General features: G+C 49.2%; 51 protein-coding genes and 1 tRNA gene (1 of these 52 running past the window's edge). 9 read left to right on the top strand and 43 right to left on the bottom strand.

From position 1 onward, the window contains the following. The 11 genes from KTH89_RS15590 to KTH89_RS15540 form a co-directional block, all read right to left on the bottom strand. On the bottom strand, nt 1-636 hold the 5' portion of the coding sequence (locus KTH89_RS15590; RefSeq protein ID WP_238722296.1) for an ROK family protein. Its footprint begins 282 nt before the window's first position; 636 of the gene's 918 nt are visible here — the first part of the coding sequence; its start codon is at nt 634-636; the stop codon falls past the left edge of the window. 26 nt (nt 637-662) lie between these two features. Continuing rightward, nucleotides 663-1,370: an N-acetylmannosamine-6-phosphate 2-epimerase gene (locus KTH89_RS15585; RefSeq protein WP_238722295.1), complete on the bottom strand. Its 708-nt coding sequence runs from the start codon at nt 1,368-1,370 to the stop codon at nt 663-665. Nucleotides 1,371-1,499: 129 nt separating this feature from the next. Further along, nucleotides 1,500-2,459 carry an ABC transporter permease gene (locus KTH89_RS15580; protein WP_238722294.1) on the bottom strand — a complete coding sequence of 320 codons (960 nt, stop codon included), beginning with the start codon at nt 2,457-2,459 and terminating at the stop codon, nt 1,500-1,502. 36 nt (nt 2,460-2,495) lie between these two features. Continuing rightward, complete coding sequence (locus KTH89_RS15575; RefSeq protein ID WP_238722293.1) at nt 2,496-3,974, bottom strand: sugar ABC transporter ATP-binding protein; 1,479 nt, start codon at nt 3,972-3,974, stop codon at nt 2,496-2,498. Between the two features lie 195 nt (nt 3,975-4,169). Further along, nucleotides 4,170-5,216, bottom strand: a complete 1,047-nt coding sequence (locus KTH89_RS15570) for a sugar ABC transporter substrate-binding protein (protein WP_238722292.1) — start codon at nt 5,214-5,216, stop codon at nt 4,170-4,172. A 31-nt stretch (nt 5,217-5,247) separates the two neighbouring features. Continuing rightward, entirely contained in the window at nt 5,248-5,970 is a 723-nt protein-coding gene (locus KTH89_RS15565) for a GntR family transcriptional regulator (RefSeq protein ID WP_238722291.1), read from the bottom strand. A gap of 438 nt (nt 5,971-6,408) precedes the next feature. Continuing rightward, complete coding sequence (locus KTH89_RS15560; protein ID WP_158342581.1) at nt 6,409-7,479, bottom strand: branched-chain amino acid aminotransferase; 1,071 nt, start codon at nt 7,477-7,479, stop codon at nt 6,409-6,411. Between the two features lie 80 nt (nt 7,480-7,559). After that, entirely contained in the window at nt 7,560-8,756 is a 1,197-nt protein-coding gene (locus KTH89_RS15555) for a GGDEF domain-containing protein (protein ID WP_238722290.1), read from the bottom strand. Between the two features lie 27 nt (nt 8,757-8,783). Continuing rightward, nucleotides 8,784-9,278: a dihydrofolate reductase gene (locus KTH89_RS15550; protein ID WP_238722289.1), complete on the bottom strand. Its 495-nt coding sequence runs from the start codon at nt 9,276-9,278 to the stop codon at nt 8,784-8,786. 27 nt (nt 9,279-9,305) lie between these two features. Continuing rightward, entirely contained in the window at nt 9,306-10,154 is an 849-nt protein-coding gene (gene thyA / locus KTH89_RS15545) for a thymidylate synthase (protein WP_158342584.1), read from the bottom strand. 101 nt (nt 10,155-10,255) lie between these two features. Next, a complete protein-coding gene (locus KTH89_RS15540; protein ID WP_158342648.1) occupies nt 10,256-10,879 on the bottom strand; it encodes a DedA family protein in 624 nt (207 codons plus the stop codon). A 322-nt stretch (nt 10,880-11,201) separates the two neighbouring features. Between KTH89_RS15540 and def the strand changes: the two genes are divergently transcribed. The 3 genes from def (at nt 11,202) to KTH89_RS15525 (ending at nt 12,898) form a co-directional block, all read left to right on the top strand. After that, the gene (gene def, locus KTH89_RS15535; RefSeq protein ID WP_158342585.1) at nt 11,202-11,663 is read left to right on the top strand and encodes a peptide deformylase; all 462 of its coding nucleotides are present in this window, start codon (nt 11,202-11,204) and stop codon (nt 11,661-11,663) included. Nucleotides 11,664-11,767: 104 nt separating this feature from the next. After that, a tRNA-Gly gene (locus KTH89_RS15530) sits at nt 11,768-11,838 on the top strand. 301 nt (nt 11,839-12,139) lie between these two features. After that, nucleotides 12,140-12,898 carry a Fic family protein gene (locus KTH89_RS15525; protein ID WP_238722288.1) on the top strand — a complete coding sequence of 253 codons (759 nt, stop codon included), beginning with the start codon at nt 12,140-12,142 and terminating at the stop codon, nt 12,896-12,898. Between the two features lie 104 nt (nt 12,899-13,002). Here KTH89_RS15525 and KTH89_RS15520 read toward each other — a convergent pair whose 3' ends face one another. Next, nucleotides 13,003-13,188, bottom strand: coding sequence for an Arc family DNA-binding protein (locus KTH89_RS15520; RefSeq protein ID WP_158342587.1), 186 nt, complete (start codon nt 13,186-13,188; stop codon nt 13,003-13,005). A 99-nt stretch (nt 13,189-13,287) separates the two neighbouring features. After that, nucleotides 13,288-14,265 (bottom strand): SPFH domain-containing protein, encoded by a 978-nt coding sequence (locus KTH89_RS15515; RefSeq protein WP_238722287.1) that lies wholly within the window; start codon nt 14,263-14,265, stop codon nt 13,288-13,290. Between the two features lie 317 nt (nt 14,266-14,582). Here KTH89_RS15515 and KTH89_RS15510 point away from each other — a divergent pair, with 317 nt between their 5' ends. The 3 genes from KTH89_RS15510 (at nt 14,583) to araB (ending at nt 18,948) form a co-directional block, all read left to right on the top strand. Next, nucleotides 14,583-15,632 carry an AraC family transcriptional regulator gene (locus KTH89_RS15510; RefSeq protein ID WP_238722286.1) on the top strand — a complete coding sequence of 350 codons (1,050 nt, stop codon included), beginning with the start codon at nt 14,583-14,585 and terminating at the stop codon, nt 15,630-15,632. A 110-nt stretch (nt 15,633-15,742) separates the two neighbouring features. Next, on the top strand, nt 15,743-17,239 hold the full coding sequence (araA, locus tag KTH89_RS15505) for an L-arabinose isomerase (RefSeq protein ID WP_158342590.1): 1,497 nt from the start codon (nt 15,743-15,745) through the stop codon (nt 17,237-17,239). 32 nt (nt 17,240-17,271) lie between these two features. Then, complete coding sequence (araB, locus tag KTH89_RS15500; protein WP_238722285.1) at nt 17,272-18,948, top strand: ribulokinase; 1,677 nt, start codon at nt 17,272-17,274, stop codon at nt 18,946-18,948. Between the two features lie 105 nt (nt 18,949-19,053). Here araB and KTH89_RS15495 read toward each other — a convergent pair whose 3' ends face one another. The 9 genes from KTH89_RS15495 to KTH89_RS15455 form a co-directional block, all read right to left on the bottom strand. Further along, on the bottom strand, nt 19,054-19,662 hold the full coding sequence (locus KTH89_RS15495) for a manganese catalase family protein (RefSeq protein ID WP_158342592.1): 609 nt from the start codon (nt 19,660-19,662) through the stop codon (nt 19,054-19,056). After that, nucleotides 19,662-19,922: a spore coat protein CotJB gene (locus KTH89_RS15490; RefSeq protein WP_158342593.1), complete on the bottom strand. Its 261-nt coding sequence runs from the start codon at nt 19,920-19,922 to the stop codon at nt 19,662-19,664. Before KTH89_RS15490 ends, KTH89_RS15495 begins: the two co-directional genes overlap by 1 nt. Beyond that, nucleotides 19,915-20,094 (bottom strand): spore coat associated protein CotJA, encoded by a 180-nt coding sequence (locus KTH89_RS15485; protein WP_158342594.1) that lies wholly within the window; start codon nt 20,092-20,094, stop codon nt 19,915-19,917. The genes KTH89_RS15490 and KTH89_RS15485 overlap by 8 nt, the downstream gene beginning before the upstream one ends. A gap of 231 nt (nt 20,095-20,325) precedes the next feature. Continuing rightward, nucleotides 20,326-20,772, bottom strand: a complete 447-nt coding sequence (locus KTH89_RS15480) for a GNAT family N-acetyltransferase (RefSeq protein ID WP_158342595.1) — start codon at nt 20,770-20,772, stop codon at nt 20,326-20,328. Between the two features lie 181 nt (nt 20,773-20,953). After that, nucleotides 20,954-21,163, bottom strand: coding sequence for a small, acid-soluble spore protein, alpha/beta type (locus tag KTH89_RS15475; RefSeq protein ID WP_158342596.1), 210 nt, complete (start codon nt 21,161-21,163; stop codon nt 20,954-20,956). Nucleotides 21,164-21,316: 153 nt separating this feature from the next. Beyond that, nucleotides 21,317-21,523 carry a PspC domain-containing protein gene (locus tag KTH89_RS15470; protein WP_158342597.1) on the bottom strand — a complete coding sequence of 69 codons (207 nt, stop codon included), beginning with the start codon at nt 21,521-21,523 and terminating at the stop codon, nt 21,317-21,319. A gap of 165 nt (nt 21,524-21,688) precedes the next feature. Next, nucleotides 21,689-22,621: a DUF4097 family beta strand repeat-containing protein gene (locus KTH89_RS15465; protein ID WP_158342598.1), complete on the bottom strand. Its 933-nt coding sequence runs from the start codon at nt 22,619-22,621 to the stop codon at nt 21,689-21,691. A gap of 3 nt (nt 22,622-22,624) precedes the next feature. Next, nucleotides 22,625-23,311: a DUF1700 domain-containing protein gene (locus tag KTH89_RS15460; protein WP_158342599.1), complete on the bottom strand. Its 687-nt coding sequence runs from the start codon at nt 23,309-23,311 to the stop codon at nt 22,625-22,627. A 3-nt stretch (nt 23,312-23,314) separates the two neighbouring features. Then, the gene (locus KTH89_RS15455; RefSeq protein WP_158342600.1) at nt 23,315-23,632 is read right to left on the bottom strand and encodes a PadR family transcriptional regulator; all 318 of its coding nucleotides are present in this window, start codon (nt 23,630-23,632) and stop codon (nt 23,315-23,317) included. Nucleotides 23,633-24,267: 635 nt separating this feature from the next. Here KTH89_RS15455 and KTH89_RS15450 point away from each other — a divergent pair. Next, entirely contained in the window at nt 24,268-25,542 is a 1,275-nt protein-coding gene (locus KTH89_RS15450; RefSeq protein ID WP_238722284.1) for an IS4 family transposase, read from the top strand. Between the two features lie 235 nt (nt 25,543-25,777). Here the strand turns inward: KTH89_RS15450 and KTH89_RS15445 are convergent, their stop codons facing one another. The 17 genes from KTH89_RS15445 to KTH89_RS15365 form a co-directional block, all read right to left on the bottom strand. Continuing rightward, nucleotides 25,778-27,130, bottom strand: coding sequence for a HAMP domain-containing sensor histidine kinase (locus tag KTH89_RS15445; protein ID WP_238722283.1), 1,353 nt, complete (start codon nt 27,128-27,130; stop codon nt 25,778-25,780). Then, a complete protein-coding gene (locus tag KTH89_RS15440; protein ID WP_238722282.1) occupies nt 27,123-27,800 on the bottom strand; it encodes a response regulator transcription factor in 678 nt (225 codons plus the stop codon). The genes KTH89_RS15445 and KTH89_RS15440 overlap by 8 nt, the downstream gene beginning before the upstream one ends. Nucleotides 27,801-27,819: 19 nt before the next feature. Further along, complete coding sequence (locus KTH89_RS15435) at nt 27,820-29,109, bottom strand: ABC transporter permease (RefSeq protein WP_238722281.1); 1,290 nt, start codon at nt 29,107-29,109, stop codon at nt 27,820-27,822. Then, nucleotides 29,096-29,812, bottom strand: a complete 717-nt coding sequence (locus KTH89_RS15430) for an ABC transporter ATP-binding protein (protein ID WP_275061707.1) — start codon at nt 29,810-29,812, stop codon at nt 29,096-29,098. The genes KTH89_RS15435 and KTH89_RS15430 overlap by 14 nt, the downstream gene beginning before the upstream one ends. A gap of 9 nt (nt 29,813-29,821) precedes the next feature. After that, entirely contained in the window at nt 29,822-31,492 is a 1,671-nt protein-coding gene (locus KTH89_RS15425; RefSeq protein ID WP_238722280.1) for an efflux RND transporter periplasmic adaptor subunit, read from the bottom strand. Between the two features lie 243 nt (nt 31,493-31,735). Next, a complete protein-coding gene (locus tag KTH89_RS15420; RefSeq protein WP_238722279.1) occupies nt 31,736-32,089 on the bottom strand; it encodes a hypothetical protein in 354 nt (117 codons plus the stop codon). A gap of 140 nt (nt 32,090-32,229) precedes the next feature. Further along, entirely contained in the window at nt 32,230-33,516 is a 1,287-nt protein-coding gene (locus KTH89_RS15415; RefSeq protein ID WP_238722278.1) for an amidohydrolase, read from the bottom strand. A gap of 50 nt (nt 33,517-33,566) precedes the next feature. Further along, the gene (locus KTH89_RS15410) at nt 33,567-34,508 is read right to left on the bottom strand and encodes a CPBP family intramembrane glutamic endopeptidase (protein ID WP_158342607.1); all 942 of its coding nucleotides are present in this window, start codon (nt 34,506-34,508) and stop codon (nt 33,567-33,569) included. 119 nt (nt 34,509-34,627) lie between these two features. Next, a complete protein-coding gene (locus tag KTH89_RS15405) occupies nt 34,628-35,344 on the bottom strand; it encodes a sodium ion-translocating decarboxylase subunit beta (protein ID WP_238722277.1) in 717 nt (238 codons plus the stop codon). 693 nt (nt 35,345-36,037) lie between these two features. Then, entirely contained in the window at nt 36,038-36,964 is a 927-nt protein-coding gene (cysK, locus tag KTH89_RS15400; protein ID WP_238722276.1) for a cysteine synthase A, read from the bottom strand. Between the two features lie 88 nt (nt 36,965-37,052). After that, nucleotides 37,053-38,348 (bottom strand): O-acetylhomoserine aminocarboxypropyltransferase/cysteine synthase family protein, encoded by a 1,296-nt coding sequence (locus KTH89_RS15395; RefSeq protein WP_238722275.1) that lies wholly within the window; start codon nt 38,346-38,348, stop codon nt 37,053-37,055. A gap of 84 nt (nt 38,349-38,432) precedes the next feature. Further along, nucleotides 38,433-38,870 carry an RrF2 family transcriptional regulator gene (locus KTH89_RS15390; RefSeq protein WP_158342610.1) on the bottom strand — a complete coding sequence of 146 codons (438 nt, stop codon included), beginning with the start codon at nt 38,868-38,870 and terminating at the stop codon, nt 38,433-38,435. A 4-nt stretch (nt 38,871-38,874) separates the two neighbouring features. Next, the gene (locus KTH89_RS15385; protein WP_238722274.1) at nt 38,875-39,858 is read right to left on the bottom strand and encodes a D-isomer specific 2-hydroxyacid dehydrogenase family protein; all 984 of its coding nucleotides are present in this window, start codon (nt 39,856-39,858) and stop codon (nt 38,875-38,877) included. Nucleotides 39,859-40,244: 386 nt separating this feature from the next. After that, nucleotides 40,245-43,940 carry a helicase-exonuclease AddAB subunit AddA gene (gene addA, locus KTH89_RS15380; protein ID WP_238722273.1) on the bottom strand — a complete coding sequence of 1,232 codons (3,696 nt, stop codon included), beginning with the start codon at nt 43,938-43,940 and terminating at the stop codon, nt 40,245-40,247. A gap of 2 nt (nt 43,941-43,942) precedes the next feature. After that, on the bottom strand, nt 43,943-47,347 hold the full coding sequence (gene addB, locus KTH89_RS15375) for a helicase-exonuclease AddAB subunit AddB (protein ID WP_158342613.1): 3,405 nt from the start codon (nt 47,345-47,347) through the stop codon (nt 43,943-43,945). 76 nt (nt 47,348-47,423) lie between these two features. Then, nucleotides 47,424-50,108, bottom strand: coding sequence for a transglycosylase domain-containing protein (locus KTH89_RS15370; RefSeq protein ID WP_158342614.1), 2,685 nt, complete (start codon nt 50,106-50,108; stop codon nt 47,424-47,426). A 326-nt stretch (nt 50,109-50,434) separates the two neighbouring features. After that, nucleotides 50,435-50,698: a hypothetical protein gene (locus KTH89_RS15365; RefSeq protein WP_238722272.1), complete on the bottom strand. Its 264-nt coding sequence runs from the start codon at nt 50,696-50,698 to the stop codon at nt 50,435-50,437. 350 nt (nt 50,699-51,048) lie between these two features. Between KTH89_RS15365 and KTH89_RS15360 the strand changes: the two genes are divergently transcribed. Continuing rightward, nucleotides 51,049-51,375: a DUF6514 family protein gene (locus KTH89_RS15360; RefSeq protein ID WP_158342616.1), complete on the top strand. Its 327-nt coding sequence runs from the start codon at nt 51,049-51,051 to the stop codon at nt 51,373-51,375. Between the two features lie 6 nt (nt 51,376-51,381). Continuing rightward, on the top strand, nt 51,382-52,044 hold the full coding sequence (locus tag KTH89_RS15355) for a YigZ family protein (protein WP_158342617.1): 663 nt from the start codon (nt 51,382-51,384) through the stop codon (nt 52,042-52,044). A 40-nt stretch (nt 52,045-52,084) separates the two neighbouring features. Here the strand turns inward: KTH89_RS15355 and KTH89_RS15350 are convergent, their stop codons facing one another. From KTH89_RS15350 to KTH89_RS15335, 4 genes are all read right to left on the bottom strand, one after another. After that, nucleotides 52,085-52,918, bottom strand: coding sequence for a MerR family transcriptional regulator (locus KTH89_RS15350; protein WP_158342618.1), 834 nt, complete (start codon nt 52,916-52,918; stop codon nt 52,085-52,087). A gap of 201 nt (nt 52,919-53,119) precedes the next feature. Then, the gene (locus tag KTH89_RS15345; RefSeq protein WP_158342619.1) at nt 53,120-55,231 is read right to left on the bottom strand and encodes a glutamine synthetase III family protein; all 2,112 of its coding nucleotides are present in this window, start codon (nt 55,229-55,231) and stop codon (nt 53,120-53,122) included. A 360-nt stretch (nt 55,232-55,591) separates the two neighbouring features. Further along, the gene (fba, locus tag KTH89_RS15340; RefSeq protein WP_158342620.1) at nt 55,592-56,455 is read right to left on the bottom strand and encodes a class II fructose-1,6-bisphosphate aldolase; all 864 of its coding nucleotides are present in this window, start codon (nt 56,453-56,455) and stop codon (nt 55,592-55,594) included. A 237-nt stretch (nt 56,456-56,692) separates the two neighbouring features. Beyond that, nucleotides 56,693-57,190, bottom strand: coding sequence for a P-loop NTPase family protein (locus KTH89_RS15335; RefSeq protein WP_158342621.1), 498 nt, complete (start codon nt 57,188-57,190; stop codon nt 56,693-56,695). Between the last annotated feature and the right edge of the window lie 481 nt (nt 57,191-57,671).

The following is a 57,671-nucleotide window of genomic DNA, read 5'->3' as shown; positions in this document are numbered from 1 at the left end:
CTTGTCCTGAATACGCCCAAAGAATTCATATCCCGAACTCAGACTTTCACTCCCCGTTTTTTCGTTATATATCTGCCAAAGAGCTGTTCCGGATAGATATTGTTCGGCGCATCCCTTTTGCCCGCAGGTGCACAGACGGCCGCCGGGATGCAAGATCATATGCCCGATTTCCCCGAAACCTCCGAAAGTGCCGTCCAATACCCGGCCGTGATCAATCACTCCGCCGCCGACTCCTGTGCCGAGGATAATTCCCGTCACGTTCTCATATCCTGCTGCGCTTCCCTTCCACTTTTCTCCGATCAGCCCGGCCCGGCAGTCGTTGGTAACCGCTGCCGGTATCCTGAATTCCTCCTCCAGCAGCTGTTTAATGGGCAGGCCGATATAATCCTTATAAATTCCGACTGCGTAGAGCACCTTTCCCGCCCTCTCATCGATACGCCCGCCGGCGCCGATACCGACTGCTTTTATCGGAAACGCTTCTGTCAGCTCCCGCAGGATTTTCCGGTACGCGTCCATGATAAATGCTCCGGTCCTTCCGGTATTTTCGATCCTGATCTTTTTCAGGATATTTCCTTCCTCATCAACGGCCGCCCCGTTGATTTTCGTTCCGCCTGTGTCGATTGCCGCCGCTATCATAAGTTCCTCTCCTAACATGCCGCGCACTATAAATAAGCCTGAATGTTATCCACAATCTTTTTCGTGATAATCTGGGGCCTGGTGATACCAGCTCCGATGACCACGTTGTGGGCTCCTGCCTCAAATGCCTGTATGGCCAGAGTGTCATCCCAGTAACGTCCCTCGGCGATCACCGGTACGTTTACCCTCTGAGCCAGTTCCCGCACCAGCTCCACATCGGGATCCTGCAGCTCGATAATCCTGGGGTCCTCGTAATTCCTTGTATATTCCGTATACCCGGCCAGTGTGGTGGATATCATATCACTGCCCTCCTCGATGGCGGCCAGCCCTTCTTCCAGTGTGGATACGTCCGCCAAAAGCAGTACATCCGGGAATTCCTTTTTGATCTCTCTTAAGAGCTGGCGCACGTCCTTGCCCTCAGGTTTGGGCAGCTTGGTGGCATCCACCGCGATAATCTCCGCCCCTGTGACATAGACGGATTCCACATCGCGAAGAGTCGGCGTGATATAACTCCAGTAACCCGGATATGTATGCTTCACCAGTCCAATGACTGGAATTTTTACGATCTGCTTAGTCGCCAGGATGTCTGATATGCCATTGATTCTGACGCCCACGGCGCCGCCCATTTCCGCAGCCAATGCGAATCTTCCTATAATGGAGCTTTCCCGCATGGGCTCTTCCGACGTAGCCTGACAGGAGACGATCAGTCCTTTTTTCAATTCTTCTGCCTTCATATGATTGTTCCTCTCTTTTATTGTTTTTCAAGCGCTGCTATTTTTTATCGCTATGAGCACTTGCGGCTGTTTTTTAGCCGCTTATGTGCGATGCATGAAAAATAGTCAGCGAGGCTTTTTCGAGCGCTACTATTTTTTATTTGCCCGCTTCTGGCTAAGTTTATCGTAACTGATGGCCAGCAGAAGGACAAAGCCCTTCACAACCCTCTGGTAATAATCCGGAATATTCATCATGACCATACCATTTAACAGCACGCCCATCAGCAGCAGGCCAATAATTACATTTCCAATCCTGCCCTCTCCGCCGTTGGTACTGACACCGCCCAAGACCACAGCGGTGATAATATCCATCTCATAACTCTCTCCGGCTTTTGGCTGCCCGCTGTTGACCCGGCTTAAGAGCACCACGCCGGACATGGCGGCCAGCATACCGCACAGTCCGTAGACTCCGTAGATCACTTTGCGCACATTCACCCCGCTTAAACGGGACGCCTCTCTATTGCTTCCCACCCCGTAAACATAGCGGCCGAAGGAAGTTCGTTCCAGAATAAACCAGCCGATGACGAAACAGATCACCATGATGATCACCGGCACCGGTACCGGTCCGATATAGCCCTGGCCGATCACGTTAAATCCTTCCGGGAACCCATAGACCGGCAGCCCTCCGGATATAATATAGGTCACTCCCCTTAAAATACTCATGGTGGCCAGCGTTGCGATCATGGGCGGAAGCCCGATGTCGTAGACAAAGCAGCCGTGAGCGGTACCGATCGCCAGTCCCAGGAGCAATACCAGCAAAACGGCCAGAACCGGATGCATCCCCCGGACCATCAGCGTGGCGCAGCAGACAGAGGCCACACCCATCATAGAACCCACGCTGATATCAATTCCCCCGGTGACAATGACCATCGTCATCCCAACGGCAGCGATTCCGTTGACAGCCACCTGGCGCATGATATTAAAAATATTGGTGGTACTCAAAAATCCGTCCGTGGTGACAGAAAAAAAGATCAGTAATATTATTAAGGCAATTAATATGGCAAATTGTGACAATACTTTCGACACGCCGCCATTTCCTTTTTTATTCATTTGCAGTATACCCCTTTCCAGTATCAAATCCTTTGCTCATCGTGTGGCAAATTCCAGAATCTTTTCCTGAGTCACTTCCGAATCACTGATCTCTCCCGTGATGCGTCCGTCGTGCATGACCAGAATCCGGTCACTCATCCCGATCAGTTCCGGCATTTCTGAAGAAATCATGATAATAGATTTCCCTTCCTCGATCAGCCTGCGCATCAGCTGATAGATTTCGGATTTCGCACCCACATCGATTCCTCTGGTTGGTTCGTCAAAGATCAGGATTTCCGAATTCGTTGCCAGCCATTTTCCCAACACTACTTTCTGCTGATTTCCACCGGAAAGCGTTTTTGCCATCTGCCCCATCGAATGTATTTTTATGTCCATGGCTTCCACATATTTCTTTGTGACCTGGGTTTCTTTCTTTTTGTTTATAACGCCGAATTTACATACACTTTTTAAATTGGCATAGGATACGTTATAGTCGATTCCCTGATTTAACAGCAGGCCCTGATTCTTACGGTCTTCCGTGATGAGCCCGATCCCATGGGAAATCGCATCCTCCGGGCTTTTGATCCTGACTTTTTTGCCATGGAGGGTCAGTTCCCCTGATTTTAGCGGGTCGGCCCCAAAGATCGCACGCGCCATCTCCGTACGCCCGGCGCCCACCAGACCGGCCAATCCCAGAATTTCACCTTTTTTCAGTTCCAGGCTGCAGTCTTTGAGATGCTCGTTGACAAAATGGTCCGCCTTTAGAATCACTTCTCCAATTTCCGTCGTTCGGGCCGGATATTCCTGCCCCAGTTCCCGGCCTACCATATACTTAATCAGCATCTGCCGGTCTATATCCCGGGTTGGAACCGTAATCACATGCTTCCCGTCGCGCAGCACTACCGTCCGTTCGGAGATCCGGAACACTTCCTCCAACCGGTGGGAAATATACAGAATGGCCACATTGCGCTTTCTCAGTCTTTCCACGATATCGAACATTTTCTCGATTTCGCTGTTGGTCAGCGGAGCGGTAGGTTCATCCATAATCAGCAGCTTGATATCTTCCGACACCGCTTTTACGATCTCCACGATCTGCTGTTCCGCGATAGACAGCTCCGAGACTCTTTTGGAGGCATCGATGTTCGCTCCCAGTTCCTGTATAATTTCATTGCTCTTTTCCAGCATTTCCTTTCGCCGGAGCATGATCCCTTTTTTCAGTTCTTTTCCATAGAAGATATTTTCGGCTACTGTCAGCGTCGGCATCATATTCAGTTCCTGGTATATGACGCCGATTCCCAGTTCTTTGGCTTTCGCCGGGCTGTTGTTCTCTATTTTCTTTCCTTCGAACCAAAGCTCGCCTTCCGTAGGATGATGCGCGCCTGTGATTACTTTAATTAGGGTTGACTTTCCCGCACCATTTTCCCCGACCAGGGTCAGCACCTCTCCCGGTTCGATATCGATGGAAACATCCTCTAATGCGGTTACTCCGGAGAATTTTTTGGAAATATGCCTAAGCTCCAATAATTTTTCTGCCATAGTTTCCTCCAGTGGCGCATTTGCTGCGCCTTCATTCAGGTATGGATGAACGCTTTTTGTTCTTCCTTTCCTCCAGTAGCGCATTCGCTGCGCCTTAATTCAGGTATAGATGAACGAATTTTTGTAAAAGAATTCCCCACTATTTTCAGAACAGTGGGGAATTAAATTTTTTACGCCAACGCAATCCGTTTCTTATTATTTATAGTCGCTGATATTGGAAGCGTTAACCACCTTCATCGGAATATTAATCGTTTCTTCGATGGGTCCTTCCTGCATTACCTTGATCAGGGTATCCACAAATAATTTTCCGGATTCAAAAGGCTGAATGTCTACCGTCGCGCGGTAGATGCCGCCTTCTTTGATCTTATTCAGAGCTTCATCCGTGGCGTCCAGTCCGCCGATAAAGAACCGGTCACTGTCCTTGTGGGCAGCCATTACAGCCTCGTAAGCCCCTAACGCTCCCGCGTCGTTTACACAGGCCAGTACTTCCACATCGGGATTTGCCTGCAGGATATTTTCCATGTTTGCCATACCTTTTTCCGCGTTATTGGCACTTTGTCTCGCCACGATGTCCGCATCCGGCGCCTGGCTTAAGATACCTTCCTGAATACCGTTTCCACGGTCAATGACAGATTCAAGCTCCGGGTAATCAAAGATTGCCACCTTCGCTTTTCCGTCCAGTTTCTCTTTGATCCACTTGCCCGCTTCCTCGCCGATCGCAAATCCATATTCGTACTCCGGAACGGTGATAAACGCATCACTTCCTTCTACCAGCTGGTTCCCGGATATCACAGGGATTCCGGCATCCTGCGCCGCCTTTACCGAGGGCACCAGCGCAGTCTCATCAATGGGACTGATGATAATGCCGTCCAGCTTCTGGGAAATAAAGTTCTCAAACGCGGTAATCTGGTTCGCCACGTCGGCTTTGCCGTCTACAATGTTGACATCGATTCCCAGCTCGTCGCACCGGGCCTGTACCCCTCTTGATACCTCCACAAAATATGTATTCGTCAAGTCCTGACAGGTATAAGCGATCTTCAGGCCTTCTGTTTTAAATTCCCCATTTGAAGCATCGTTCTTGTCTGCGGGTGTCTCCGCCGCAGCCGGGGGTTCCCCCTGGGCTGTTTCCTTCGGCGTATCTTTTGCCTGTGAGGAAGCGTCCTCCGCTTTCGTGGAGCAGGCGGTACATACCAGTGCTGCCGTCATCAAAAGACCTGCAAACATCATAACTCTCTTCTTCATCAATACTCTCTCCTTTGCTATTCCAGCTATTTTATTTCACATTCAGCTCTACGGTATAGCAATATTGATTCCCCTTATAGAACCGGTAATTATATTCAATCAAACGGTTCTTGCAATAAGTCTTGCGACATACTTTTAATGAGGCCGTGCCAACTTTTTCCCCCAGCAGATTAGCTTCTTCCTCATTTAATCCTACAGCCAGAAAGGATTCCACCGCTTTATCCGGTACTACTCCCTGCATATTCAGCATTTCATACAGAGAATGGTTTGTGAGATCCTCTTTCGTCAGATGTTCACATATGGAACAAGGAATGTAGGAATTATCCAAAGCGATAATCGCATCATTTGCCATCCGTAAACGCCGTATAAAGTAAACTTTTTCATTTGATTCCAAATTCAAATTCTCAATGACTTCCTGGTCCGGAACTACAATCTCTGTGTTCAGAATGATCGACTGTGCGATCATCCCTCTGGCTTTCACCTCCTCCGTAAAGGAATAAAAATTCGAAAGCTTATGGTCGATTTTCGGCCCCTGTACAAAACTGCCTCTTCCCTGGATCCGGTAAACACAGCCATCCTGTACCAGCTCATCCAGAGATTTCTTCGCCGTAATCCGGCTTACATTATACTTTTCACACAGTTCGCTTTCCGAATAGATCCTGTCTCCGGGTTTTAATTCCCCGGATTTAATCATTTTTTCCAACTCATTTTTAACCTGCAGGTACATTGGGATTGGATTCGTTCTGTTAATCATTTCATTCACCTCATATCATTTTTGAAGAGGTTATTATGTTAACATACTTGATATATCAATATAATAACCTCTTATTCTACATTTGTCAAGTACTTTTTTGATATGTTAATATATCAAGTTCAATCTCTAACATTGTCAGGGATTCACGCTCTTTCCCTCTCAATATCCTTTACTATCAACGCTTTCTTCTGCTCCTTTCGTTTTCTAAAAATATAGTTCCATTATAAGCTTGACTTGTTGTCATGTCAACATACTATGCAAATCTCTTTCTTACACCAAGTGTATCTTATACTTAGCGAAATCGGCCGTTCTATTAAAAAACAGGAGAACCGGTAAGAGCCCGGGACATGCCTAAGCCTAATGGCGAGTCTGTCCCGGGCCCTTAAAATCAAGAACTCCTGTTTATTGATCTGATTATTTTTATTCTATCCTGCTTTTTTACCGAACCTCTACAGTCCAGTTCATAAAGTCATCGATCTTCCCTGTCTGGATCCCGGTAACCGTATCATAAAGTTTATGGCTGACCGGACCGATTCCTCCATCCTGAATCTGCATCACTTCCTCTTCAAACCGAAGAGCTCCGACCGGTGAAATAACCGCCGCGGTTCCGGTTCCCCATACTTCTTCCATGGCGCCGCTCTTAGCCGCTTCCAGAATCTCATCCACAGAAATCTGCCGCTCTTCCACCGGCAAGCCCCATTCCCTGCAAAGTGCGATACAGGAATTCCTGGTAACGCCCGGAAGGATGCTGCCGTTTAACTTGGGCGTAACCACCGTACCGTTGATCTTGAAGAAAATATTCATGGCCCCGACTTCTTCAATATACTTACGGTGCACGCCGTCCAGCCAGAGCACCTGGGAATATCCCTCGTCATGGGCCTTTACCTGAGAAGCCAGGCTGGCCACGTAGTTTCCGCCGGTCTTAGCCTCGCCGATCCCTCCCTTGACTGCACGGACATATTCGTCCTCGATCCAGATCTTCACCGGATTCAGTCCTTCCGGATAATAAGCGCCAACCGGCGATAAGATAATCATGAACTTATAGGTATTAGACGGTCTGACTCCCAGGAACGGATCGGTCGCGATCACAAAAGGGCGTATGTAAAGAGAAGTCCCCTCTTTCGTGGGAATCCAGGCTTCGTCCATTTTTACCACTGCTTTGATGGCCTGCAGGAAATCCTCCGGATTAAGCTCCGGAATGCACAGCCTTCTGTTGGAATTATTGGCTCTCTCTATATTTTTATCAGGGCGGAACAGCAGGGTCCTGCCATCTTCGGTCTTATATGCTTTGAGTCCCTCGAACATTTCCTGGCCATAATGGAACACCATGGCAGAGGGCTCCAGAGAAATCGGCGCGTAGGGCACGATCCTGGGATCATACCACCCCTTTCCCTCTTCGTAATCCATGACAAACATATGATCCGTAAAGATCGTGCCGAATACCAGCGGATTATCTTTGTCCGGAATTGGCTTCGGACTTGTGGTTTTCTCAACTCTGATATCTAACATACTGTTCCTCTTCCTTCCGTATACTGAATTTATTTTCCTATTATTGACCTTTTTCCTTTGCTTGTCAATACTTTCATGGATCAATAATACTGAATGCAGTCCCTTCCCGCATTCTTCGCCCTGTAAAGCGCCTCGTCCGCATGGGATATCAGCTTTTCCATATTGTCCGACTGCTGCAGCCGTCCCCTCCAGATTCCGATACTTATGGTAACATGATCCTGGACCGTATCGTTTCTTGGAATTCCCGCTTGCCGTAGCCTGTCCTGGATACAATCCGCCAGACTGTTCCCGCCGCCGTTTTCTCCGAGACAATGGCATTCCTCCGGAAGACAGTGCATAAGCAGAAACTCTTCCCCGCCGTATCGGATGACCACCACGTTTTCCTGGCTGATGCATTCCCTTATTATGGCGGATATCTCCCGCAGGCAGGCGTCGCCCTGCACATGACCGTAAGTGTCATTATACTGCTTGAAAAAATCAATATCCAGCATCAGTATCTCCATAAAGCAGCCCTGTTTCTTATATTCTTCGAACTTGTGGTAAATTACTTCCGACAGATACCTGCGATTATTTAACCCGGTCAGCTGATCGGTATTCACCATGACGCTCAGCTTTTCATTCACTTTTTCGATCTCTTTGTACTGGGACTCGATAATATCCCGGTCCCGGAATTCCACCTCCATACTGCGGTAATATCTCATGGAAATAAAGACCGCCAGGACCGTGACAAAGAAGCTGTTCACAATACTGGAAAACAGATCGTCGGCATTGATATTCATCATAGTCAGGATCATTAAAAGTATCATCCACTGTCCGCCGAATATCACAAAACTCTCCGCCGGCGACATCAGCAAAACAGCCGCCATGGTCGGAATCAGATAGCAGAATACTCCAAGTCCGCTGCCATGTATCTGGTCAAGTACCGTGATACCCATAACCCAGACACACATGGCGAACACATAACTCCGTCTGAGCCAGACTAAGACGGCATATTTTTTCCGTTTCACCAGATTCATATAGACCGGAATCAGGAAGACCGTCACCAGGAACAGATACAGATATAAATACAAATAAAATCTTCCGTCCCCTTCCATTACGAAGTCGCCCTTCAGGAAAAAGAAGATAACTATCATACAAAGCTGGGTTCCCGCAACAACCAGACCGATATTGCGCTCCACCCTGTAGATCTTCTCCGGATAATATTCGCGGAACCGCAGCTTTTGTTCTTTCGTCAATATAGGCTCTACCGCATGCCTGATCCTATCCTTTACGTCCATGTATCTTCTCCAACTTATCCGCTCTCATCACTTTGGTTTTTTCTGATATCTCAAAAAACGGTACTCCAGATCAAAATATGTCTGTTCCTCACTGTCTCCGGTGATTACCCACTCCGGCATCTCATCCAGATCCGGGAAATAACTGTCCGCATCATATTCGTGATCAATCTTGGTCACGTGGGCCGTATCGCAATAAGGCAGAAGCTGCCGGTATACGCTCTCTCCGCCGATAATGAATACATCCTCCGTCGGGTATTTCTTCAGTTCTTCCAACAGCTCGTCCACACTGTGTACCACAAGGGCATCCTTTACCTGATAAGCCGGGTCTGTGGAAAGAATAATATTCGTCCGGTTCTTAAGCGGCAGGCCATTGGGAAATGTCTCCAGTGTCTTACGCCCCAACACCACCACTTTTCCCGTGGTCATCTCCCGGAAAAATTTGTGATCCGACGGAATACTGACCAGCAGGCTGTTATCTTTTCCGATCGCCCAGTTGCTGTCCACTGCTACAATGATATTCATATTCTGAAACTCCTTTTCTAAATCTGCTTATATAGCCACAGGTATATTGGTAATCTGAGGTCCTGCCTCATAATTTTCCACCGTAATATCCCGAACAGTAAAATCATAAAAATTCTTTATATCCGGATTCAGTTTAAAAGTAGGCGCCGCATATGTGGGCCGGGTGATCAGCTCCTCCACCAGAGGGATATGCCGGTCATAAATATGAGCGTCCGCAATGACATGTACCAATTCCCCGGGAACCATGTCACAGACCTGGGCCAGCATATACACCAGCACCGAATACTGGACCACATTCCAGTTATTTGCTGTCAGGATATCCTGAGATCTTTGATTCAGAATCGCGTTTAATTTCAGCTTATCACTGTTCTTTTCCTTCGTCACATTAAACGTCATACTATACGCGCATGGATACAGATTCATCTCGTGCAGATCCTGATGCACATACAGGTTGGTCATGATCCGCCGGCTGTACGGATTGTGCTTCAGATCATAGATCACACGGTCCACCTGATCCATCAATCCTTCCCGGTACTGATGCTTCACCTGCATCTGGTACCCGTACGCCTTACCGATCGAACCCTCCTCATCGGCCCAGCTGTCCCAGATATGGCTGTTCAGATCCTGGATGTTATTGGATTTTCTCTGCCAGATCCAGAGCATTTCATCGGTAGCGCTTTTAATAGCTGTCTTCCTCAAAGTCAGCGCCGGGAATTCTCTGGATAAATCATACCGGTTCACAACGCCAAATTTCTTTATCGTATAGGCTGAGGCCCCGTCCTCCCAGTGAGGGCGGACCTTTTCTCCCTCTGTACTTGTCCCGTTTTCCAATATGTCTTTACACATGTGGATAAATAACTCGTCTGCATAGCTCATCGTTCCCTACCTCCTGTTCCTTTCCCGGATTACGATTCCGCAAGTCTGTTTCATTATAGCATGAAATATTTTGCACATCCATAGGGCAGGGAGAATTTAAATTATTTTCCGCAGACGGTTTTTTTCTTACGCTTAATAAAACGCCAGAACCAGATCACTACAACTGCGATCAGGATTCCTTTTCCGACCAGGGCATACTCCTTCATGTAGTCCGCAATTTTTTCCCAAGACTTACCGGCCCAGGCGCCCAGAGATACTAACACCAGATTCCAGCCAAAGGACCCAAGCGTCGTCAGTATCGTGAATTTTCCGATGTCCATACCTGCCATCCCGGCCGGAACGGAGATGACGCTTCTGATAATGGGGATAAAACGGCAGAAAAAGACGGTCGTGTTCCCGTGCTTTTCGAACCACGACTGTCCTTTTTGGAAGCTCTCCATTTTCAAATGCAGGAATTTGCCTGCTTTTCCGTTGATCAGCTGCTCCTGCCTGGAGGGAGACAAAAAATATCCTAAATAATATAGAAGAAAAGCCCCCATCACGGAACCTACTGTGGCGAAAACAACGACCCCCGGTACGTTCATCACGGTGCAGGTGGTTAAAAATCCACCAAAGGTTAAGATGACCTCAGACGGTATGGGCGGAAAGATATTTTCAATAAAGATCAGGAATATGATGCCCAGATAACCATATTCATTCATTATTTTGATTACGATATCCTGCATAGGCACTCCGGTTTCTTTGGCGCTTGCTTCATTATATGTCGGTCCCCGGGTTAAATATGCCAGATTGGCTTTTCATCCTCTGATTGCTTTTCGTTACCAAGCGCAGGGCCGTTTTCTTTTCTTTCCATCTGTGTTTTCAATAACATATTTTTAATTGTAAGGTTGACATTACCAGGATATATGACTATACTGTAGTAAGGTTAACATTACAAAGCATCCGTATGATAGGTAAACGACAGAATTAAAAAATTACGGGAAAAAGAACGTTTTTCTTCAAGAACTACCCCGTAAAATAAATCTGATCACAGCAGGAGGGATAATAATGGCGATAAGAAACCTTCGCTTTCACGATGACCCCGCTTTAAGAAAAAGATGTAAGGAAGTAAAGACGGTTGACGATAAAATCAGACTACTTCTTGATGATATGTTGGAAACCTTACACCAGACTGAAAATGGAGCTGCCTTAGCCGCCAACCAAGTTGGAATATTAAAACGCTTAGTCGTAATCGATTATTGTGATTATCAGCTCAAATTAGTAAATCCGAAAATTGTAGGGTACAGCGGGGTTCAGGAATGTATCGAAGGATGTCTGAGTTTTCCAAACCGCTTTATAAAAACAATTCGTCCGCAAAAGGTTACTATTGAATCGTTAAATGAATATGGGGAAGAGATTCTGATTACCGGCGAAAATGAAATGGCAAAATGCTTTTGTCATGAGTTAGAGCATTTAGATGGAATCATTTTTTTGGATAAAGCGATAGAAGAAGTCGAATTAGAGATGTAGCCGAGGTAAAGTATCGATGGATTATACCATTTGATTATATTGATTATATTTAAAATTTTTTTCTTGACTTTTTGTACAAAACCACACATAATAGTATATGCGATGCGGATATAGTTCATTGGTAGAACACCAGCTTCCCAAGCTGGATAGGCGGGTTCGATTCCCGTTATCCGCTTTTTTTAATGGAAAATTACGTGCAAGAGGATGCTCAAAGAGCATCTTTTTTATTCCATACTTTTTTATTCCATAGAAGTGCACCTATGGAATACAAAAGCCTTCCGGCGGCTCGAACTGCGGCGGGAAGGAAGAACAAAGTTTTCTTCTCGCCTTCCCCTTGTTGCATACATTTCCGGGTGTTATAATTTAGACGTAACAAGAATTCCGAAGCTAAATAGCACGCCGCACAGCGGTATGCCGTGATATTGTACACAAGAATCCAACGATTATTTTATTTGAAAGAAAGGGCAGTGATCGAAATGATAAAACAAAATCTCTTTCAGGAAGCAGACACATACAGGGACCGGCTTAAGACCGCCCGCGCCATACCCGCCGACGAGCGCGCCTCCCTGGACCGCTATTTCCGAATCGGTCTCTCCTACAGCAGCAATGCGCTGGAAGGCAACGCACTGACGCTTGAAGAAACTAAGCTTTTACTGGTCAAGGGAACGGTATCCGGTGAAAAACCTTTGAAAGCCTATCTTGAGGTGGTAGGGCATGCCAACGCCTATGATTATATGCTCTCCTGCGCCAGAGATCCCAAGGCCGCACCGACCGAAGACATGATCAAAAAACTGCATTTTCTCTTCTATCAGAAGATTGATCTGGACTCCGCCGGCGTATACCGGGATATGCCGGTCTATATTCCCGGTACGGAATATATCCCACCGCTGTCGGAGGATGTTCCTCATCTGATGTCCCACTTTATCGATCAGATCCAATCTTCCGCTGCCACACTGCACCCCATCGAACGGGCGGCTATGGCTCTGAAACGGCTGCTGGATATCCATCCGTTCACAGACGGGAACGGGCGTACCGGCAGATTATTGATGAATTATCTGCTGATCCGCGACGGATACAGCGCCGTCTCCATCTCTCCCGACCGGAAAGAGGCGTATGTGAAGGCTCTGATCGAGGCGCAGACCCGCAAAAATCCCGATCCCTTTATCGAATTGATCGCACAGTGTGTGCTGGATACAGAAAAGGATTATTGCCGGCTGCTGAAGCTTGAAGATTAAAGCCGGTCCCGGAGTACTCTTTCTTTCCTCCGCAAACCAGGGCTGCCGCACTAACTTAGCATTTTCCTTGAGTAAGAACTAAGTTAGTACAGCAGCCCTATCCCTTATTCTTCTGAATCATCCTTCTGCTTTTTCTTACGATGTTTCACACATTCCGTCAACAGGTATTCGATCTGGCCGTTGATCGACCGGAAATCGTCCTCCGCCCATTGGGCCAAATCATTCCAGAGACTTGCCGAAAGCCGCAATGGCACCTGTTTTTTGTTTTTCTCTTTCGGTTTATTCTCCATGACCGCGTCAGACCTTTCCTGCCGGCTTTCTTATGCGAATTCTTCTATTCTATAAAAAACCGGATGTTATTTCTGCCATTTTCAGACCCATGTATCAGTTTAATATAAACTGCCGCTGTTTACAATGGGCTGGGCGTCTTTGTTTCCACAAAGTATGACGAGCAGATTGCTGACCATCGCTGCCTTGCGCTCTTCGTCCAGTTCTACGATCTGCGTATCATTTAATTTGGACAGGGCCATTTCCACCATACTGACCGCGCCCTCCACGATCTTCTGGCGGGCATCGATGATAGCAGCCGCCTGCTGCCTCTGCAGCATAGCGGAAGCGATCTCCGGCGCATAAGACAGATGGGTGATCCTCACTTCCAGAATGCTGATACCGGCATCTTCTACTTTTTCCTGCAGCTCCTGTTTCATAATATCCGCCACTTCCTGGCTGCTGCCCCGCAGAGATTTCTCATCGCCGCCCTCGCTGGTATCATAGGGATAACGGCGGGCCGCATTTCTTGTAATCGCGTCGCACTGGATGGACAGATAATCTTTAAAATTTTCCACATTCATGACTGCCTTAGTAGCATTCTTCACTTTCCAGATGACCACGGTTCCGATTTCTATGGGGTTGCCCAGTTCGTCGTTCACTTTTTGTTTTTCATTGTTGAGTGTCATGGTCTTTAACGATACTTTTTTATTAACGCTCTGGGCCGCCGCCCCGCTTCGCGTTCCCGCAGCCGCCGGCTGTTCTGCGGGCTGCTTCGCGGTCGGATTGATCGCCGTACAGAAGGGATTCACCCAGAAGAAACCGTCGTGTTTCAATGTTCCGTAATAATTACCAAACAGAGTCAAAACCAAAGCCTCATTGGGATGAATCACCTTAAGCCCGAACAGGAACACAAATGCTATGCAGAACAATAAGATTCCTATCATCCACAGCACAGGCCCGATCACCGGACGTGTTGAATTCAAAGCCGGGATCAAAATACTGACGATCATGACCAAAACGATTAAAAACAGCATGCCAAAGCCGCTCACGGCCTTTAAAACTTTTTCTTCCTGAAATCCGGTGTTTTTTGTACTCATAATAATCCTCCTTACGGATTTAAAATGATATTATTTTGATACCATTATAATACATTCATTTTTTCTCATTGTCAAGTAAGGGAATTATAAAAGCAGCCTGAATTCAGTTGTCAATCTTACCGGTTTTTATTATACTGAATATAGAAAAGAGTTTCGCTTGCGAAACTTTCCGCCTGCGGCGGGCCGCGTAAGCGGCATCTTCCTTTCCGCCGCAGTGCGATCCCCCGGAGGGCATTTTTATTCCATAGGCGCACTTTCCTACGGAATAAGAAAATATCTTTGACTGCAAGACCCGGCATAGAATGGAGCTGAACCGTTTGCTGTTAGACAAAATAGAAAAGATTACAAAAAAAATCCCGGACCCCATCGATGAAAACCACAGCATCGGCATGAGGATCATGTGTCCGGAGTATTCCCTTGAGGTTCAGGATGTGAAGACGTTTCCTATTACGACTGAACATCCGGTATATATCCTGTTCTGGAATATGGAACGGGAAGGCCGGCTGTATGCCACGATTAAGCCCTCCGTCACCCCCTTTTCCTTCTGCAGCGTGTTCACGGACGGGGAAAAGACACAGCTTCACACCCATGATTACATAGAATTAGCCTATGTGGTAAAGGGGGAATTCCGTCAACGGATCTTGGGAAAAGATGTCCGCTTCCAGCAGGGGGATCTGTGTCTGATCGACAAAAGCTGCCTGCACCAGGACTACCTTTTCTGCCGGAAAAGCTGCGTCCTGTTTATCGGAATGGATCACGCGATTCTGGAGGAAGGCATGGTGGAGAAGCTGGGGGAACCTAAGATCGTAAAGTTCCTGCACGACGCTCTCATGAAGCAAAAGGACGTCCAGCAGTTTATTCATTTTCGACCCAAACGGGATCAGGATCCAAGGGCGGAACAGCTGATCGAACAGCTGATCACCGAGCTGGAAACCAATGATATCGGTACGAAACATACCTGCAAGGGCCTTTTACTGCGCCTGTTGCATCTGATCAGCACGGAATATGAATTTTCCCTGACCGACCAGCAGAAAAAGAAAATGCGCTGGCTGATCTATGAGGATATCGGGGATTACATCAAAACCCATTATCGGGAAATCACAATCCGTGACCTGGTGGACCGCTTTCATTTTAATGAGGACTATTTCAACCGGGTGCTGAAGGAAAGGAGCGGGAAAACTTATTCGGAATATTTGCAGGATATCCGGCTGTCAAAGGCCATGGAACTGCTCTCAGACACGCAGATGACGGTGGAGCAGGTCGCCGTCAGCGTGGGTTATCAGAACAAGGGCTATTTTTATAAAATATTTACCGCAAAATATCACATGACGCCTGCCCAGGCCAGGAATAAAAGTCGGAATAGGTAACTATTTACCTATTTTCGTAGGAAAGGGAAATTGAGTTTGCGGCCTCCGGTATTTAAAATAAAGATAAGTATAACGAAGTGTACATTTATTTTAAGAAGGAGGATACAAAAATGTTAGAGACAAAACAATACAAATTCTGGTTTGCTACCGGTTCTCAGGACCTGTACGGTGATGAGTGCGTAAGGGAAGTAGAAACACATTCAAAAATCATGGTGGAGGGCTTAAACGCATCCGGCCGTCTTCCCTATGCGGTGGAATTCAAAGGCACGCTGATTGACAACGCTTCCATCCGCAAACTCTTCAATGAGGCCAACGCCGATGAGAGCTGCGCCGGAGTCATCACCTGGATGCACACGTTTTCCCCGGCCAAGATGTGGATTCTGGGATTGCAGGAATACCGCAAACCTCTGCTCCATCTGCACACACAGTTTAATCAGGATATCCCGTATGATACCATCGATATGGACTTTATGAACACCAACCAATCCGCCCACGGCGACCGGGAATTCGGCCATATCGTCAGCCGGATGGGGATCGAGCGTAAGATCGTGGTCGGCCACTGGAGCGACGCCCGGGTGCAGGACCGCATCGGCAGCTGGATGCGTACCGCGGTAGGGGTAATGGAAAGCAGCCACATCCGTGTCGTAAGAGTCGGCGATAACATGAGAAACGTGGCCGTGACCGAAGGCGACAAGGTAGAAGCCCACATTAAATTCGGCTGGGAAATCGACGCGTTCAATATCACTGATGTAGCGGAATATGTCCAGGCTGTGCCTCAGGGCGAGATCGAAGCGCTGGTGGATGAATATTATGACAGTTATGATATCTTGTTAGAAGGCCGGGACGCGGCGGAATTCAAAAAGCATGTGGCCGTGCAGGCGGGCATTGAGCTGGGCTTCCGCAAGTTCTTGACAGAGAATGACTATCACGCTGTGGTTACGAATTTCCAGATGCTGTCCGGGTTACAGCAGCTTCCGGGCCTTGCGATGCAGCGTCTGATGGCCGACGGTTACGGATTCGGCGCGGAAGGTGACTGGAAGACTGCGGCCATGGTACGTCTGATGAAATTGATGACCGCCAACGTCAAGGATGCCAAGGGCACATCCTTTATGGAGGATTATACATACCGGCTGACTCCGGGAAGCGAAGCGATACTGCAGTCCCATATGCTGGAGGTCTGCCCCACCATCGCAGAGAACAAGCCCGCCATCAAGGTATGTCCGCTGAGCATGGGAGACCGTGAAGATCCCGCCCGTCTGGTATTCACCTCCAAACCCGGCAAAGGCGTGGCCTGCTCCCTGGTGGATCTGGGGAACCGCTTCCGCCTGATTATCAATGATGTGGAGTGCTTAAAGCAGGATATCCCGATGCCGAAGCTTCCGGTTGCCACCGCGTTGTGGAAACCGATGCCGGATCTGATCACCGGAGCGGAAGCGTGGATTCTGGCCGGCGGAGCCCACCATACGGCATTCTCCTATGATCTGAGCGCCGAGCAGATGGGGGATTGGGCGGCTGCCATGGATATCGAAGCCGTTTATATTGATCAGGATACAACGATCCGCAATTTCAAAAATGAGCTCCGCTGGAATGCGGCTGCATACCGTTAAAATAAGAAAATAGAAATAGAGGAGGAAGCAGAATGTCCAAAAAATATTCCATAGGTGTAGATTACGGCAGCCTGTCCGGCCGGGCAGTGCTGGTTGACGTAGAGGATGGTTCCATTCTGGCTCAGGCAGTCAAAGAATATACGCATGCAGTCATGGATGAATACCTTCCTGACGGCATCACCCGTCTGGGCCCCGACTGGGCGCTTCAGCACCCCCAGGATTACCTGGAAGTATTAGAACAGACGATTCCGGCCGTGTTAAAAGAGTCCGGAATCCCCAAAGAAGATGTCATCGGCTTGGCCATCGACTTTACCGCCTGCACCGTACTTCCGGTGGATGACAAAGGAATTCCGCTGTGTTTCCACGAGGATCTCAAGAGCAATCCTCATGCTTACGTAAAGCTGTGGAAACATCACGCGGCCCAGGATCAGGCCAACCGTCTGAACGCTGTCGCAGAAGAGCGGGGGGAAAGTTTCCTTAAGCGCTACGGCGGCAAGATATCCTCCGAGTGGTTATTCCCTAAGTTGATGCAGATCGCGGAGGAAGCTCCCGACATCTATGATCAGATGGACCGCTTTATGGAAGCCACCGACTGGGTCACCATGATGATGACCGGCCAGGAGAGGCGAAACAGCTGTACTGCCGGTTACAAAGCGCTGTGGAGTAAACGGGAGGGGTATCCCTCCAATGACTTCTTCAAAGCCCTGAATCCGAAACTGGACCATGTGGTAGAAGAAAAATTGTCCACAGATATCTATCCGCTGGGCCAAAAAGCCGGTGAACTCACCCGGGAAATGGCAGACCGTATAGGACTGCTGCCCGGAACCGCCATCGGCATCGCTAACGTAGACGCCCATGTAGCGCTGCCGGCCGTAGGAATCACTGAGCCCGGCAACCTGCTGATGATCATGGGCACCTCCACCTGCGATATCTTTTGCGGAACCGAAGAAAAAATCGTTCCCGGCATGTGCGGTGTCGTAGAGGACGGAGTTCTCCCGGGTTATTTCGGTTATGAAGCCGGACAGTCCTGCGTAGGCGATCATTTTGACTGGTTTGTCAAAAATTGTGTTCCAAAGAGTTACCAGGACGCAGCCGCAGCTGAGGGAAAAGGCATTCATCAGTACCTGACCGAAAAAGCCAGCCGGTTAAAAGTAGGTGAAAGCGGCCTTCTGGCTCTGGACTGGTGGAACGGCAACCGTTCGGTGCTGGTAGACGTAGATCTGACCGGGCTGCTGATCGGATGCACGCTTCAGACAAAACCGGAGGAAATCTACCGCGCGCTGATCGAAGCCACCGCTTTCGGCAAAAATATGATTATCCAGACCTTTGAAGAAAATGGCGTACCGATCAATAAACTGTACGCATGCGGCGGCATCGCTTACAAAAATCCCATGATGATGCAGATCTACGCGGATGTCTGCAACCGGGAAATCTACTTAAGCGCCTCCGACCAGACACCGGCTCTGGGCGCCGCCATGTTCGGCGCTGTGGCTGCCGGCAAAGAAAAAGGCGGCTACGATTCCATATTCGATGCGGCGAAAGTCATGGGCAAGGTCAAAGACGAATACTATAAACCCATTCCCGAAAACGTGGAGGCTTATAAGAAGCTGTATGCGGAATTCAAGCTCCTGCATGACTATTTCGGACGCGGAGAAAACGACATCATGAAGCGGCTGAAAAAGATCAAAGCCGACGCAAGAAAGGCATAACGGGGTCGATATAAAAGATCAATTAGAGATCAATTAGGGACATGTCCAATTGAAATGGACATGTCCCTAATTGTTACTTGGCTTTTTAGAAAATCAGTACATAGCTTACGCCATGAATTTTTTATCGATCTCCGGGTTGAAGGCATAGAAGTTTTTGAAGTCCAGCTTTTCCTGAACGGAACGGAGGGCTTCACCGAATCTCTGGAAATGCACTACTTCTCTCGCCCGCAGGAACCGGATCGGGGCCAGTACGTCAGGGTCCTTGACTACCCGCAGGATGTTATCATAGGTGGTTCTGGCCTTCTGTTCAGCCGCCAGGTCCTCGGTCAGGTCCGTGATGCAGTCCCCTTTGGACTGGAACTCACAGGCGTTAAAAGGGATTCCCGCAGCGGCCGTGGGCCAGCAGGCGGTCGTATGATCCACATAATACGTGTCGAATCCGTCCGTTTTTAACTGTTCTTCCGTCAGGTTTCTGGTCAGCTGATGCACGATGGCACAGATCATTTCCATATGGGCCAGCTCTTCGGTACCAATATCGGTCAGCAGGCCGCCCACTTCTTTATAGGGCATAGAATACCGCTGGGACAGGTACCGCATAGAAGCGGCCAGCTCTCCGTCCGGCCCGCCGAACTGCGTAATGATCAGCGTGGCGGTTTTAGGACAGGGAGTTTTAATATTTACGGGAAACTGGAGTCTTTTTTCATAATTCCACATTAGCAGACACCTCCTTCCCAGGGTACCGGAGCGTTGTTCCAGGCCCATGAGGATGCGCCCGCTTCTACGTCATCGATGCAGAGCGGTTCATATTTTTCCGTAAATTGTTTCATGGCGTCCTTGCGCTGTTGTTTGCATTGGTCAAACATCTTCAGGGCTTCCATATCATTTGGATGCGTATCCAGATACAGGGTGAGGTCATTCACCGCAAAACTGGCCTGCGTAATTTCCTTTAATAATTCCTCTTTGCTCTTATCCATGAATCAGGCCACCTCCTACCATAAAAGGTTTGTCCAGATCCGGGAATATGGTTCCCTTATCTAACGCCTGACCTAATTCATACGTCCCATTCCATTTCTGCTTCGGCACATATGCCATGGCGATCGGCAGCTGATCTGCCTGTGTCTGCGTACAACCACAATTCGTATCCATTCAAAACGCTCCTTCCATCTTGTGATTCATTCAAATAAATTCAAAATATTCATTCGTTTTCCATCTAAAATATCCCGAATTATTTTTGAATCACAGATAGTATGTGCGTTTCGACAATATTCATCACGAGAGCACCGTTGGTAATATTTAAATCAAATAATATATTTGGATGTATAAATATTTAAAAATTAAATTATAAATAAAATTGAAACAGCTCGAAAATTCATTCTTCTACAGCCGGTCCAGAACCATCTGCCGGTAATCCAGATATTCAAATCCCAGTTTCTTATATAAAGCAGCCGCTCCCTCATTAGCGTCTGTCACCTCCAGCCGGAACCGGACCACATCCGGATATTCCCGGAACATCCACTCGAAAAACTTCGTACCGTACCCTTTCCCTCTGCATACATCCTTGAGAAATACTTCTTCAATCATCAGGCACACACCGCCTACCTCGCAGGAATAGAATGGGGTCAGATAAGAGTATCCGACAATCTGTTCTTCCTCCACAAGCACGACGCCCCGTATCGTTGGCACTGATCCGGCCGCCGCCTCAAATGACCGCTCCCTGATCTCTTTGGAAATGGCATGATCCACAGCGTCACTCTGGTAAAACTCCTCAACCATAGAAAGTACCTGTTCTTTGTCACTTAATTTCATATCTCTTACCGCAAACATATTCTCCTCCTATGTCAAACAAAATATCTGTATCTTCGTACCCCTTACTATGCCATATGTAATATTTTTATGCAACCCCCTGCTTAGCGGAATCGAAAAACCGGGTTCAGCATGCACGGCGGACTTTATGTCCGACGTAGAAGAGTCTCTGAACCCGGCTTTTAAGCGCATAAGATATTTTTCACAGCTCTTTGAGCGCTTCCTCCTTCATCTGCTTTTTCCGGCGGGTCATCATACCTCCGATCCGTCCGGTCTCCTTTGCCGACAGCGATTTCCACCCATCGGTCAGCACCCGGTCCAGAAGTCCCAGTTCCTCTGCGATCTCATATTTTAACTGTTCTTCCGGCTCTATTTCATGAAGGTTGATTGGTTTATCTTTTTTCTTAGACATAACTGGCGATACCCCTTTCCAAATATTTGACAACTGGAGTATCGCCTGTTTTCCCGTCCTTTATACCTCGAACGCTATATGCAATTTGATTCTTCAGGCCCCTTTGACTGTAAGCCTGCCTTTATAAGAACGGCCGCAGATTCACGCTTAAGGTTACGGCTGGTTATACGGTTCTTCCGGTATAATGATGGCCGCAATAATATATGCAATGACTCCGGCGAATCCCACAAAGCTTAAGACTACCCATAACAACCGGATCACAGTGGGATCAATATTCAGATATTCACCAACTCCACCGCAGACTCCGCATATCATTCTTTTACTTCTGGATCTGTATAATTTTTTCTGTTCTACATTCATTTCGATTCCTCCTGCCTTTTTGGCTTACTGTTATATTACCACTTATTTTCTGTTATTTCTGATTTTTCATTACTTCATTCCTATTTCTTTAGTGGTTCAAGTTTCATTCCTGTAAAAATATATTTGTCTCTCCGCTTATCTGAATAGTTGGGGATTTATTTTCAGCTATTGTTCCATATCTATCTCAATCGTACCGATCCCACACTCCAGTTCAAATTCATAAATTGCATCGTTATTTATTTTTTTACGGGCTCCCAGCGCCGTATAGGAACTCCCGTTCAAATCAATGCTTCCGATGCCGCATTCCATGTCATAATTAAACTCATTTTCCGCGTTGGCAAGACGGACGAAGGTGTCTCCTATCCCGCAATTCACATCTACATCACCTTTTACCGATCCGTTCAGGCTCAGCTTGCCGACTCCGCATTGAATCTTAAGTTCACCTCCGGTAAATTGGTTCACATCCAATTCTCCGGCGCCCAGTTCGAATTCGGCCTTCTCGCTGACAGTCATGTTCTCGACATACCCTGCGCCTGCCCCCAGGCTGATCTTCGTTTTGGTAAATGTGAGGCCGTCGGGAACGTAGATAATTACGCTCTTTTTATAACGGTCCTTGGCCCTGGAACGGTCTTTGATTTTAAATTCCCCGTCATCGTCCTGACTGTAATCCAGTTTTTTCAGATAGCCCCAGGCTTCCATATACATAGTGCCATCGGATGACGGTTCGATCCGCAAAGTGCCGTTTTTGATTTCCACATCCAATTCCTGCACATTTTCCATACCTACACGCATGTGTTCGCCGCCCCTGGTTTCCAACTCGTTTATATCAATATCTCCGGTATCAGCGTCAAAGTCGCCGATGTCAATATCCGGGTCGTAATTGTCCCAATCCGTCGAATCATAATATCCATAATCTTCATATCCTTCCACATCATTCCAGTAAGCGACGGTTCTCCAGATCCAGCTGTTTCCCAGCCGGGAAGAATACTTTAAATCACTCCAGGTAAATCCCATGGCAGCCCCGGCGGTACAGCACGCGATACCGGCAGCCAGAATAACGGCGCTGACAATCAGGCAAATTCCAGTAAATTTTTTCATTTCTTACACCCTCCCTCTATGGAATAGTCTGCTGAACAGGTTAACGATCCCTCTGATGATACAGGGAATCAGTTTTGCACAGATCCAGACTACAAATATGGTCAGAAGCATACCCACCGCGAACAGGATACAGCCGATCCCCGTCAATACAAGACCCGTGGCCGGCCCGGTGAACATGTTAAAGATACCAACCGCAACTAGCGCCACACCCGCAATCAACAGCCCGATGGTTCCGGCCAGAAGAGCTACGAATAAGCCGATCGCCCCTCCGAAGAGTCCTACACATACTCCCAGGATACCGCCGCCTACGGGTATGATAATCGGTGATGCCAGCACGCAAAGTACGATGATCAGGATGATTTTGGCGGTATCTCTCGGCCGTTTGTCATATTCATATTGTTTTTCATTGGGATTCTCATGCCGGCTTACTTCTTTCTTTGTGTTAAACCGGATATCGCTGTAGCCGGTTTCGGTAAATTCTCCCGCTTCCCGGTCATTAAAATTCAGGCCGTTTTTGATGATCGCCGCCACTTTCTCAGGACTGTCCAGTTCCTCTACGACAGCGGATTCATTTTCCGGACCTGCGTCGTCAAAATAATCATTATAGTATTGCAGAGCCTCTGCTCTTTCACTGTCGGTTACATCCTGAAGCAGGAACTCTAATTCTTTCATAAATTCTGCTCTGTTCATCCTCTATATCCTCCCCGCGAACAACATTGATATTTTTGTGGAATAGGCTTTCCACTCTGTTTTATAAAGGTTTAACTGAACGGTTCCCTTTTCCGTTATCTTATAATATCTCCGGTTTCTTCCGCCGCACTCCATATCGTACACTTCCAGGCAGTCATCCTTTTGCAGCCTGCGCAGTACCGGATACAGCGTCGATTCGGAAACCTCGATAACCTGCCGCACATCCTGGGTGATCTTATAGCCGTAAGTCCCGTTCTGTTCCTTGGATACTACAGCTAAAACGATCGCGTCCAGAAGGGCTGCACCTGTGTTAAATACCATGCAATCCACTCCCTTACACTGTATTCCTCATATGATAATATAAACAGTTCAATATTATTCAACTTGCAATACTATTTTATAGTCAATACTATATACCATATAATATCATGTGTCAACTAGGTATTTTTAGATTTAATAGAATTGTAATATATCATATGAGGGCCGGAGCGGAAAGGAGCAAGGGGGGCCTCCGGGGCGGGGGAGAAAAGTAACGGGCGCAGAATCGCTTCGGCCGCGCCTAAGAACGGGTAACTCCGAAGAGGGCGAAACCTCCGATTAGCAGGACCCGGGGCAAACTCGCCAAAGTACGGCTCAGACAGTGCCCCGGGTCCTGCGAGGTTTCTCCCTCTTCTGCGTAACCCGTTCTAAGGCGCAGCCTCAAGCGATTCTGCGCCCGTTACTTTTCTCCCCCGCCCCGGAGGCAATGTCATCAACTTAAGGATTTGTTTTTTGAAATAGTATTCATTATCTCAGATTGTGCTAGAAAGCCATATACAACATGCATAATAACAATTCGTGCATGTTGTATAAAAATGGCTTTAAAACTTGTTATAAATGCCCATTGACTTTTTCATGGCACCTAAAAATCGATTTGGATATCTTTTTTATCCTTAATCTTTTTTGGAGGTGCTTTTATGGATTTTTATAACAATCTTAATGCTTTCATCTCGTCTGTAAGACAAAGATTCTCTTCTAAGGAGTTTTGTGAAACTTATCGTAATAGTGAGAATTCTTTCACTCGTAACAGAAAACTTTCTTTTCCTGCCATTTTTTCTTTCCTTCTTTCTTGCCCTAACCATACACTCGCGTCGGATCTGGATACCTTTATGACGCTGGCTTTTCCTCATAAAGCGGTGTCTGTTTCTAAACAAGCCTTTTCTGCTTCCCGAAGGCATATTTCCGATGCCGCCTTCCAGGAGATTTTCCGTTTCTCCCGCTCTTTAGCATCTATGAATAGTAACCCGAAGCTCTGGCATGGACATTGCGTCAAGGCAATTGACGGTACTACCTTTCGTCTGCCTAATACACCGGAAAACCGAAAAGAATTTCTTGCCCAGAAAAACCAGAACGCAGAATACGCGATGGCCAAAAGCTCTGTTCTCTTTGACCTTTCTCACGACATCATAGAGGATGCCATACTCTCTCATTGCCATGAATCTGAAAAAAATCAAGCACTGACGCTTCTTAACCATGATATTTCAACACCAGGTTCCAGAAAACGTTCTATCATTCTCTTTGACCGCGGCTATCCCTCCCGGGAACTCCTTCGTGAACTTTGGCACCATAACTACCTCTTTTTAATGCGCTGCTCTTCTTCTTTTTTAAAAAAGGTGAATGAGGCAGGTGAGGGAGACACAATAATCACCTATTTTTACAAAAAAGAACTCTTCCACTTGCGGGTCATCAAGTTTTTACTTCCTACAGGCGAGATGGAAGTTCTTATTACAAATATCATGGAGCCCTATAGTGTTGAGGAGTTTAAGGACCTATACCATTGGCGCTGGGGGATTGAGGGGAAATACCGTGAGCTGAAACAGCAGATCAAACTAGAAAATTTTTCTGGAAAAAAGCCGATCATGATCCGGCAGGATTTCTATGCATCTCTTTTTATGGCAAATCTGATAGCTGTTTTTAAATCCCAAAGTGATTGTTTAATCCTAAAGAGTACGCAGGGGAGAGGACTGAAATATGAATACCAGACAAACCGTAACTTTCTTACTGGTTTGCTTGTGGGGAATTACCAATTATTTATGAAAAAAGAAGACTGGATGCTTCTGAAAATCACACAGATCATAAACAAAGCGCAAAAAGAGCGTTCCCCCATCCGCCCAGGACGAAGTATCGAACGCTCTTTCCGAATGCCATCGAAAATATCTCTTTATCCAAGTAACCTTAGATGTACTATCTAAGGCTCTTATAGTCTATAAAGAAGCTTACTCCGATAGGCTTATTAAAGTATGCCATTTTTATTATCAAAAGTAAATAGGAATACTGTTTTGTGCAAAAAAGTCATTTGTCCACTTCAGTCGCATACCAGTAGACGTATTATGCAATTTTTAGAATCTTAAGTTGATGACATTGGCCCCGGAGGCCCCCCTTGCTCCTTTCCGCTCCTTCTTTGGTGATATTTGAGATTCTATTGGTTTATTCCTGTTCTTTAGAAGCTTTGCCGGATGGAAGCTCGACCAGGAAGGAGGCTCCTTTGCCGGGTTCGCTTTCGACTTGGATCGTTCCTTTGTGGAGCTGGATGATCTTTAGGGCCAGGGGCAGACCCAGGCCGTTGCCTTCTGTGTTTCTGGACCGGTCTACTTTGTAGAAGTTGCGGAAGATGCGGTCCTGATCCTCTTTCGCGATTCCCGGGCCTTCGTCTTTGACGCGGAATAGGATATGGGAGCCTCGCCGGTTCAGGGTGATCCAGAGGGTACCGCCGGCGGGGCTGAATTTTATGGCGTTTATGAGCAGGTTGTACCAGACATTGTAGAGCAGTTCTTCGTCACAGGAATAAGAGATTTCATCTAGTTCAAGTTCCAGGGTCAGGTCTTTTACTTCCCATTTGTTCTGCAGGCGGATGAGGATATCGCGGATCTGTTCGTCCAACCGGATCGTCTGGAATTGTTTTTGGATTACTAGATGGTTCAGTTCTGAGAGTCTTAACAGGTTCGTCGCCAGATTCGAAAGCCTGTCGCTTTCTTCGATGAGTATGTCCAGATATTCGGTTCGCTTTTCTTGGCTTAGTTCTTGCTCTTTTAGGGCCTTTGCGTATCCTTTCATGGATGCGATGGGGGTTTTGAACTCGTGGGAGACGGAGGAGACGAATTCTTTGTGCAGGTATTCGTTAGACCGAAGTTCTTCCGCCATGATGTTAAAATTATGGGAAAGCTCGGACATCTCGTCGTTCCCTTTCTCCGGAAGGAGGATGTCAAAGTTGCCTCCGGCAATCTCCGTCACTCCTTGATTGACTTTTTTTATTCTTTTTACCGCCAGATGGACTACCAGCCAGACCAGCATCAGCCCTAAGAGCATGGTGACCAGGATGAATAGTTTCTGATACCGGTCAAATTGGCTGGCAAAGTTTCGCATCATGTGGGGGGAAATCACTACGAACTGATTCCCGATTTTACCGATAGAGCATGGGAGCCTCCTGGCCTGGCCGGGCGAAAGGTTCATTGGTTCGCCTTTATCCAGCTCTAAGGCTTCATTCTCGTTTATTAAGCCCTCTTTCACCAGTTCCCGGACGTCCGAACAGACCCTTACCTCGATGGAAGGGTCTGCGAAATACTCGGCTGCCTCGTTGGGAAGTATTCCCAGTTCCTTGTATATTTTATCAAAATCCAGAAGTTTCCCTCTTAACTGCTCCTCCATGAATCCCTCTACCCTGGGCCGTTCGACCCGGTTCAGGATACCGGAGGATATCAGGTTGGTCAATGCAAAGGACAGGAAAACGATGACCGTCAGCTTAAAGCTTATGGAATTGTAGAATTTAATATGTTTATTCATAATTTCTTACCAGTTTATAGCCCAGTCCCCTTACCGTACTGATTTTGATGTCCTCGTTGTCTACCAGTTTATCACGGATACGGTTGATATGCACATCTACCGTCCGGTCAACGCTGTTGGCGTCCCTTCCCCACACGTGGTCCATGATCTGCTGACGTGTGAAGATCTTGTTGGGATTGGACATGAACAGGAAAAGGATCTCGAATTCCTTTCTCGCCAGCTCGATGGGCTGGCCTTTGATAAAGAATCCATAGTTATTGTAGTCCAGTACCGTATCGTGGTATTCGATCCGCTGTTCTCTGGCATATTTGGCGCGCCGCAGCAGCGCCCGGACCCTCAGTACCATTTCGTCCATGTCGATGGGCTTTACCATATAGTCGTCGGCCCCGGCCAGGAAGCCCATCTTTTTGTCCTCAAACATCTCTTTGGCCGTTATAATCAACACCGGGATATCCCGGTCTATCTTGCGCACTTCCGTAATCAATTCGATTCCATTGATCCAGGGCATCATCAGATCCGTTATCAGAAGATCCACCTGCAGGTTCTCCAGGCACTGAAGCGCCTGCCGGCCGTCGTTTGCTTCCAGAATCCGAAAACCTTCCCGGTTTAAGTACTCAAGCATAAGTCCGCGGATGTGCGCATCGTCTTCCGCAATACAGATCGTATTCATTCCCATCGTCCTCTCTCATCTATTCATAGCGCAGCGCTTCGATCGGGTCCAGCTTCGCCGCTTTGTTCGCCGGATAGAATCCGAAGAACACGCCGATCACCATGGAAAACAGCACCGATACAACGATACTGAGCACAGATGCTTTGGCCGCATAGCCCAGTAACTTCGCTGCGACCGAACCCAGTCCCACTCCCAGTATAATACCAATCATCCCGCCGATCAAACAAATAATAACCGCCTCCACGATAAATTGCAGCTGGATGGAACCGTTGGTAGCGCCTAACGCCTTACGGGTCCCGATCTCCCGGGTCCGCTCCGTGATGGATACCAGCATGATGTTCATCACGCCGATTCCTCCCACCAGCAGAGAGATTCCGGCGATTACCGCGATAGCCAGGGATACCGTAGAGAGCATATCCGTCATGGAAGATACCATGCTCTCCATGCTATAGGCGGATACCTGGAAGTCTTCGTTTTTCCGGTATCTGCTGTCGAAGAAATACTGGACCTGGTTCAAAAACTGGGTAGCGTCCGTGCCCACGCTGGTAACCAATGTTAACTGCTGATAACCGTCACTGGAGTGGTTCTGGCTTTTTGCCGTCTCCAGCGGGATATAGAGTGTCGTAGTGATATCCTCCTCGGAGGATGAGGAAAAGCCGAAGCTGGATTCCGTGTATTCATATACGCCGACGATCGTATAGGTATAATAGCGGCTTCCCAGGTTGACATCAATGGTACTGCCAAGGGCCGCCTGATTATTTCCATCGAACATATTGTTGACCAGTTTATTCGATACGATGGCTACCGATTTACCTTTCTCGTGGTCCACATCCAGAAACATTCTTCCGCTCAACAGGGTCAGCTCGTCAGTTTTAAAATAGCCGTCATTGACCCCGGTTATACTGACATTGGCATATTTTTCCCCGTCTTTGGCAGTTCCGCTTCCGACGCTCTCCGTGAGGGAAACTGCTTCTATTTCCGCAGAATATTCCGCCCGCAGTTCTTCCAGCATCTCGTCGGTGATCAGGTCTTCATCCGCCGGTTCCTTTTGCCGTCCGGGTCCGCGGAACTCCATCCCGCTCTCAGATACTTCGGTTTCTTCACTTTTTTGCTGTAATCCTACCGTAATGTTATTGGCGCCCATAGACTGCATGGATTCGGTAATCGACGTCGTCAGGGAATTTCCCACCGTCACAATCGCGATAACCGAGGCGATCCCGATGATGATGCCCAGCATGGTCAGAAAGGCGCGCATCTTATTCGTCACAAGCCCCATCACCGCGAGTTTTAGATTTTCAAGCACCAGCATAGGACAGACTCCCCTTTCTTTCCCCGGTGATCAGACCGTCCTTGATCGTCAGAATCCGCTCTGTCTCTTCTGCCAGCTCATTGGAATGAGTGATCAGTATGACGGTTTTGTTCTGCTCCTGATGCAGACGGTGAAAAATATCCATGATCAGCCGGCCCGTTTTGGAGTCCAGCGCTCCGGTAGGCTCATCGGCCAGCAGGATCGCCGGATCATTGGCCATGGCTCTGGCAATGGCTACGCGCTGCTTCTGCCCGCCGGAGAGTTCATCGGACTTGTGGTTCATCCGATCACCCATTCCGACCAGTTCCAACAACTCTTTCGCTCTTTTGCTCCGGTCCGTTCTCCCTTTGCGCCCATAGAGCATAGGGAGTTCCACATTTTGCAGCGCATTGGTTCTGGCCACCAGATTATAAGTCTGGAAGATAAACCCGATCTTCTGGTTGCGGATTCTGGACAGTTCCTTGTCTTTCGCCTTACAGATATCGATACCGTCCAGGTGATATTCTCCCTTGGTGGGACGGTCCAGTGCGCCGATGATATTCATCAGAGTCGATTTTCCGGAACCCGACGCGCCGACAATGGATACGAATTCCCCCCGCTTTATCTTCAGATTGACTCCATGCAGAATCTCCAGCTCATTAGGTTTCCCCACATAGAACCGTTTAATTATATTTTGTAAATCCAACATGATTTCCTGTTCCATGGCGACCTCCTATCGGCCCATCGGCATTCCGCCGCCACCGCCGCCCATCATGCCGCCGCCCATATCGGGCATGGAAAAGCTGCTGTTGGTACCGGTTGTTGTGGAATAAGTCGGGGTAATCACCTGCATTCCTTCGGTGAGCTCATCACTTTGCACTTCGATGTAGTAGTCGGTCTCCAGACCGGTGGTAACGACGATTTCCCTCTGGTTCTGCTGCACTGACTGGTCCGCAGCGGGAGCCTTCTGTTTCCCCGTTGTTTCTCCTGTCTGAGTTTCTCCGGCTTGTGCTCCTTCCGGCTCTACGCCATCCGGTATCCCCTCATCCTGGCCTTTGCCGCCGTCCAGCACATAAATCACGCTGTCGCCGTTTGCATTCTGCTGCACCGCATCGTAAGGTACCGCCAGCACATTTTCCACCGATTCCAGCACAATACTGAGTTTCGCAGTCATACCGATCCTGAGTTCCTCGGCAGGGGTCAGAATCGAAACTTTGATTTCGTAGGAGGCATCCGTACTGGTGGTCATGCCGCCGCTGGCGCCGGATGAACTGCTGCTGACCGGTACCGGGGATACGAAAGTCACTTCCCCTACCAGCTCCTCATCGCCGGTGGCATCTGTTTTTATATACACCTTCATACCCTGGCTGATTTTGCTGATATCATATTCATCAATATTGGCAGTTACCACAAAGCCTGTGCAATCCTCGATTTTGACCAGGGTCCCGCTTGTATAGGTATCGCCGGCCTCTACATTTACTTCTGTGACCGTTCCTGCCCATGGCGCCGTCACCGTACATTTCTCCAGATTCTCCTCATAGGTCTGAACGGAATCTTCCTGTTTGGTCAGGTTTGTCGCGTTATTTAACTTCTGATTCGTAACGGAATCTTCCTGTTTCTCCACACTGCTCACATTGCTTTCATAACTTTTCGCCCGGTCCGTGACAGCCGAATCATAGTTGTTCTGAGCGGTCGTTACAGCATTATCCGCGGACTCGCTGGCGTCCTTTGCCGACTGTTCCGCTGCGGAAGCTTCCTCATAGGCCTTAGTCAGCGCCTCGATTTCCTCCTGCACTGCCTGAGCGGCAGTTGCCTCATCCAAAGCCGTTTTCTTCGCATTTTTATCGTCCACAGCCGCCTGATACCGGGCCGCCGCATCCGCCGCTTTTGACTGCGCCGCATCCAGATTCTGCTCCGCGTTCTCTACCTTCTGATCATCACTCTGGGTCTGATATTCCACATTCGTCTTGGTGCTTTCCAGATCCCTTTGCGCGGATTTCAGGCTCAGGCTGTTCTGCGCCTGGGCCACTGACAATTCATCCCTGGCCTGCTGCAAAGAATCTTCCAGATCCGTGCTGTCGAACTCCAGCAGCACATCCCCCTCCTGCACCTGATCGCCTACCGCAACGTTAACCGTCTTCACTTCATAATTCTGGAGTGTCGAACTGATCTCCTTTTGTTCCTGGCTCTTGATCGTCCCCGTAGCGCTCAGCGTATTCATCAGATCCCGTCTTTCCACGGCCGCTGTCTGCTGCGGCAGATCCACAGGCATGGTGGTTTTGCTCCCCATTGCGCTCACTACCTGAACAATCACCACGCCTACTACCACAATCAATACCAAAGAGATTTCCAACTTCCTATGACGTTTTATAAAATTCCAAACCTTACCCTGTTTATTTCTCACCGTAATCCTCCGTTCTGCTAAGATCTTTCAGTAAATTATCACGCCTGTTTAAACTCAATATAAACTTTATATGTAAATTCAATGAAATTAGATGTTGGCGGAATTTTGACTAAGGTCCGGGAAGAACCCTGGGGCGCGGGCGGGGTGCTCCTTCAAACAGTGCAGACAGAAGACGACCATGCAAGAGTAGAATGCTCAAGCATGGTCGTTTCGTTTGCTATTTTCAGTTATTCTTGTTGCCATTCACTCTTCACATGTATACTCCACACCATTCGGACACAACTCCGCAATGAGTTCCTCTAAATTACTCATGGTATTATAATGCTTTGTATCATATGTTTTACCATCGCTGGCAGTTACTCGAAAAATTCGAGTAACTGAATTCTCATCCAATTCGCCTGTTTTAAAAGCTTTCTGCAAATGGTACGTGACTGTATGAGATTCTACATTGTAAAGCAATCCCATCATTTTTTGGCTTAACCATACATTTTCATCTGCATAAACAGCATTCACATCGCTTTGTCCTGTGGCAGTTAAAAAAGTAAGATACTCTGCGGCCGAAGAACGCACAATAGAAATCTCGTTTTTCTTTTTCATATACCCACCTCGATTTCTTCGATAATGTTATGAATGTCTTTACACAGTTCATCCACACACACTTGTTCATTCTTAGTATCAGCCATTATCTTTTCCTCCGTTGGCCATTTGTATTTTTCTCCGTTAGGCAGTGTAAACACTCAGCCCTCCCCGGCCGGTTGAAGCACACAAGCCATCCGGTACAATACTCTAAGGGCTTTCATCAGCACCTGTTCGTCAAAATCAAATTCCGGACTGTGATGCCCGGCTTCCAGCGCCGCGCCGAACAACAGATAGGAGGCCTCTCCGCCATGTTCCCGGACCATGCGCATCAGCCAGGTGGCATCCTCGCTGGCCGGGAAATGCCTGTGGAGCGTGATTTCACGGTAAATGCCAAGTTTTTCCGCCTCCCGGGCGATCAGACGGCAGAGCCGGGTGTCACTTGGTTCGCTGGCCGTCCTGCCCACCACCCGAAGCTCTGATCCGGCCTGATAGTGAGCTGCGCACTGAGGGATTAGCTTCTGTACCTCGTTCATGACGTAGGCATCCAGTTTCTCCGTCTCCCCACGGGTTTCGCCCTGCAGGTACGCTTTAGCAGCAATGGCATTCCGGGCTTCTCCTGCCGTAAAGCAGCCTACATTTACCCGGATGGTCCCCTCGGGACTGGGCGGAATGTCCTGAAACCGAAGGGTTGCCTCGGCTGCCGCCAGCAACGCATTCCTGGTCTTGTTTGGGGTGGTTCCCGCGTGGGCGGACTCTCCGGTGAAAGTGACATCAAATTTCGTCGTAACCAGGAACTGATCCACGCCGCATACCAGCTCATCGGGCTTGGCGAAACCGATATGAAAAGCGAACAGATAATCGGGAATGGAATACTTCCAGGAATCCGTTATGGATTTTCCCCCTTTTGCCCCCTCTTCCGCCGGTTGGAAAATGAACATGAACCGGCCGCGGAATTTGTCCAAGTTATTTTTAATTTTTTCCGCCAGTACGATACCCACGGCGCTGTGCCCGTCGTGGCCGCAAGCGTGCATCTTCTGTTCCCATAACGAGCGGAACTTCTGCCGGCACGGCAGATGGCCGCCGCCTTCTGTCTCTTCGATCGGCAGTGCATCCATGTCAAAACGGAAAGCCGTCAGAGGGCCAGGCCTGTGAGTGTCTATCACCCCGATTACCCCGGTGGCATTTCCCATTCGCTGCAGGTAGGGCTTCCATTCCGGCATCTCTTCCAGGACTTTGTCTCTGTGGCTGTTTCGGGCTTTCTCCCCGATGGGCGAGATCATTTTATCAGGATCTATGATCTCTTCCCCTGCCTGCACTTCATAGCCCAGTTCCTCCAGCCTGCCGGCCAGAACCGCGCTGGTCCTGTATTCCAGCCAGGCGGTTTCCGGATGGCGGTGAAAATCCCGCCGGTAATGAAGCAGTTGTTGTTCGTAGGTGTGTTCCAATTTTATTTACCTCCTCTGTGGTCTGCTATTATCTGCTTCCCGCCGGTCCGCTACAGTTGAATAAACAGCGATGCAAAAAATGCGGCAAACAACAGTAAACAACACAAAATAAAGCAGATCATTCCCGGGTTCAGCACCACTGTCCGAAATCCCGTCCCCCGTTGAACCGGCTCAAGTCCCGGAGTAAAACGGACCCGCCGCCAGCGGATACAGATAAACACGATGCCGGTAACCACCATACCAAATATAACCACCAGCAGCAAAACCGTAATCTTAAGCATCAGGAACGGGTTCTTTATCATCATCACATACATGGCAAGGCTCCCAAACAGGTTCAAAATCATATGAAGCCCGATAGAATAGCGCACCGTATTGGTTTTCAATGTTATATACGCAAATATCATCCCCACCGCCGTCGCGTACAAAAATTGCAGCGGATTACCGTGAAACAGGCCAAAAGCGAGAGCGCTGATCAAAATCGCCGTCTTATCGCCAAATCTTCTCAACCGGTCCAGCAGCAGCCACCGAAAGAGCAATTCCTCCACAGCAGGTGAAAAAATCACAACCGCCAAAAACATAGGAACCCCGGCGCCCTGGCTCATCAGTTCAAACAGCGGGTTAATATCCGAAGGATTCCCGCCCTTCAAAACCAGCAGAAGGATCAGCGGAATCAGCAGAATTATCCCAAACAGATTACAGATATAACCCGCCGCCTCCGTAACCGGAACCAAAAATAAAAACTCCCCGGGCCGAAGCTTTCTGACCTCTCCCTTTCCCACAACCGGAATCTTCCTGGTAAGCGCCCACATCACCGGCAGCGCCATCCCCCACATAACGATTTCCAGGCTCCCATAAGTCATCCAATCTCCCTGCCAGCTTACCGGCAGCAGCCAATATCCCAATTTTAGCAGCAGAACCTGTCCACCCTGTGCCACGATCATGACCAGCAGAAGAATAAATCCCAGCCTGCTGAACGTCTTTCTTGCGTCCATCTACTTTCCTCCTATGCTATCTACCCATAGCCATCCCACGCTGCCCAATCCGGTATTTCATCCGGTTTATCCAAACTTTAGCAGCTATATCCAAACTTCGGCTATCTTACGTTCCGCCCTTAGCGCTGTCCCAAATATTGCTCCATAGTAATATAATTCCAAAATTCCGGAGTCCTGTTTTCAATATCCTCCGACGCCAAACCCCGGTATCTTATAATTCCGGCCATTAACCGTTCCCCGGCCTCTCTGATATCCCGCTGATCCACGTTCCTGTCACCAATATCATAATTCCAGTCACAGGACAGATAACCGGTATACATTTCCATCTCCACATGAAAACAGCCGATCTTCTCCCCCTTCACCACCAGCGGCAATTCAAAAAGACGCAGATCCATATCCAGATCCAAATTCTCCGCCGAAGCCTGAATCCTTTCAACCCTGCTCCGGCATTCATCCGCCCACTTTTCCACCCGCGCTCTCGTATGTTTCCCTTCGATCTCAGGCGCAGGAGGCAATCGTTCCGGAAAATACCGGCACAGAATATTATATTTCATACACTCCCTGCGCCTGTCCTCAAGCTCCCGCTCCTCCGCTCCCAATTCAGACTTCAGGTAAGCGCAAACCTCCTCCATACTCCTCTTCCCCGGCACAATCCGGTCTATAATCTCCTGAAGCATACGCTCCTGTTCCTGCTCCTTCTTATCCCCATTCTTTCTGCTCTTCACTTTCCCGGCCACAAAAACTGACGTAGGCCCATCCGCCCCGCCAATAACGCTAATACTCCGCGCCCCTTTTTCCCCCGCCCGTTTCTTCACTATCTTCCTCATCCGAAACATACCATACCTGCTCCTATTCCTGCTCCTACCATTTATAACGAAAACTGCTGTCTACCATAATATAAAACATCCAACCTCAATCGACATATACCACTCTAAAAAATCGCTTTAGAAAATTCATACTTATTATAACAATTGTCCCCTCTCATGGAAAGAGCAAACCCAAAGAACTACAGAACTTTCCGGCGAACCTCCCTGTCCCCCCCTAATTCAAATCCATACTTAAAGTCTAAACCATACAAATATTATGAATTCATGCAAATGCTCTAAGTCTTACAAATAGAATTCATACAAATGCTCTAAATCCATACAAACAGAATTCATACAAATCCTTTATATCCATCCAAATACTCCAAATCCATACACTAGTTCCCGCATCACCAAAGTAGGGAATCGGCTGAACAGAAGCCGGAAGCGGCAGCGGGGCAGAGGAACCAAAAGGCTGGACTGCAAAATGCTTGAGGGGCAACATTAGAATATCTTGTGGAGAAGGGACAGGAACCTTGCAGGTCCGGGACACTGTCTGAGCCGGATGGCGAGTTGTGTCCCGGACCTGCGAATAAAAGGTTCCTGTCCCTTCGTAACTAGATATTCTTATGTTGACCCGATGCATTTTGCAGCCCAGCCTTTTGGTTCCTCCGCCCCGCTGCCGCTTCCGGCTTCTGTTCAGCCGATTCCCGGCCCTCAGCCGATTCAGGAAAACATAGGCGTAGACAAATACCTGTCCCCGGTATCCGGCAGCAGAACCACAATAATCTTCCCTGCGTTCTCCGGCCGCTTCGCAAGCTCAGCCGCAGCCCATACAGCCGCTCCGGAAGAAATCCCGACCAGAACGCCCTCGCTCCTTGCGATTTCCCGGCCCGCTTCAAAAGCCGCCTCATTCTCCACCGTGATAATTTCATCATAAATATGGGTATTCAATGTCTTAGGCACAAATCCTGCGCCGATTCCCTGGATCTTATGAGGACCCGCCACGCCTTTGGACAGGACCGGGGAGTCTGAAGGTTCCACAGCGACCACCTTCACATTCGGGTTTTTGGATTTCAGGTAGCCTCCTGCTCCTGAGATGGTTCCGCCGGTTCCGATTCCGGCTACAAAGATATCCACCTTTCCTTCCGTGTCCTCCCAGATCTCCACGCCTGTGGTAGCCGCATGGATCGCGGGATTGGCCGGGTTCTCAAACTGCCCCGGGATATAGCTTCCGGGTGTCTCCTCCGACAATTCCTGCGCCTTTTTGATCGCGCCGTTCATCCCTTCCGCTCCGGGTGTCAGGACGATGGTTGCGCCATAGGCCTTCAGCAGATTCCGGCGTTCCACGCTCATGGTATCCGGCATGGTCAGAATCAACTGATATCCTCTGGACGCCGCGATGGCGGCCAGGCCGATCCCGGTATTGCCGCTGGTCGGCTCAATGATGACAGCTCCCGGTTTTAACTTTCCTTTTGCCTCCGCGTCATCGATCATGGCTTTGGCGATCCGGTCCTTGGCGCTTCCCGCCGGATTGAAGTATTCCAGTTTTGCTACTAATCTGGCATTCAGGCCGTGCTTTTTTTCATAATTTGTAAGCTCCAGAAGCGGAGTCTTTCCGATTAAATCTGATACACTGTTCGCTATTTTCATTATTTTCCTCCAATCGCGCATGTGCTACGCAATAAACTCTATCATTCTGCGTTTGTTTTCCCGTACATATACGTATCGGGCAGCTTCTTCATCTTTCCTGGATCAGGCTCTCAAACGCCTGATCCAGATCATCGATGATATCATCTATATGTTCTGTACCGATGGACAGCCGGATGGTATTTTCCCTGATTCCCGAATCCGCCAGTTCTTCTTGTGTCATCTGGGAATGCGTCGTGCTGGCCGGATGGATCACCAGGCTTTTCACGTCTGCCACATTCGCCAGCAGGGAAAAGATCTTCAGGTGGTCGATAAACTGCTTCGCCTCCTTCGCCCCGCCCCGGATCTCAAAGGTGAAGATGGAACCTGCTCCCCGTGGGAAGTACCGTTCATAGAGCTCCCTATATCCGCTATCCGGCAGCGACGGATGGTTCACCCTCTCCACAAGGGGATGCTGCGTCAGATACTCCACCACTTTTAAGGCATTTTCTACGTGGCGCTCTACCCGTAAGGACAGAGTTTCCAGTCCCTGCAGGAATAGAAAAGCATTTAACGGCGCCAGCGCAGCTCCCGTATCTCTTAGCAGGGTCACCCGCGCTTTCGTGATATAAGCAGCCGCCCCGGCCGCATCCGTAAATACCACGCCGTGATAACTGGGATTCGGCTTCGAGAGACCGGGGAATTTATCGTTAGATGCCCACGGGAACGTCCCCCCGTCTATGATTACACCGCCCACGCTGGTGCCGTGACCGCCGATGAACTTAGTAGCGGAGTGTACCACCACATCCGCGCCGTGTTCAATGGGCCGGAATAGGTAAGGGGTGGCAAAGGTATTATCCACGATCAGCGGAATCCCGTGCCTGTGGGCCAGCGCCGCGATCCCTTCCACATCCAGCACGTCGGAATTGGGATTGCCTAACGTCTCGATAAAGACTGCTTTTGTCTCCGGACGGATCTCCTTCTCTATATTTTCCAGCCGCGAGGCGTCTGTGAAAGTCGTTGTAATCCCGCAATCCGTCAGTGTGTTGGCGAACAGATTATAGGTGCCTCCATACACTGTCTTGGAGGATACAATGTGATCTCCCGCCCGGGCGATATTCTGAATCGCGTAGGTGATCGCCGCCGCGCCGGACGCTGTAGCCAGGGCTCCCACGCCTCCTTCCAGCGCTGTCATCCGCTGTTCAAAAACATCTGAAGTGGGATTCATGATTCTGGTATAGATGTTTCCGCCTTCCGAGAGGCCAAACCGTGCCTCCGCCTGCGCGCTGTCCCTGAATACATAGGAAGATGTCTGGTAGATCGGGACACACCTGGCGTCCGTGGCCGAATCCGGCGCTTCCTGTCCCGCATGCAGCTGTAATGTCTCGAATTTTAATTTTTTCTCCATAATCCCACTCCTCTTTTTCTTTCCCCTATTTCCTATAGGATTAGTATGAAATTAATATAAGAGATTTTTTTCCATTTGTCAATACTAAATTACATAATTACTGGAAATTTTTTTGCGCTGTTGTTCCGCCAGGTCTTCTAACGTAAACCGGTCTACATATTCTGTAATGCAGCGATAAAATCCTTCCCAGAACGCAATCGTAGAACACTCCTCATATCTGCCGCATTGATTTGGCTCGTCCTCCAGGCAGGACACCGGAGCGAGGCTGCCCTCGGTAATCCGCAAAATATCCCCCACCGTATATTCCTCCGGTTTTTTCGCCAGCTTATATCCCCCCTGGGGCCCTCGTACACTTTTCAGATAGCCCACCTTGGACAGCATGGTAACGATCTGTTCCAGATATTTGACAGAAACCTCCTGCCTGGCGGAGATATCTTTCAGAGCGATGTACTCTCCGGTATTGTGCAGCGCCAGATCCAGCATCATCCGAAGCGCGTATCTTCCTTTGGTAGAAACTTTCATAATCTCATATAACCTCCCATGGATTCTTTTCCCCGGCCGCGCACAGGCAGCAGCTCTTCAGGGAGCTGTACACCATTTCCCTGACCGCTCCCTCTGTATACCAGGCCATATGCGGCGTAACGATAACGTTGGGAAAGCTTTTTAATACCGCCAGATCCCGGTTGACGATCACATCCGATTTGCGGTCCCCATAGTACAAGCCGAATTCGTTTTCTACCACGTCCAGGGCCGCCCCTCCCAGCTTTTGGCTTTCCAGAGCCCTGATCATCGCCCCGGTGTCGATCAGGCTTCCCCGGGCGGTGTTGACAAGAACCGCTCCGGTCTTCATCTTGCCGATCGTGTCCTCATTCATGATGTGATAGGTACCGTCCCCGCCCGGCATATGCAGGGTAATGATATCACTCTGCTCCAGAAGCTGCTCGAAACTGCAGTAGTCCGCATATTTTTCCGCTTCCCCATTGGGATTCAGATCGTACGCCAGCAGACGGCTGCCAAATCCGGACAAGTTCTTAAGCACCGTACGTCCGATCCGGCCCGTACCGACGACACCGATCGTATAATCCGGCATCTCTCCTCCCTGTATCCCGGGCAGGGTGAAGTCCTGGACTGCCGCCCGGTTCATGATCTGTTTCATTCTGCGGATCATCATTAAGATAAGCAGAACCGTATAGTCCGCCACACTGCTGGGCGGATAGGTTGCATTGCTCACACGGATTCCCAGTTCTTTTGCTTTCCCCAGATCTATGTGGTCGTATCCGATCGTTCTGGTGGAAATCATTTTGATCCCCATCGCATGGAACTTCTCCAGCAGCGCGGCATCAACCTTTGTCGTAATGATGCTGATATATTCATAACCCTCTGCCAGATGCGCCGTCTCAAGTGTGGGCGGCTTTGGGGTAGTTTCTATCTCAATTCCCAGCTGTCTGCTGTAATTCTGAAAATGGACCGCTTCATCAAATTCCCGGTAGCTATAGACAAATATTTTCATTGTCACGCCTCCCTTTTCATTTTTCTAAATTAAATTTTTCGTTTCCTATTTCCTATAGGAATACTATATTTTAAGAATATTATACACTCCTTACCGATAATTTTCTACTAATTCTATACGTTATTGAGCAGCGAATGCTGCGAATCCGCCCGAAGGGTATGTGTTAATGGGATACTGTTAAGTATACACTATTGAGCAGCGAATGCTGCGAACCCGCCCGAAGGGCATGTGTTAATGGGATACTGTTAAGTATATATTCTGGTGTGGTTTAGCAAACTATGTTGATATCTAAGCATCCATAAACAAGATTAATCCAAACAAAACGGAAATGCCCCATACCTTCCCCAAGCTTCGAAGATATATGGCATTTCCATTTGTCCCCATCTCTATAAGACCCTGATCTCCTTCCCCGCCTCCAGGGAATAGATCAGTTTCTCCTTCACCTTTTTACCGGTCAGCTGCTCCAGCGCCCGCTGATAATAATTCAGCTGTACCTGATACCGTGCCGCCAGCTCTCTCTCCCGGCCAGGACGTATCCGGTCACTTTTATAATCCGCGACGACTAACTGATCCTCCTCCTGAAAATAAACATCGATGATCCCCTGGATCAGAACATAAGCCTCTCCCTGGTAATCCGGATAGACCTCCGCCGCCGGCACCTCCAGGACAAACTGCTGCTCCCGCCAGAGCCGTCCCTCTTTCTCCGCCGCTGCCATCCGCTTTGCCAGTGAAGATTTTCCAAACAGAAGAATTCTGGACACATCCACCACCTTGATCTCCTGAGGGGTCAGTATCCCGTCCTGCGCCAATATCCGCAGACGCTCCCGGATTCGTTCTTCCTTCTGCATCTCCTGGTATTCCAGGCACTCCAATGCCTTATGATAGACCGTCCCTCTCTGGGCCGACGTCATCTCTTTTCCTTCCTTTTGGATAAACTGCGGCAGCAGCGGGATAATCTCCGGCTCCTCATACATCTGGTCCTGAGGCTCATCTGCTTCATACTGTCCCATCCGCTTGATCTCCGACACGCTGAGTTTAGCCTTTAGCGCCGCTTCTTTCCGGTATGGATACTGGTAGTTCAGCCTCTTTTCCAGAATCTCACGCAGCTGCGGATCGTAGACTTCATCCGGGTCCCATTCAAACAGTGCTTCCTTCGAAAGCTTCTGTGTCACCTGCTGCCGTGCTTCCAGACCTACCAATTCCAGCAGGCTTAAGGGTTTGATCTCTATCCCGGAATCAGAATTTAGCGCCACCGGAAGTATCCAGTCCAGATAACTGCCCGCCGAAGTCCGCTTTAAGAACGAGAGTCTCCCGCTGCCGGTACCGGCTCCGCCGGACTCATCTGCCACACCGTCTCCGGCTTCCAGCCGTTCCGCCAGCTTTTTCACCGCCCCGGTCATGATCAGTTTTTCCTTGGCCCTGGTCAGCGCCACATAGAGCACCCGAAGCTCCTCCCCCAGATTCTCCAGATCCGTCTGCCGCTGCACCGCTTTTTTGAACAGGGTCGGCGTCTTCACCCGAAGCGCGGGGTCTACATAGTCTGCGCCTACGCCCAGATCCGGGTGGATCACGATCTTGCTGCGGACATCCTGTTTATTAAAACTCTTTCCCATGCCGCTTACGAATACGATGGGAAATTCCAGCCCCTTGCTCTTATGGATACTCATGATCCGCACCGCGTCCTCATTTTCTCCCAGCAGGGATGCTTCCCCGAAGTCCACGTCATATTTCTGAAGCTGTTCGATATACCGTATAAAGTGGAACAACCCCCGGTAGCTGGTTTTCTCAAAATCCAGCGCCTTCTCCACCAGCATATTCAGATTCGCCAGCCGCTGGGCGCCGCCCGGCATAGCAGCCGCACAGTCTCCATAGCCCGTCTCCCTTAAGATCTGCCAGAGCAGCTCATGAATGGCCGTATAAGGCACCTTCTCCCGGAAGCTCTCCAGAAGCCGGTAAAAGGATCTAAGTTTATCCGCTACTCTCTTCTTTCGGACAGGCTGCGACAGCGGCTCCACCAGAGAATCTTTTTCCCCATAGAATGCTTCTTGCACCTCTTCCCCTTCAGACCCCAGCGCATACTGTTCACAGCACTCATAAAACCGAAGACTTGGATACGCGCTTTTGATCAACGCCAGATCTTCCCCGCACAGTCCGGCAACCGGTGATTTCAGCACAGAGGCCAAAGGCAGGTCCTGCCTGGGATTATCGATCAGCCGCAGAAAATTCAGCACCACCTGCACTTCCAGCGTAGAAAAATATCCGGTCTGCGAGCTGGTATGGGCCGGGATGCCGTAGGAAAGAAGAATCTGTGTAAATGTCTGCGCCCAGCCGGATACGGTCCGCAACAGGATCACCATATCGCTGTACCTGGCCGGTCGGTATTCGTTTAAGTCCCGATCCCAGACCTTCTGGCTTTCCTTCAGTTCCAAAATTCTGCCGGCCACCGCTCTGGCCTCCAGCTCCCGGGCATTAGCCTCGGTTTCTTCCTCCATCTCATCCGGGCTGTCCGGGTCCAGAAGGAGCAGTTCCGCCTGATTCCCGCAGGGCGCCTCCGGGAAATCCGCTCCCGGATAAAGCGCGGCGTCCCCGTCATACTCCACATTTCCCAGCGTCTTGGACATGATCCTTTGGAAAATGAAGTTCACACAATCGATCACTTCCAGACGGCTGCGGAAGTTCCGGTGCAGATCGATCCGCTGGTAGGCCGCGTGATCCTCCTTACTGTAGGTATCATATTTCTCCATGAAAAGCTCCGGGCGCGCCAGACGGAACCGGTAGATGCTCTGCTTCACATCGCCCACCATGAAGATGTTCGGATGCCCGTCCTTCTCCCGCGAAATACTGTTCAGAATCATTTCCTGCACCAGGTTGCTGTCCTGATACTCATCGATCATGATTTCCGTAAAATAGTTTTTCAGGTCTTCGGCCGCCGGTCTGGCCGTCCAGCCATCTTCCGTGCGCTCCACCAGTATCTCCAGCGCGTAGTGTTCAAGATCCGGAAAATCCACCAGGTTCTTCTCTTTCTTCTTCCGGGATAATTTTTCTGTAAAATCCAAGACCAGCCCCATCAGCACTTCCATATTCTCCCGGCTGTTTTGGATATCCAGAAGCACCTGCGCGGCGGAACTGTAAAAAAACTGTTCCTTTAACCCCTTCAGCACTTTCTTGATCTGCTCTCTTCCCTCTTTTACCGCCTGCCGTTTTTCGTCCGATACGTTCGCGTCTTTTTTTGAAGACAGCCTGACAAATACGAGGTTCTCAAACGCCTCCGCGTATTCCAAATAGGTGCCGCAGCCACACAACTGATCCAGCAGCTTCATATCCCCTTGCAGCGCGTCCTCGTACATATAAGGCCCGTCCGGCTGATGGATCAGCTCCACCGCCTGCCTGGTCTGTTCCTTCAGCTCTGCCAGTACCTGGCCCAGATAGCGGCGTATGGCTCCCATCCAGAGACTCTCTTCCAGCTCCTTTGAGTCCCCGACCCGGTAGGCCTGCGCGCACTCAGACAGCCACTCCTTGGGCCACGGATAGCTCATGGAAAACTCGTACAGCTGCAGGATTAGCTCCTCCAGCCCTTTGTCCGATTTTCCCGTGGAATAGCATTCTACAAAATGCAGGAAATCTTCCTCCCCTTTTTCATAACACTCTTCCAGCAGTTCTGCCGCAACGTCGCTCTTTAAGAGCTTTAACTCCCCTTCGTCGGCCACCCGGAAGTTGGGGTCCAGCTCGATGACATGAAAATAATTCCGGATCACATACAGGCAAAAGCTGTCGATGGTAGAGATCTGCGCGTTGTGGATCAGCGTCAGCTGCCTCTGCAGATGACCGTTCCCCTCCTGCTCCTCCAGCCGGCTCTCGATGGCCTTTGTAATACGCTCCCGCATTTCCGCGGCTGCCGCGTTGGTAAAGGTCACGATCAGCAGGCGGTCGATGTCCACGGGATCCTCGGGATCGGTGACCATGCGGATGATCCGCTCCACCAGTACCGCAGTCTTACCGGAACCGGCCGCCGCCGAAACCAGCACGTTTTTCTTTCGGGCATCCAGCACCCGCTGCTGCTCCTCCGTCCAGGAAAATCCCATGCTCACACCTCCTCCTTCATACGTCTTAAGATCTCATCCGGCTGATAGCTGGCCAGCCTCCTTCGCGCGAACCCCTCAAGCTTCTCGTCAAATCCGCAGACCGCCTTATAAGGACAGTAATCACAGGCGGTCTGCCCCGACAGCTCATAAGGCTCCGCCTTGATATTGCCCTCCAGCATCCCTTTGCCCAATTCCACGATTTTTTGGTTCACATAATCTGATATTGTATGGAATTCTTCGCTGCTGGCCACACTGGAACTCTTAGACAGGCTGCCGTCTTTATTGACAGATACCGGAATTACCTGGGAACGTCCGCTCAATTGCTGGTCCATCCGGTCTATAATATCCCGGTCCGCATTGACCAGCCCGTTCATCTGCAGCTGGCTTAATAAACGCTCCTGTATTTCCTCCGGCTGCTCCGCCTCCTTCCGGTCCAGAATCGGATCTTTCATATTATAATAAAGGATACCGGCCGGAATCACATGCTTGTCCGGATTCTCCTTTTGTTCAATCTCCATGGCCGCGTTTAAATAGACTACCAGCTGAAGCTGGAGCCCATAATAGAGCGCCACCAGATCAAACGCCGTATTTCCCGATTTATAATCCACCACCTTCACATACAGGTTGTCCCCGTCCTCGCAGACATCCACCCGGTCGATCCTGCCCTGAAGCCGCAGCCGCTCTTCCGCCGACAGGGCGATATTGACGGAATCCAGATTCGTGGCGTCGGAAAATGAAATCTCATAATTCCCGGGCGTAAATCCTCCCTTTTCCAGCTGCCTGGACAACGCCCAGGTCGTCCGGCGCAGCAGGCGTTTCATCCTGGACAGGAGATAGGTATTGCGCGCGGAACTGTACAGCACCATATTTCCATAATCGGTGACCACTTCCTCCACCGCCGCGTCTGTCAATTCCTCCCGCTTCTCATCATCCAACGTAAACCAGCTGTATCCGCTCTGGTTCAGCTTCTTCCCGAACACTTCCAGCGCCCGGTGGAATACCGTACCCAGATCCACCGCCTCAAAGGAATACTCCGCCCGTTCCGTAAGATGCAGTCCATAATCCAGAAAATGAGCGCAGGCGCAGGACGCATACCGCTCTAACCTGGTCACGCTGTTCTGAAGAACTGTCCCATAGAGAACATTGGCTACTGCCCGGCTGATCCGTGGGTCAGAATTGGAGGCGCAGGAGGCCTCCGTTAGTCCCCGGATGACCGGTTCCCATCCGGGATCTCTCCGGTACCAGCTGAACAGCTCTTTATAAGAATCCTCCGGTTTCTGCAGCATATCCTGCATCCGTTCCGCCAGGCAGCGGATTCCGCTCTCCGGAGTCATTACCCGCCAAGCAAACGTCTCTTTGTCCCCGGCCTCTTCCGGCGTAAGCCCCGGAAACAGCTTTCGCAGCGTCCCCACCAGGGAGGACGGACGCAGCGTCTTCCCGCCCGCATCCACCTTGCTGAAACTTATGTACAGCTGTCTGCTGGGCTTTGTCAGCACCAGGTACAGATAGAATTTTTGAATACACACATTCTGCCTGGCTGTCGGAGCCAGCTCCACATCGCCGGCAGCCAGCAGTTCCCGGTCCATATCCGAGAGAATTCCGCCGTTACCTCCCGCCTTTGGCACCAGCCCGTCGTTCGCTCCCAGGAAAAACAGCACCCGGATCTCATTGAGCCTGGTACGCTCCACATCACCGATCAGCACCAGATCCTGTTCCATGGGGATAACCCCCACCTTGGCCTCTTCAAAACCGGCGTCCAGGATCTTCGCGTATTCCCGGAGCGCAATCCGGGTATCCCCCAGCAGGTCGATCAGCTTGTCAAACAGGTCCATCAGAATCCGGTACACCTGGGAATACTCCTTGGCCAGATCCATATTGCCGGAGGCCTTGAACTGCTCCTCATACTCCTTTAACCGAAGCTGGATCTCCCGGCGGACCATCAGTTCATAGACCGCCCTCGTGATCTCCTCCACAGACGCGCCTTTTCGGCTCAGGGCCGCTTGCGTATCCGCCATCTCACCGGCGAACCGTTCCCGCAGATCGTTCACCTGCACAAGCTCCTCTTCTGTCAGGCCAGGATAGCTTCGCACCCATTTCTGCTTCCACTTCGAAAAGCCCCGGATTCCCAGCGCGATGCAGTAATTCTCCAACAGGTCGGTCTCTCTTCCGGAAAAGCCGGACAGTCCGCACCGCAGATACCGGAACACACTCTCGTAACTGAAGTTCTGGTCCACCATCTGAAGCAGGGACCGTATCCACTCCACGGCCGGATTCATCAGAATATTCCGCTTCTGGTCGATAAAGGCCGGAATGCCGTATTCCGCAAACACCTTCCTCACATAATTTCCATAGATGGTGATATCCCCGGCCACCACCGCGATCTCCCGGTAGCGGTATCCGTGTTCCCTTACTAATTCCAGAATCCGTCTGGCGGCTTCCTCCACCTCCTCCGGAGGATTCTGAGAGCAGAACAGGGTCAGCTGATCTTGTTCCTTTTCATAGCGTTCTTTGCCATACCGGTATAAATGCTGTTCCAGCCAGGCCAGCGCCGGAGCCTCCCGGAACCTTGGATTCTTCCGGTTGTTCAGCACGATGGGATCTTTTACCCGTGCTCCGGCAGATTCCGCCAGCTTCATAAGTCCCCGTATCGTTTTCTTACTCAAATAGAACAGCTGGTGGTCCGCTCCCAGATACATAGGATTCTCCCGCTCATCCAGGGTTACCGTCACCCAGATCTGACCGGCTGTCCGAAGCAGCTTTTCCAGCAGCTGGTTCTGAACCGGGGTAAAACCGGTAAAGCCATCCAGCGCGATCACGCAGTCTTTTAAAAGCGCGGAACGCTCCACGCAATGACACAGCACTTCCAGCACCTGCTCCGCCGTAATATACCGGTCCTTCAGATACTGCCGGAATGCGTCATAGAGCACCCGGATATCCTGCAGTTTCCACTGCAGCCTGGGATTCTTTTGTGCGAACCGGATCATTTCTTCCAGCTGTTCGTCCTCCACCCCATATTGGGTAAATTCGGAGATGACCGATTTGATCTCCCGTATATAGCCGGGTTTGCGGATACTGCCTCCCAGCAGTTTCAGCTCCTCCCGTTTCTCTTCCGCGATCTTTTGCAGCACCAGGTTCTTACCGGTTTCCTCCAGAACCAGGCAGTGATTCCCGCCCAGCTCGTCGAAGATCCGGTAAGCCAGACGTTCGAAGCTTAAGATGTCAATGTTCAGCACGCCCCCTCTGGGATGCATCCTGACCAGATCCATCTGGGTCTGCATCGTAAACTGCTCCGGAACGATCACGAAATAATTCCGGTCCGGATACTCGATAGACTGGCGTATCATTTCCTCATATAGACAGGTGGACTTACCCGCTCCTGCGTTTCCCAGAATAATCTGTAAAGACATGGACTGTTCTCCTTATGTACAAAGGGGGTGTCCCTTTTACCGGAACACCCCTTCCTGATTCTGATTTTAACGAGTTTTATTCCTCATCGCCGCCGAATGCATTATCCAGAATATCCTGGATATCATCAGAAACGTTTCCCCCGCTGTCCTGCAAAGGCGCATTCCCCTGCCCGCTGTCGGCGGGAGGTATATAGGAAGACTCTCCTCCATGGATCACACAGGTTCCGGCTGCGATATCATCCGGCAGCTCATACGGCGTGTCATCAGTCACACCGATGTCCCCGTCGGGTCTTCGAATGCAGATTCTCGGTTCCACATTCGGACAGCCCTGATTTGCTATCATACCGGATTCCATACAATAGAGTACCTGTACATGCACATCACAGGAATCCGTTGGCACCGTGCCCTTGGCAAAATATTCCGAAATAATCATACTGCCTCTGGGGTCCGCATCACACAGCCCCGGCACCGCCAGTTTGCCGGATTTCCGGCACACGGAAGCCGTGACGATTCCATCCGGCCGCTCGAATTCCCGCGGCTCCAGATTCTCGTGAACACGCGTCATGATGCTCTTCCACATCTTCTTATGATACGTATGGTAGATGCCTCTGCTTGGCAGCTCCACACCGCCGATATCATATCCGCCCCACACCGTACAGGTATAATAAGGCGTCGAGCCGGTAAACCAGATATCCTTATACCCGGTGGTCGTACCGGTCTTACCTGCCACATCCATGTTGGGGATCTTACAGTCTGTGGCGGTACCCTTGCTTCCGCTCACTACGTCCCGCATGGCGTCGATCAGCAGCCAGGCGGTCGTATCTTTGAGCACCGTCGTCTGCTGCGGCGTGTTGTCTATCAGCACATTGCCGTCATGATCCAGGATCTTCGTATAGAAGATCGGTTTTGTATACGTACCGCCATCCGCGATGGTTGCGTAAGCGGCAGTCAGCTCCAGATTCGTCACACCGTTCGTCAGTCCGCCCAAGGCCAGCGCCTGCCCGATATCGGACTTCACTTCGCCGTTTACGATCTTCTTCTCCACCAGGGATTCTTCGGTGTCAAACCCGAATTTCTTCAGATAATCAAACCCAACCTGGGGCGTAATATCGGTAATCGTCTTCACAGCTACGATATTCATAGACTGCTCAATCGCCTGACGGATCGTGGACAGTCCCTTATAACCGGAACCATACCAGTTGCTGACCGGACGTCCGTTGGCGTAATTAAACGGCGCGTCATCCTGTACCGTAGCCAGTGTCATGCCCGCCTTATCCAGAGCCGGCGCGAAAGCGGCTAATACCTTAAAGGTAGATCCAGGCTGCCTTCTGGTCCCCGTAGCACGGTTCAGCGTGAGGCTCGCTTCTTTCTCGCCTCGTCCGCCTACGATAGCTTTTACGTATCCTGTGTTCTGGTCCATAAGAACCACCGAAGCCTGAGGCTGCGGTGTCAGGCTGACCCGTTCCGCTTCCACCTCGTCACCGGCGCCCATCACCGCATCCTTATACTGCTGGATATGAGCCCTGGCGTCCTCTTCATCCTTGAAGATCATATTGAAGTTCTTATTTCCCTGCTCTTTAAAATAGGTAATAAACATCTCGGTACTGTGGTTTTCCTTGGTCCCGTCGGCTTTTTTCACCGTCAGGGCATAATCCAGCGACACCTGCGTGCCGTCGGGATAATTTTCCGGATTGGCAAATTCCTCATCACAGATTTTCTGGAGAGCCGGGTCCTGAGTGGTATAGATACTGAGTCCCGAGCTGTACAGCGCGTTATAAGCCTGAATATTGGAATATCCCTTTAATTCCTGCAGATCCGCAATTACCTGTTTGGTCAGTTCATCAACAAAGTATGTATAGATTGATGATTCATCTGACTCGTCATTTACATTTTTAATTCTGGAATAAACATCGTCCGCCATCGCTTCGTCATACTGCTGCTGGTTGATATATTCCTGCTCCAGCATATTGTCCAGCACTTTTTTCCGCCGCTCGGCATTTTTCTCCGGGTTCGTCAGCGGATTAAAGCGGGAAGGATTCTGTGTAATGGCGGCCAGCACAGCCGATTCCGACAAATTCAGTTCGCTTACATCCTTATCAAAATACCGGTGGGACGCCGCGCGTACTCCCAATGTATTCTGGCCCAGGTTAATGGTATTGAGATAATTCTCCAGGATCGTATCCTTATCCATCCGTTTCTCCAGCTGAATCGCCAGATACTGTTCCTGAATTTTTCGTTCCAGCTTCTCCGAGAACGACGATTCCTCGGTCCAGTCCGTAAATACGTTATTCTTCAGCAGCTGCTGCGTAATCGTACTGGCGCCTTCCGAAAAGTCTCCTCCATTTTTAATTCCAGTAAAACCTGCTCGGATAATACCCTTGATATCGATCCCATTATGGGTATAAAATCTTGCATCTTCTATCGCCACAAAGGCATGCTGGAGATCCAAAGGCATCTCTTCGATCGTAGCGGAGATCCGGTTTGAATCCGATGCCACCAGCTTAGTAATCTCATTTCCATCCTGGTCATATACAAAAGTGGAAAATCGGTTCGGGCTTATATCTATATTAGATATATCAGGCGCACTGTCAATCACACCTTTTAGAACTCCGATTCCAGCACAAATTAACACAACAGCAACGGCGACAAGTCCGACTAAAAATGCTTTAAAGAATGTGATCGTCAGTTTTTTGCCTACCATGGCGGATTTAGAGGTTAATTTTTTCTGCTTTCTCGAAACCCCTTTTTTCCCATAATTCATAATATGCCTCCTTTATCCCATCCATTATAGCAAATAAAGCTGCCTAAATAAAGGAAAAAAACAAATTGCCCCGTTTTTTCATAAATAATTAAGCTATTCTTATGATAAATAATTGGCTATTTCTGGGATTTTATTCAGGCGGAAAGAGGTTTCCTGAAAGATTATCGAAATTTTTATAAACAGGGAGGAACGAGAAAATATTAAGGTTTTAGGAATTATCTGGAAAATAGATATGAAATTCTGACAAGGGCAGACTGGCTGCCATGATTCTAACGTATCGGTATCGCATGTCCTATTTTGGAATAAAAAGAAAAACGCAAGTCCATCTACGCCGTTTTCTGTTTGAGTTTTTCAACGTCTTTTTGCAGTGCTTCTATCATTTGAAGTACCAGGGCCGTAGTATCATTTTCAAGCTTCACAATTCGGTAATACTGTTGTAAATCTTCCAGATTTTTTTGTATAGCTTCCACTCTTCGGTCCAGATATTCCTGTGTCCTTCCCAATTCATCAAGCACCAGGTTTTCAGTTTTAGCAACCCGTGAATCCACGATTTCTGCGAACGCCTGCAGATCTTTTTCATCCAGCATCATACATCCTCCTATTCTTGGTATCCTCCGACACCATATTTTATTATTCTTTTATAGTGCACTTATTTTAAGTGTATGTCAATAGAATTATCTGCTCAATTTTCTACTCAATTTTCCGCACAATTTAACACCCATTTTACCGCCGTTCGTACTCTTGCACTTTCCCCCGGCCCCCGGTATAATAATGACTAGAAAATATCGCAGTTTCCTACAAAAAACTCCCGCCTTCCATAAAAAGGGACAGCAGTCTCCCCGAACCATAGCAGATCAGGCCGTTTCCTTGGTTTTTCTGCGTTACATCCCGCTTTATGGTTGGACACGCCTCCGTTATAATAGCCTCAGGAGGAGTTCGCATGAGAAAATTAACATTGGTAGGGAACCGTTTTATGACAGATGCAGAGAAAGGAGAAATCCGCCTGGAGTATTACCTGCTGGAGGAAACCAGGGATGTGTCCAATTATATGCCGCTGTACGGAATGCGGATCATGAAGTGGTCCAAAGCGTCAGACGGAATTCTGCGGGAACAGAAAACCGCCGCGGCCATCTCCTATTCCAGGGAGTTTGTGCTGGAGATTCTGAATCAGTTTATTCGGAATCTGGTGACGCCGATGTGTATGCTGGAGCTGATCGACGAAAAAGTGTCCCAGGAATATTGTCAGGATATACCCAGAATCGGATAAATACATATGGAAATAAAGTCTTGTACCGTTTACCGGGGCGGCCAGGGAGAAATTATAGAAAAAAAATCGCGTTTTATCGCCGTCATTGAACCGGCCGCATCGGAAGATGAGGCTCTTATGGTGTTGGAACGCCTGAGGAAAAAATACTGGGACGCCTCGCACCATTGTTATGCCTATATCATCGGACAAAAGAACAGCCTGATGCGGTGCAGCGACGACGGGGAACCGGCCCAGACGGCCGGCCGTCCTATTCTGGACGTGCTGACAGGTGCTTCTCTTCATAATGTCATCGCCGTGGTTATCCGATATTTTGGCGGAACCCTGCTGGGTACCGGCGGTCTGGTAAGAGCCTATTCCAGGGCTGCCCAGGAAGGTCTCGCCCAAAGCGTAATCATTGAGAAAAAACCCGGCTGTCAGCTCACGATTTCCTGTGATTATACAGATATGGGGAAAATCCAGTATCTGCTGGCTCAAAACGAGATTCCCACACTGGACAGCGTGTACACGGACACCGTCACCCTGCATGTGCTGTTTCCCCTGGACCGTTTTCCTTCTCTAAAGGCAGATATTATGGAAGCAGCCGGAGGGCGGCCGGTATTCTCCGAACCGCTTACCGTAACCTATGCCAACGTGGACGGGGAAGTCCTGATTCTGGATAAGGAAATATAGCAAGCGGCCGCCCCGGCAGTTCGGAGATGGGCCGCCTCCTTTATACGCCATAATAGCGTCTGATCGCTTTCGCGATATATTCCGCGCTCCCTTTCCCGTATTGGGCATCGTTGGCTTCCGCCAATTTTTTATCCTGCAGATATTCTTTTGACAGATCGATCAGGAAAGCCCTTGCATTGTCCAGATGGAGCAGCTGTTTATAGCTGTCGGCCAGTTCCCCGATCAGATTTCTCTCCGCTTCTTCGTCATTGGCGGTTTGAAGAGCGGCCAGCTGCCGATAGATTTCATTGTGGTCCAGACGTTTTTCTTCTATGTTTTCAATGGGGGCCATACCGGCTATTACCTTATCTTTACTGCCGAACCATCTCAGCAGGTCTGCGCTGACTTTTTCATTCTCCAGTGCGTCCAGCAGGATCTTTTTATATTCATCCACACTTCCGTCACCGTGGGTTTTGATCAATTCCTCAAACTGTTCTTCTGATAACTCCTTTTGCATAGCTGCTATAATCTGTTCCACATCAGTCTCGTTGAACGCTTTAAAATTCATCGTATTTACTCCTTCCATAACATCATGAATCAGTTCAATAATTCCGTTTAAGCGGTTTCTCTTGCTTTCCAACAGAGATTTCTGAACAGCCAGCACCTGTTTTTTGTCGAAATCGGGATTCCCCATTATCTCTTTAATTTCGGCCAAAGGGATCTCCAGTTCCCGAAAGAACATAATCTGCTGCAGTTTTTCCAACGCCCTGTTGTCATAAAGCCGGTAGCCGGAGTCGGTAAGCTTTGTCGGTTTCAGCAGCCCAATTTCATCATAGTACCGCAGTGTCCGAATGCTTACCCCGGTTATTTCTGATACATCTTTTACTGTTTTCATGGTTTCCTCCTTCCTGATCCTCATGTTAAACCGTAACGCGGCGAAAGAGTCAATACCATTTTTTGCCTTTTTGCCTTTCTTTTTTGCCATGCCCCTTTTTCGACATGTCCTGTTTTCATCATATTTCCCACGAAAAAAAGTCCCGGGCCTATGTCCGGGACTTTTTCATGCCGTTTCGCAGCGTAATCAAATTTAAAATATTTAAACTTCGAATATGAGATCTCCGTAAGAAGGCATCGGCCAGAGGTCTTTGTCCACGATCATCTCCAGTTTGTCAACCGGGATTCGCAGCGCTTCCATGGCCGGCATAACCGAGTCATGGTAGTATTTAGCCTGCTTCTCGCCTTCTTCCATGACGGAAGCGGCTTCGGTAACTTCTTCCAGCCTGACCAGGGCAGCCTTGGTCTGAGCCAGAAGCGCAGATGCGTCTTTCAGCTCCCCGGTCTGTACCGACACATCGGCGTCACAGGCAGCCCTCACAGAATTGATGGAGTCCGCTAACACTTTGATGTATTTGATTACCGCCGGGATAATCTGTTTTCTCGCCATGTCAACCATGGTGCGCGCTTCAATATTGATCGCTTTCGCGTAAGTCTCATACTTGACTTCCACGCGGGACTCTAATTCCGCTTTTGTAAACACGCCGTATTTTTCGAATAATTTTATAGATTTCTCTGTGATAAGCGCCGGGATCGCGTCCACCATGGAGGTGATATTCGGAAGTCCCCTGCGTTTTGCTTCTTCCACCCATTCGTCGGAATAACCATTTCCGTTAAATACGATTCTCTGGTGCTCACTGGCGTATTTTTTAATCAGATCATGTACCGCCATATCAAAGTCATCTGCTTTTTCCAGTATATCGCACGCTTCACAGAAAACGTCGGCAACGATTGTATTCAACACCGTATTCGGAGATGCGATGGAATCTCTGGAACCGCACATACGGAATTCGAACTTATTTCCGGTAAAGGCGAACGGGGAAGTCCTGTTCCGGTCGGTCGCATCCTTTGCCAGATCGGGAAGAGTCTTCACACCGGTCTGGAGTCTGCCGCCCTTCAAGCTGTGGGTCGCCTCTCCGGTGCTTACCAGCTGCTCCAGAACATCCTCCAGCTGCTCTCCCAGGAAAATGGATATAATAGCCGGAGGCGCCTCGTTGGCTCCCAGCCTGTGATCATTTCCGACGTCGGCAGCGGATTCTCTCAGCAGGTCCGCATGTTCGTCTATCGCTTTCAGGATACAGGTCAGTACAAGGAGAAACTGAATGTTCTCATGAGGTGTCTTGCCGGGATTCAACAGGTTGATTCCATCATCTGTGATGACAGACCAGTTGTTATGTTTGCCGGAACCGTTCACACCGGCGAAGGGCTTTTCATGAAGCAGGCAGTATAAGCCGTTTCTCTCAGCCACTTTTTTCAGCGTTTCCATAATCAGCTGGTTGTGGTCGACGGCAATATTTGCCACTGCATAGATCGGAGCCAGTTCATGCTGTGCGGGGGCCACTTCATTGTGCTGCGTTTTGGAGGATACGCCCAGTTTCCACAGCTCCTTGTTGACATCCTTCATATAGGCCGCGATCCGTTCCCGGATGCTTCCAAAGTAATGGTCTTCCAACTCCTGTCCCTTCGGAGGCATGGCGCCGAATAATGTCCGCCCCGCAAAGATCAGGTCCTTTCTCTGTAAATATTTTTTACGGTCCACCAGGAAATATTCCTGTTCCGGTCCTACGGAAGGGGTCACTTTCTTCGAAGTCGTGTTGCCAAATAATCTTATCAGGCGAAGCGCCTGCACATTCAGCGCTTCCATGGAACGCAGCAGCGGCGTCTTCTGGTCCAGAGCCTCTCCCGTATAAGAACAAAAAGCTGTGGGGATGCACAAGATCGCACCTGCGGCATCATGTCTGACGAAAGCCGGTGAAGTACAGTCCCACGCGGTATAGCCCCTCGCCTCAAAGGTAGCGCGCAGTCCGCCGGAAGGGAAGGATGACGCGTCCGGTTCTCCCTTAATCAGCTCTTTCCCGGAAAACTCCATCAGGACCTTTCCATTTACGGGAGCTGAGATAAAAGAGTCGTGCTTTTCGGCAGTCACACCGGTCAGCGGCTGGAACCAATGGGTATAGTGGGTAGCCCCTTTTTCGATTGCCCAATCTTTCATCGCTCCTGCCACCACTTCGGCTATCATCGGATCCAGTTCTTTTCCCTCATCAATGGTTTTTCTCAATTCCTTGTAAACCTTTTTGGGAAGACGCTCTTCCATAACCGCATCACTAAACACATCTTCGCCGAAAATATCCGCTACGTTGAACAGTTCGCTCATAACTAACACCCTTTCCTCTTTTAAGATATATTTGACAGCCCTGCAAGAGAGACACTTTCCCATTGCATAAAAAAAGACATTCCAATTACTGGAACGCCTTTGTTCTGTCTCATTCTCTGGAAACATCGTTTCCAATCTTCCTATAAGATAAACTAATTCTTTCTAAAAATCAAGCAAATCTTTCAAAAAAGCTGAACTTTAAACACTTTTTACAGATTAGAATTACTTTGGCTCAAATGATTGTGCAAAATAATGTGGCTTTTATAGATGCCGTACACCCGCCGGTTCTCGAAAAAGATTTTCTCCTTTTAAAAGATCCCCCGCCATCAGGCAGGGGATCTGTCATAAGCCACTCGATTCTCAGGCTTTTCCAATAGAACCGAACAGTTCCATTTTTTCTTTTACGGTTGCTTTGATCGCTTCCAGGCCGGGAGCCAGGATTTTACGGGGATCGAAGCCCTTGCCTACCAGATCTTTGCCTTCTTCAATATATTTACGGGTAGCGGCTGCGAAGGACAGCTGGCACTCCGTATTTACGTTGATCTTTGCAACGCCCAGGGTAATAGCTTTTTTAATCATGTCCGCCGGGATTCCTGTGCCGCCGTGCAGAACCAGAGGCATCTCGCCGGTCAGCTGCTGGATCGCGTCCAGGGTCTCGAAGCTTAAGCCTGCCCAGTTTTCCGGATATTTTCCGTGAATGTTTCCGATGCCGGCAGCCAGCATGGTAACGCCCAGATCTGCGATCATCTTACATTCCTTCGGGTCCGCGCACTCGCCCATACCGATCACGCCGTCTTCCTCGCCGCCGATGGAGCCTACTTCTGCTTCCAGGGACATTCCCTTCTCCGCACAGACCTTCACCAGCTCTTTCGTCTTCTCCACATTCTCTTCGATCGGATAATGGGAACCGTCAAACATAATGGAAGAGAAGCCGGCGTCGATACATTTATAACATGCGTCATAGCTGCCGTGATCCAGATGCAGGGCTACCGGGACCGTAATATTTAACTCTTCCAGCATCCCGTTCACCATACCAACTACCGTTTTATATCCACACATATACTTTCCGGCGCCCTCAGATACACCCAGGATAACCGGAGAATTTAACTCCTGCGCGGTCAGAAGAACTGCCTTTGTCCACTCCAGGTTATTAATATTGAACTGTCCAACTGCGTAATGACCCGCTTTCGCTTTCTCTAACATCTCTTTTGCTGATACTAACATTTTATCTACCTCCATGACCATTATTTTATACAACAAGTCCTACCCTATTATACATGAAACCATTTACTTTTTCCATCTTTTTTTCCCCACACAAATCCAACAAATACCACCCTAACGTTCACGTTTATCTCCAAAAAGCAACACTTCCAGACTCCCTATTCCGTTAATGTCCACACAAATCCACATTTTCCCATACATCTGCCCGCTGCCACTTCTTCCCCGCCCGCTCCGCACGGCTTACTGAGAGAACATTTTATTCAAATAGTCATCCGCATCTTTTCTTGTCTTAAATATGATAATATTCTTACTATCCTGATACTTTTCCAGCATTTTATATATCTGAGGCAACTGTTCTTTCGGAAAATCCATGATCCACTGTTTAAATTCATCATCAAACTCCGATTCGATCCACGGCAGATCTTCCCGCCTTTTTCCAATACGGGATTTAGCGCCCGCCAAGCAGACATCCAAAGGATAATCCATAAAAAAGACCGTATCGCACGCTGCCAAACGCGTTTCCAAGGTACGCAGATAATTTCCATCTATAATCCATGTATCCCTCTTAATTATCTCATCCACACATACATCAAACTCATCTCTTGAGACATTCGTTTGATCCGGCCTGTGCCAAAGTACATCCAAATAAAACAGCGGAAGTTTGGCCGCGTCTCGTAATTTCCGCGCAAATGTACTTTTTCCCGCACCAGGACACCCAATAACAATCACTTTAAACATAAATCCTCCTCCTCGGCCCCCCATAATATTACCACACTTTTTCATAACGGAATACTAACCCTAAATGAGTTCTGTCCCTGAATGAGTTTACCCCTGAATAATTCCATCCTCGGGTTTGGGTATGCCCGCTGTTTAAGATCGGGAACCCTGGGCAGTGCGGTATCCGCAGACCATCCCGGCGGCCGGGTTCTTTGGTGTCTCCCCGGGAGCGCGGAGGGCTTGCGCTGGCAGCCGCTTAGTGGAATTGAAAAACCGGGGTCAGGAACCGAGTCTCTGAACCGTGGGAGCTGTCGCACTGACTTAGTGTTCTTCCTGGAGCCTTTGTATGTCCTCTGCTTACGCCTTGGAACCGCGGGCGGTATACGGGGACGGCTCCGGGTGACCGGGTTCTTTTGTATCTCCCTGGGGGCGCATAGGGCGGCTGCGTCTCCGCTTAGGGGAATCGGAAAGCCGGATTCAGGATGACCGGCGGACTTCACGT

It is taken from the genome of Diplocloster agilis (assembly GCF_019042275.1).
GTDB classification, from domain to species: Bacteria; Bacillota; Clostridia; order Lachnospirales; family Lachnospiraceae; genus Diplocloster; species Diplocloster agilis.
The sequence above is the reverse complement of the archived record's forward strand: the minus strand, read 5'-3'. Positions and strand labels throughout refer to the sequence as shown.

Excerpts from the sequence above, each read along its gene's own strand:
- KTH89_RS15410 (WP_158342607.1), bottom strand. The coding sequence starts at position 34,508 with ATGGACGCAAGAAAGACGTTCAGCAGGCTGGGATTTATTCTTCTGCTG.
- KTH89_RS15475 (WP_158342596.1), bottom strand. The coding sequence starts at position 21,163 with ATGTCTAAGAAAAAAGATAAACCAATCAACCTTCATGAAATAGAGCCG.
- KTH89_RS15395 (WP_238722275.1), bottom strand. The coding sequence starts at position 38,348 with ATGGAGAAAAAATTAAAATTCGAGACATTACAGCTGCATGCGGGACAG.
- KTH89_RS15525 (WP_238722288.1), top strand. The coding sequence starts at position 12,140 with ATGATAAAACAAAATCTCTTTCAGGAAGCAGACACATACAGGGACCGG.
- KTH89_RS15550 (WP_238722289.1), bottom strand. The coding sequence starts at position 9,278 with ATGAATATCATTGTAGCAGTGGACAGCAACTGGGCGATCGGAAAAGAT.
- KTH89_RS15460 (WP_158342599.1), bottom strand. The coding sequence starts at position 23,311 with ATGAACAGAGCAGAATTTATGAAAGAATTAGAGTTCCTGCTTCAGGAT.
- KTH89_RS15435 (WP_238722281.1), bottom strand. The coding sequence starts at position 29,109 with ATGCTGGTGCTTGAAAATCTAAAACTCGCGGTGATGGGGCTTGTGACG.
- KTH89_RS15405 (WP_238722277.1), bottom strand. The coding sequence starts at position 35,344 with ATGTTTCGGATGAGGAAGATAGTGAAGAAACGGGCGGGGGAAAAAGGG.
- addA (WP_238722273.1), bottom strand. The coding sequence starts at position 43,940 with ATGGGATTTTCCTGGACGGAGGAGCAGCAGCGGGTGCTGGATGCCCGA.
- KTH89_RS15445 (WP_238722283.1), bottom strand. The coding sequence starts at position 27,130 with ATGAATAAACATATTAAATTCTACAATTCCATAAGCTTTAAGCTGACG.
- addB (WP_158342613.1), bottom strand. The coding sequence starts at position 47,347 with ATGTCTTTACAGATTATTCTGGGAAACGCAGGAGCGGGTAAGTCCACC.
- KTH89_RS15495 (WP_158342592.1), bottom strand. The coding sequence starts at position 19,662 with ATGTGGAATTATGAAAAAAGACTCCAGTTTCCCGTAAATATTAAAACT.
- KTH89_RS15480 (WP_158342595.1), bottom strand. The coding sequence starts at position 20,772 with ATGTTTGCGGTAAGAGATATGAAATTAAGTGACAAAGAACAGGTACTT.
- KTH89_RS15580 (WP_238722294.1), bottom strand. The coding sequence starts at position 2,459 with ATGAATAAAAAAGGAAATGGCGGCGTGTCGAAAGTATTGTCACAATTT.
- KTH89_RS15585 (WP_238722295.1), bottom strand. The coding sequence starts at position 1,370 with ATGAAGGCAGAAGAATTGAAAAAAGGACTGATCGTCTCCTGTCAGGCT.
- KTH89_RS15385 (WP_238722274.1), bottom strand. The coding sequence starts at position 39,858 with ATGAAAATATTTGTCTATAGCTACCGGGAATTTGATGAAGCGGTCCAT.
- KTH89_RS15555 (WP_238722290.1), bottom strand. The coding sequence starts at position 8,756 with ATGGACGTAAAGGATAGGATCAGGCATGCGGTAGAGCCTATATTGACG.
- def (WP_158342585.1), top strand. The coding sequence starts at position 11,202 with ATGGCGATAAGAAACCTTCGCTTTCACGATGACCCCGCTTTAAGAAAA.
- KTH89_RS15490 (WP_158342593.1), bottom strand. The coding sequence starts at position 19,922 with ATGGATAAGAGCAAAGAGGAATTATTAAAGGAAATTACGCAGGCCAGT.
- KTH89_RS15540 (WP_158342648.1), bottom strand. The coding sequence starts at position 10,879 with ATGCAGGATATCGTAATCAAAATAATGAATGAATATGGTTATCTGGGC.
- KTH89_RS15370 (WP_158342614.1), bottom strand. The coding sequence starts at position 50,108 with ATGAATTATGGGAAAAAAGGGGTTTCGAGAAAGCAGAAAAAATTAACC.
- KTH89_RS15560 (WP_158342581.1), bottom strand. The coding sequence starts at position 7,479 with ATGTTAGATATCAGAGTTGAGAAAACCACAAGTCCGAAGCCAATTCCG.
- KTH89_RS15455 (WP_158342600.1), bottom strand. The coding sequence starts at position 23,632 with ATGGTATTTAACACAGGTGCAGCCCTTCTGGACGCGATCGTTTTAGCT.
- KTH89_RS15565 (WP_238722291.1), bottom strand. The coding sequence starts at position 5,970 with ATGATTAACAGAACGAATCCAATCCCAATGTACCTGCAGGTTAAAAAT.
- KTH89_RS15365 (WP_238722272.1), bottom strand. The coding sequence starts at position 50,698 with ATGATGCTGGATGAAAAAGATCTGCAGGCGTTCGCAGAAATCGTGGAT.
- KTH89_RS15450 (WP_238722284.1), top strand. The coding sequence starts at position 24,268 with ATGGATTTTTATAACAATCTTAATGCTTTCATCTCGTCTGTAAGACAA.
- fba (WP_158342620.1), bottom strand. The coding sequence starts at position 56,455 with ATGTTAGTATCAGCAAAAGAGATGTTAGAGAAAGCGAAAGCGGGTCAT.
- KTH89_RS15515 (WP_238722287.1), bottom strand. The coding sequence starts at position 14,265 with ATGAGTACAAAAAACACCGGATTTCAGGAAGAAAAAGTTTTAAAGGCC.
- KTH89_RS15575 (WP_238722293.1), bottom strand. The coding sequence starts at position 3,974 with ATGGCAGAAAAATTATTGGAGCTTAGGCATATTTCCAAAAAATTCTCC.
- thyA (WP_158342584.1), bottom strand. The coding sequence starts at position 10,154 with ATGAGCTATGCAGACGAGTTATTTATCCACATGTGTAAAGACATATTG.
- KTH89_RS15335 (WP_158342621.1), bottom strand. The coding sequence starts at position 57,190 with ATGTTTAAAGTGATTGTTATTGGGTGTCCTGGTGCGGGAAAAAGTACA.
- araA (WP_158342590.1), top strand. The coding sequence starts at position 15,743 with ATGTTAGAGACAAAACAATACAAATTCTGGTTTGCTACCGGTTCTCAG.
- KTH89_RS15430 (WP_275061707.1), bottom strand. The coding sequence starts at position 29,812 with ATGGAACAGGAAATCATGTTGGATTTACAAAATATAATTAAACGGTTC.
- KTH89_RS15360 (WP_158342616.1), top strand. The coding sequence starts at position 51,049 with ATGAGAAAATTAACATTGGTAGGGAACCGTTTTATGACAGATGCAGAG.
- KTH89_RS15355 (WP_158342617.1), top strand. The coding sequence starts at position 51,382 with ATGGAAATAAAGTCTTGTACCGTTTACCGGGGCGGCCAGGGAGAAATT.
- araB (WP_238722285.1), top strand. The coding sequence starts at position 17,272 with ATGTCCAAAAAATATTCCATAGGTGTAGATTACGGCAGCCTGTCCGGC.
- KTH89_RS15570 (WP_238722292.1), bottom strand. The coding sequence starts at position 5,216 with ATGAAGAAGAGAGTTATGATGTTTGCAGGTCTTTTGATGACGGCAGCA.
- KTH89_RS15485 (WP_158342594.1), bottom strand. The coding sequence starts at position 20,094 with ATGGATACGAATTGTGGTTGTACGCAGACACAGGCAGATCAGCTGCCG.
- KTH89_RS15390 (WP_158342610.1), bottom strand. The coding sequence starts at position 38,870 with ATGAAAGTTTCTACCAAAGGAAGATACGCGCTTCGGATGATGCTGGAT.
- KTH89_RS15520 (WP_158342587.1), bottom strand. The coding sequence starts at position 13,188 with ATGGAGAATAAACCGAAAGAGAAAAACAAAAAACAGGTGCCATTGCGG.
- KTH89_RS15345 (WP_158342619.1), bottom strand. The coding sequence starts at position 55,231 with ATGAGCGAACTGTTCAACGTAGCGGATATTTTCGGCGAAGATGTGTTT.
- KTH89_RS15465 (WP_158342598.1), bottom strand. The coding sequence starts at position 22,621 with ATGAAAAAATTTACTGGAATTTGCCTGATTGTCAGCGCCGTTATTCTG.
- cysK (WP_238722276.1), bottom strand. The coding sequence starts at position 36,964 with ATGAAAATAGCGAACAGTGTATCAGATTTAATCGGAAAGACTCCGCTT.
- KTH89_RS15420 (WP_238722279.1), bottom strand. The coding sequence starts at position 32,089 with ATGAAAAAGAAAAACGAGATTTCTATTGTGCGTTCTTCGGCCGCAGAG.
- KTH89_RS15440 (WP_238722282.1), bottom strand. The coding sequence starts at position 27,800 with ATGAATACGATCTGTATTGCGGAAGACGATGCGCACATCCGCGGACTT.
- KTH89_RS15350 (WP_158342618.1), bottom strand. The coding sequence starts at position 52,918 with ATGAAAACAGTAAAAGATGTATCAGAAATAACCGGGGTAAGCATTCGG.
- KTH89_RS15470 (WP_158342597.1), bottom strand. The coding sequence starts at position 21,523 with ATGAATGTAGAACAGAAAAAATTATACAGATCCAGAAGTAAAAGAATG.